This window comes from Streptomyces diversicolor (assembly GCF_057537855.1).
In genome coordinates this window covers 1-55,540 of the sequence record NZ_BAAJXA010000008.1, presented here as the reverse complement: position 1 = coordinate 55,540, position 55,540 = coordinate 1, and the positions used below count along the sequence as shown (strand labels likewise).

The following is a 55,540-nucleotide window of genomic DNA, read 5'->3' as shown; positions in this document are numbered from 1 at the left end:
GCTCGCTCGCCCTGGTCTCGGTGATCACGAACAGCGCGCCGAGCACGAGGGAGCCGCCGACCATCGCGTACGTCTGCCATGACAGCCAGTCGTACTTGTCACCGGCGAAGGTCACCCAGAGCAGCAGCAGCGAGACCGCGGCGGAGATGAAGAACGCGCCGCCCCAGTCGACCTTCACGTCCCGCTTCACCACGGGCAGGTGCAGGGTGCGCTGGAGCACGATCAGCGCGATGACCGCGAAGGGCACGCCGACGTAGAAGCACCAGCGCCAGCCCAGCCACGAGGTGTCGGTGATGACGCCGCCGAGCAGCGGGCCGCCGACGGTGGCGACGGCGAAGGTGGCACCGAGGTAACCGGAGTAACGGCCGCGCTCGCGCGGGGAGATCATCGCCGCCATGACGATCTGCGCCAGGGCGGACAGACCGCCGACGCCGATGCCCTGCACCACGCGGCAGGCGATCAGCATGCCGGGGTTCTGCGAGAGACCGGCGACGACCGAGCCCAGGACGTAGATGACCAGGGCTATCTGGACGAGTGCCTTCTTGCTGTACAGGTCTGCGAGCTTGCCCCACAGGGGAGTGGTCGCGGTCATCGACAGCAGGGCGGCCGTGACCACCCAGGTGTAGGCGGACTGGCCGCCGCCGAGGTCGCCGATGATGCGCGGCAGGGCGTTGGAGACGATCGTGGACGACAGGATCGCCACGAACATGCCGAGCAGCAGCCCGGAGAGCGCTTCCATGATCTGCCGGTGCGTCATGGGAGCCTGGTCGGAGCCTCCCCCGTGCTTGGCGTGAGCCCGCACACCGGCTGGTGTGGTCGTTGCCATGGGCTTCCTTTTCTCTACGTGCTTCTACGTGCTTATCCGGGTGTACGGGTGGTCGTCGCTTCGAGTACGGGCGCGGGCGCGGGCTCGGGCACGGCGGCGGGCTGCGACGGGTGGGGCCGGGCGTGTACGGTCCGGCAGTCGCCGAAGCTGTCCCTGAGCCGGGTCATGAGCCGGATCAGCTGGGCGACCTCGTCGTCGGACCAGTCGCTGAGCCGTTCGGCCAGCAGTTCGGTGCTGCGTCGCGCCAGTTCGTCCGTCATGGATCTGCCCGCGGGAGTGAGGCGCAGGATGCGCGAGCGCTTGTCGGCGGGGTCCGGGGACCGCTCGATCCAGCCCCGTTCGGCGACGTGCGCGACATGCCGGCTGGTGACGGACATGTCCACGGCCAGCAGCTCGGCGAGCTTGCTCATGCGCATGTCGCCGTGGCGCCCGAGCAGGGTCAGTACGGCGGCGGAGCCGCCCGGGCAGTCGTGCGGGAGTATCCGCGCCAGGTCCCGTTTCACGGCTCCGACGGCACTGAGCTGACGCGCCAGCTCCTCGAACTGCGCCTGCTCAGCCATCACACCTCCCGTTTTCGTTGCTTGAGGCAACCGTAGGGGTGCTTGGTTGCTGAAGGCAAACAAATCGGGGGGTGCGCGGCTCAAAAACTTGGCAAAGGCAAGTATTGCGACCGTAAATACGCAGGTGGGGTCGTTCGCGGAGGTGGAAGGGGGTGGCGAGGGGGCCGGGGCCGGGGACGCACACACGTTCCGTACGGGTTCATCAGTGCCCCCACTTGGGCGGCACCGCCCGTCTTCGCTAGGGTCTCGGGCCATGGCTAACACCCAGGGCCCCCAGGGCAACCCCGACCCCGCAGGCAGCACCCAGATGTTCCGCGCGTTCGTCGACGAGGCCCCCCAGGGGACTCGGCAGCAGGCGTCCGGCTCGACCGGCCCCCGCATCGGCGTGATCCTAGGCGTGGTCGCGGTGGTGGCAATCGTCGCAGCAGTGGCCTGGCTGGCCCTGAAGTAGCCCACCTTTCCAGACCGCGCCCGGGGCAGCCCACCTAGGGGCGCGGGGAACTGCGCGCCCAGCCACGACGCTCGTGCACAGGCACAACCACCCGCACCCCCACGGCCCGCCAGGGCAAGGCCCGCCTTTCCAAGTCGCGTCAGGGCAGCCGACCCGGGGGCGCGGGGAACTGCGCGCCCAGCCACGACACTCGTGCACAGGCACAACCACCCGCACCCCCACGGCCCGCCGGTGGCAGGGCCCGCCTTTCCAAGCCGCGTCACGGGCAGCCCACCTGGGGGCGCGGGGAACTGCGCGCCAAGCCACGACACTCGTGCACAGGCACAACCACCCGCACCCCCACGGCCCGCCAGGGCAAGGCCCGCCTTTCCAAGTCGCGTCAGGGCAGCCCCCCTGGGGGCGCGGGGAACTGCGCGCCCAGCCACGACGCTCGGGGCGCAGGCGGAGCCACCCGCACCCCAACGGCGCCCATGGCCGTCACCCCGAGGCTCTGGCATCATAAAAGCGGAACCTCGCTCCGATAGGCGGCGTGGGCGGAAGGGAACGGTACGGTGAGCGACGGCGGCGAGAACGAAAGGCGTGCGCCCCGGTCCAAGCGGGCGGACGCCCAACGCAACGAGAAGACCCTGCTCGACGCCGCCGCCGAGATCTTCGTGGCGGCCGGCGTGGACGCACCGGTCCGGGACATCGCGGCCCGCGCAGGCGTAGGCGTGGGCACGATCTACCGCCACTTCCCCACCCGCGCGGACCTCATCATCGCCGTCTACCGGCACCAGGTCGAAGCCTGCGCCGAGGCCGGTCCGGCCCTGCTGGAGACCGGCCCCACCCCGCACGCCGCGCTGGCCCGTTGGATCGACCTCTTCGTCGACTTCCTGGTCACCAAGCACGGGCTGGCCGGCGTGCTGCAGTCAGACAACGCGGGCTTCGAGACGCTGCACACCTACTTCCTCGACCGTCTCGTGCCCGTGTGCACCCACCTGCTCGACGCCGCGTCCGCCGCCGGCGAGATCCGCTCCGACCTGACGGCCTACGAACTGATGCGCGGCGTCGGGAACCTCTGCATCGGCGCGGAGAGCGACCCCCGCTACGACGCCCGCCGACTCGTCGGACTCCTCATCGAGGGCCTGCGCCACCCGCGCTGACCGCCACCGGCGTCGACCGCCACCCGCGCTGACCGCCACCCCGCACCGGCCGACGGCCGGCTGGTCGCGTCACTTCCAGGTGACCGACACGTCCCGCGTCTCGATGTGCATCCCGAGCGGCACCCGCCAGGCGTCGACGCACACCGTCCACGTGTGCTCCTCGTCGGCGCCCGGGCGCATCGGTACCGGGAGGTCCCGCGTGGACTCGACCGTCGCCCAGTCGATGCCGAGCGCGCCGATGATGTGCGTGCCGAAGGTCACCGTTCCCGAACGGACCGCCGTGCCACCGGTGTTGTGGAAGGTGACCGTCACCTTCTCGCACCACCGCTGCTCCGTCGCCTCCCGCGAGAGGTCGTCCCAGCCGAGGGCGGCGGGGGCGGGAACGGGGGACGCCGGTGTCGCACCGCCGGCGGGCGGTGCCGACGCAGCCGGTGACCCGGCCGCCGTACCGGTCGACCCGGAGCCTGTGCTGGCGGCGGGTGTGGCGGGCGCGTCCGGCGCCGGCCCGTCGGCGCCCGTGGACCGGTTCCCGCCGTCGTGGGCGCCCGGTGCCCGGGGTCCGGGCGCGGGCCGTGAAGTCGGCGTGCGGGCGGGCGCGTTGCCGTCCGCTGCGGATGCCCCGTCGAGCGGCACCAGCGTCACCGGATCGCTCGGCCTCAGCCCCGTACCCGGCCGCGTCTGCGGGGAGGCGTCCGGCGCCCCGACGGCGACGTAACCGCCGCCCGCGCCTCCGCCTCCGCCTCCGCACGACGCCACCACACCGCCCAGGACGACGACGGCCGCCGACGCGGCCGCGACGGCGCCCCGGCGGCCATGAGCCAGGCCCGTCCAGGGCCTTGTGCCGGTCCCGGTCCCGGTGGCTGTTCCGGTCCCGGTGCCGGTTCCGGTCTCCGTGCCCGTCCCAGTTCCCAGCATCGCGCCAGTGTGACTGACGGTCCGTCAGGAGGGAAGGGACGGGCGGAAAGAGAGCGGGCGGGAACAGACCCTGGACTCAGTCCGAGATCAGGCCCTCGCGCAGCTGCGCCAGGGTCCGGGTCAGCAGGCGGGAGACATGCATCTGGGAGATGCCGACCTCCTCGCCGATCTGCGACTGCGTCATGTTCGCGAAGAAGCGGAGCATGATGATCCGGCGCTCCCGGGGCGGGAGTTTGGCCAGCAGCGGCTTCAGGGACTCGCGGTACTCGACGCCCTCAAGGGCGCTGTCCTCGTAGCCGAGGCGGTCGGCCAGGGAGCCCTCGCCGCCGTCGTCCTCGGGGGCCGGGGAGTCCAGCGACGAGGCCGTGTAGGCGTTGCCCACGGCCAGGCCGTCGACCACGTCCTCCTCCGACACCCCGAGGACCGCGGCGAGTTCGGTGACGGTCGGGGAGCGGTCCAGCTTCTGGGACAGCTCGTCGCTGGCCTTCGTGAGCGCCAGGCGCAGCTCCTGGAGCCGCCGCGGGACCCGCACGGACCACGAGGTGTCGCGGAAGAAGCGTTTGATCTCGCCCACGACCGTCGGCATGGCGAACGTCGGGAACTCGACGCCGCGTTCGCAGTCGAAGCGGTCGATGGCCTTGATCAGGCCGATGGTGCCGACCTGGACGATGTCCTCCATCGGCTCGTTGCGGGAGCGGAAGCGGGCCGCCGCGTACCGCACGAGCGGGAGGTTGAGTTCGATGAGGGTGTCCCGGACGTAGGCGCGTTCGGGGCTGTCCTCGTCGAGTGCGGCGAGCCGCAGGAACAGGGAGCGGGACAGGGTGCGGGTGTCGATGGCCCCCGAGTCGGCCGGTACGGCCGGGGCCGGCGCGGGCCCAAGGGCCGTGACGTCGTCGAGCACGTCGAGAGCGTCGAGTTCCTTGGTCGCTGCCTCGCTCTTCGTGGGCGTGAGCACCTTCGAGCTGCCCTGGTCTGCGGACATGCCACCCCCTTTGGGTCGCGGGACGGTCGCGGTGGCGTTCTCCTGCGAGAACGCAACCTTCACCTGAATACCGGAGCCGGAGCCACGGCAAACGCGCTTCCCGCAGAATGTCACATGTCGGCAACACGCTGTAGTGACATGTCGACATGAGAGATGTGAATCAGCCCAGGAAGGAGGGGGTCTGACGGGGCGTCGGCGGGCGGATGTCGGAATCCGCCCTGGTGGGCGATTCGCTCGGGACGGTGATCGATCGATCCCGTATTCGGTTGTGCGCCGGAGCGGTTCGGGCGCGGTTACGCGTCGATCCGGTTCGCCGAGCGCAACCGCTGGAAGCTGCGCGCCAGCAGCCGCGAGACGTGCATCTGGGAGACGCCGAGTTCCGCGCTGATCTGCGACTGGGTGAGGTTGCTGTAGTAGCGCAGCAAAAGGATTCTCTGCTCCCGTTCCGGGAGTTGGACCAGCAGGTGCCGGACCAGGTCGCGGTGCTCGACGCCGTCCAGGGCCGGGTCCTCGTAGCCGATCCGGTCCAGCAGGCCGGGCAGCCCGTCGCCCTCCTGCGCGGCCTCCAGGGAGGTGGCGTGGTACGAGCGTCCCGCCTCGATGCAGGACAGCACCTCCTCCTCGCTGATGCGCAGCCGCTCGGCGATCTCGGCGGTCGTGGGGGAGCGCCCGAAGGCGGTGGTCAGATCCTCGGTCGCGCTGTTGACCTGGACCCACAGCTCGTGCAGCCGGCGCGGTACGTGCACGGTGCGGACGTTGTCCCGGAAGTACCGCTTGATCTCGCCGACGACCGTCGGCATCGCGAAGGTCGGGAACTGCACGCCCCGGTCCGGGTCGAACCGGTCGATGGCGTTGATCAGGCCGATGGTGCCGACCTGGACCACGTCCTCCATCGGCTCGTTGCGGGAGCGGAAGCGGGCGGCCGCGTACCGTACGAGCGGGAGGTTGGCCTCGATGAGCGCCCCGCGCACCCGGTTGTGCTCCGGCGTGCCGGGCTGGAGATCCTTGAGCTGGGCGAAGAGGACCTGGGTGAGGGCCCGGGTGTCGGCACCGCGGCGCTTCTCGGGCACCGGGTTCGGGGCCGGAGCCGGGGCCCCGTCCTGGGGCGGCGCAGTACGGGCCGACAAGGTCAACGCCACCTCTTCTATAGGTCAACTCATCCAGCAAAAGCGGTCATAGCATCACAAGACATGTGCACTGTGTTCAAGCACCGCATAACCACGTGTTGAGTGATGAATTGGGGCATGGGACGCAAAAAATCCCCGCACCATTCCGGTGCGGGGCCGAGGTTTCGACCGTACGGCTCAGACCTCGTAGTCGGCGATCACCCAGGTGGCGAACTCCCGCCACAGTGCCACGCCCGCCTGGTGTGCCGGGTGCTCCAGGTAGCGCCTGAGCGCGTCGGTGTCGTCGACCGCCGCGTTGATGGCGAAGTCGTAGGCGATGGGGCGGTCCGAGATGTTCCAGCCGCACTCCCAGGACCGCAGCTCCTCGATCCGGTCGCCCAAAGAACGGAACGCCTCGACGCCCGCCACGACCCGCGGGTCGTCGCGTTCGACGCCCTCGTCGAGCCGGAACAGCACCAGATGCCGGATCACGGGCTTCCCCTCAGCTCTCTTCGCGGCTCTTTCCTCAGCTGTTTCCGCCGTTGGCGGCCCAGGTCATGAAGTCGCCGATGGCCTTGGCCGCGTCCGATATGCCCTCGAAGCCTATCTGGACGTAGTCCGCGGCTCTCTCCGGGTCCGTGATGATCACGTACAGCACGAAGACCACGAGCACGTACACGGCGATCTTCTTGGCGTTCACGGCCACCGCGCCTCCCCTGTCACTGTGTGCCCGTCGGGCCCCCTGCTGCCGGCGGCGAGTGTAACCTTCACGCGCCCCCCGGGAACCAACGGCCCACGAGCCGAAGACTTTCCCCCACCCGCACACCCCTCTTGCCCCGCCCACCGCCGCAGGCCGACGCGGACCCCGGCACGGCCCCACGGCACCCTACGAACCTGCCTCCGGATGACGGCCCACGCGATGAGAAGGAACGGCGGCGGCGATGAGAAGGGGCGGCGGCCGGGCCCCGATCGTCGTTCTCGCGACGCTGCTCACCACCGACCGCGGCCGGTACGAGGCCGTCGGCCGGACGGCGAGGACCGGCGGCGCCGACCGCGGCACGTCACCACCCCGACTCGGGCCACGCCCGGCGCCGCCGGGTGGGCCGCGTCCTCGCCGAGATCGCCACGGCCGCACTGTCCCTGTCCGCCCGACCGGCTGCTGCCCGCGCCCCCGGTCGGCGACCCGGCGAGCCCGGACGACACGACCTCGCAGCAGCCCGAGCGCACCCTCGGCCCGCCGCCCACGGCGACCGTCCCGGCGCCGCCCGGCTCACCCGACCTGTGCGCGAGCCCTCCACATGCGCGCCCACGCCGCCCGCGTCCGCACCCACACGAAAGGCCCCGTCGCTGGACGGGGCCCTTCTCCTGCGGTAGCGGAGGGATTTGAACCCTCGGTGACTTGCGCCACACTCGCTTTCGAGGTCTGTTCGTGCTGGTCAGAGCGTGGTCCGGGGTCGTTCAGCCGTGTCCATCCCCGTACCCTCACCCTGCTCGTGTACGACCGTGGACGGCGTTGAACGGGGGTGAATGAGACGGAAACTGAGACGGAGCGGGCCCACTGACCTCATGCCTGATCTGCGGCTTCCGGCACGAGTCGGCTCGTGAACCCGTGCCCGCGAAGACGCTCGTACGCATCCTTGATGCGGTCGGGAATCTCCTGCTCGATCATGAACCCCTGCCGGGGATAGATCATGAGTCGCTGCTGTGCGCCTACGAGCATGTCTACTACAAGTCGGGCGTCCCCGATCGAGTGGACGTAGTCGCCCAGCGTCATGGATGTAGACGCGCACACCCATTCGACGCCGGGCCAGAGCTTGCGGGCCGTCGCGTACGCGCGTCGTTCCTCGTAGGGTTTGCTGACCAGAAGGACGGACGACACCGGTACCTGCCGTTCCTCCAGCAACGCACGGGAGAAGCGGATGTTCTCGCCCGTGTTCCGCGCGTTCGGCTCAACAAGGATGGCCTGCTTGGGAACGCCCAACTCCATCGCGCGCTCGCGGTAGTGCTCGGCTTCACCCCGTGGCATCCGCTCCCGCGTCGTGCGGCTGGTCGCTCCCGTGAAGACGATGAGCGGGGCCAGCTCCTGGTGATAGAGGTCCGCCGTCAGGTCGGCCACCCCCAGGTCGTGACTGCCGAGACCGATGGCCACGGAGCACGGCCGCAGCTCATGCCCCATCTGCTGGAAGTCCCAGAGCTGCTGAGCGTCAGTCCAAGCCTGAGCCGGGATCATTCGCTCTCACCCTCCGTCTTCGCCGAGTCCGGAACCTTGAAGTCGTACGACCATGCGAACCGCGTTGCCGCGTGTACCCCGACGGCGAACTCAACCACGGTCCCGTCGGCCGTGCGCGTGGTCCGGTGCAATTCCACCACCCACTCACCCGGAGAGAGCTGGAGTAGCTGAGCCTCTTCAGCCGTGGGCACGCGTGCGAACAGTTCCTCCGTCATGTTGTCGATCTCGTATCCGGCGTCATAGAGGACGCGGAAACCGCCGCCCCGACCGGCGGGCCCCGGAGTCGGGTCGACGATGCGGGTTCCTTCGACGTGTTCGGGCCGGTAGTAGCTGGTCAGGGTGTGGGTCGGCTGGTCGCCCTCTTTCACCAGACGAGCCCGCGCGTACACGTCGGCCCCCTCGGGCAGGCCGTGCGCTGCGGCCACAGAGGCGGGCGCCTTCACCCGGCCGACAGTCTGGGTCTGCTCGTTCCGCCGGTACGAGCGCCCGGACGCCACTCGGTCCGCGATGAACGCGACCTCATCGCCGTCCCGCCACTTGACCTTGTCGTACCGCGCGATGCCCAACCGCTTCAGCGGCGCCTTGGGGCGTACGACCGTGCCGTGCCCACGCGTCATGGTGACGAGCCCTTCGGCCTCCAACGCCTTGTAGGCCCGGTGCACCGTCTCCTTGGAGCCCTCGCCTGCCTCTACGAGGTCCCTGATCTGCGGAAGTTGCTTGCCAGGCTCGATGCGGCCAGCCCTGATCTGCTCGGCAAACCGGTCCGCCAGTTCCCGCCACTTTGGCGCTTTCGCTGCCACGCGGCACTCCTCTCGACAGCTCCCAGTGAAGCACACAGTCCTAGGACTGTTGACAGTCCTAGGACTGCGGTGCATTCTCATTCCAGGCCGCTCGCAGTCCTAGGACAGCGAAGTGAACGGGTCTTCTTTGGGCTTCCTTCGGCGGCTGGTCGGTTCGGGATAGCTCGTGCACGTGGGGCCCTGAGCTGGTCGTTCCTTGACAACTGCATAGGTGGGCCCCGCCTCCCCGAGTCGAAAAGGCGGACCGCGCGGCTACGTCGCGCATCGACTTCTCCGCAGCTCGTCTGCTGCGGCCGGTTGCCCCCGCTGCTCGTCTCGTACGAGCAGCGCTGAGGGGAGCCGGATCTACCGACTTCAACGGCGCGCGGCCCCGGTGCTGGAACACCGGGGCCGCTGTTCGGGCCGTTCCTATGCGAGAGGAACACGACCCTATGAACCCCATCGTCACTGTTCAGGACGCTGTTACCGCGTTCGCCGACTGGATCGAGCCGACGGATGCGGAGCTGGACGCGATCGAGCGGGAGATGCCCGTCATCCTGGCGGACGTCGACCTGATCGACGCGCAGATCATCGCTCTGGACCGCACCCCGAACGAGCTGGACACCCGCCGTATCCGCCGCGCTCTGGCGCGGGTGCTGGCCGAGCGGCGCACACTGGCGAACCGCACCGCCACGGCGAGCCTGCCGGGGGGTGCGGCGTGAACGACGACACCCGTGAGTTCCTGGCCGCTGTCCTGGAGGCCATCAACATTCCCGCACCGGCCACCTTCGGCGACAGTGAAGCGTTCGGGCGCCTGCTGGAAGACCGTGTGCTGGATGCGGTCGTTGCCCTGACCGGGGCGTTGGGCGAGCCGCCGACCGCCGACTGGGGACTGGGCTGGCACACCGATTACCTGCATCGGCAGCTCGCGAAGAAGCCGCCGACCACGTACCGCCACTACGACGCGGACGGGGGTTCGGCGTGAAGGCCAAGACCGTACTGCCCGCCGTCGCCATGACGGCCGTCTCGATGGTGCTCACCCTGGCCGTGGTCGTGATGTGGCTGGGCACGGCGATGCCGTGGCCGGTCGCGCTGGTCGTTGGTCTGGGGATCGACGGGGGATGGCTGGCCACCCTCGCCTATGAACGCCGCCTGGCAGCGCAGGGCGACCACTCCCGCACGGTGACCGGCGTCGGCTGGTCGTTCGGCCTGATCGCGACCGGCGTTCTGATCACCCACGCCCTCACCGCCGACCATGCTGTGGGCGCGTGGCTGGCCGTGGCGTGGCTGCCGGTCGCGGCCAAAGCCCTGTGGCTGGTCCACGGATTGTGGGAGCGCACGGCCCTCACGTCGACCGCGCTGGATGCGATCCGAGGCATTCAGCAGGAGGCCCGGGATGAGGCGGCTGTGGCCCGTGCCCGGCTGCGGGCGGAAGCGGCCACGGAAGAGACCCGGCTGACGGCCGTGACGGATGCCGGGGCACGTGTCGCACGCGTCCAGGCAGCAACCGCTAAGACGCTGTCTGAGGCGTGGTCGACGTTGGAGACGGCCCGCAAGGGTGAGGAGACCGGCAGGGCGCTGACCAGCGTGACGACCCCCGTCACGCCCGGCGTCACACCCCGCTGGGACCTCCCCGTGTGGGGCCCGAGCGAGCCGACCGGAACTCCCGCGCTGGAAGCCGCCCCCGCACTGACCGACGACGCACTTGACGTGCTGGTCGATGAGATCCGGACCAGCCGTATCCCCGCCCTGTCCTACCGCGAGATGGCCACCCGCTTCCGCGCGGCTGGCCACTCCGCATCCGAAGTCCGCCTCCGCGCCGCATGGAAGCGCGTCGCCTGATGGCCGCGCTGCCTGTCTACCGGTGGCGCCTGGCCCCGGACGGCTACGCCACCCGCCGCCAACTCCGCGCACGCGGGCTACGGCCCGGCGGGCAAGGCGTGGCTGCGCAGCTCGAACGGCCGCGCCGCCGCCGGGGGCCGCTGGTCGCCTACCTGTACCGCATCGACGCCGCCAAGCCCGTACGGCCGATGACACCGGCCAAGTGGGCGGCGCTGGCCAAGGCGAATGCCGCCCGCCGCCGCTGCCCGCAGTGCCGTCGCGATGCGGGCTACGTCATCCCCCCGTCGCTCGGCACCTGCACCCCCTGTGCCTTCCCCGATCCCTGCGACCCCCCGAGGAGCACCTGACCATGGGCAAGCCTGATACCCGCCGCCTTGACAAGGCGATCCGGGAGACCACGCGCAAGCTGGAAGCGGTCCGCAACCGGGAGATGTGGCCGCTGGACGGCCGTGAACGCCGCGCCGTCCTGGGGGCTCTCGCGGGCGGTTCGTACCGGATCGTCAAGGGACGCAGCACTGGCCGTGCGGAGCAGCGGATCGATGCGGCATGGAGTGCTGCCGAGACCCGGCTGACTGCCGAGATGGCCGCGTTGCAGGCCGAGCGGGCCCGGATCGTGACCGAGAACGCCAAGGCCAAGGCCGCGAAGAAGTCCTCCGGCTGGTGGTGAGCACCGCTCACCACGGCCGTCGTACTGCCCCTGACCCCGTCCGTGCCGATGCCGGGCGGGGCCTGTCTTCCCCCTTCTCAACTTCCCGCCCCGGTTGGGGCAGAAGGAGTCTTCCCGCTATGAGCGGCACTGTCGTTCACCTGCACAAGAACACCGATCCTCCGGCCGGTGCGGATGCGCCGACCGTGCTCACTGTCGTCCCCGACGCGCCAACGGTCCCGGTGGTGCCGTTGTGGGTGCGCTCCGGACGCGCCATCAGGACCGCGATCACTCACGAGAAGACCCGGACCGGGGCCCGGACCGCCGCCCGCCACACCATGTACGTGGTGGGCGGGGCGCGGATCGTGGCCAAGCGGACGTGGGACGGTCGTACCGCCGCCCGCTATGAGCGCATGCTGCGGGCCGCTGAAGCCGCCGGGAACCATGAGGCGGCTGCGGAGTGGGAGGAGCGGGGGCAGCGCTACCGCGAGGCACGCCACCGCCGCCGCATGGAACTGCTGCACTCCCCGCTCGACGCGGCGAAGGGCGCGGCCGTGAGCGCCGGTGCGGGTATCGGCGGGCTGGTCCTGCTCGGTATCGCCATGGCGATAGCCACCAAGGACGCCACCGAAGTCGTCACACCGCTGATGGCGGTCATCAAGTTCATCAACCTGATGATCACGATTGTCCAGGTGGTGTGGGGACCGGCCCTTGCTGTCGGCCCGTTCCTCGCCCTGCTCGCCCTCTGGTCGGTCGGCAGCAAGCAGCAGGCCGCACCCCAGTGGGCGCTGCCTGCGAACGCCCGGTCGGGCGAGGGTGAGCCCATCACCCCGTCGATCGTGGTCAAGGCTCTGCGCGACCTGGGGGTTCCCGCGCTGCGTAACGCCATCAAGGAGATGGGGGATGCGGGTGCGTCGATGCTGGGGCCGATCCGGATTGCCGGATGTGGTGTGGAAGTCGACGTCACGCTTCCGTCTGGCGTCTCCACCATTGAGGTGCAGCAGAGGCGGCGCAAGCTCGCTGAGAACCTGACCCGGCATGAGCATGAGGTGTTCATCACGATCCCTGAGGCGGCCCGCACGGTCCGTCTGTGGATCGCGGACTCGGGGGCGCTGGATGAGCCGATCGGCCCGTCTCCGCTGGTCACCGATCAGACGCTGACTGCCGACTACAAGAAGGGCCGTGCTCCCTGGGGGCAGGACCTGCGGGGCGATGCCGCGGGTCTGAGCGTGTATCAGCGTCACTTGCTGGTCACTGGGTTGTCGAACCAGGGCAAGACGGCTTCCCTGCGGGCGCTGGCGCTGTGGCTGGCGCTGGACCGGTCGGTGCAGTTCTGGATCGCCGACCTGAAGGGCATCGGTGACTGGAGTATGTTCGATGGCATCGCTCAGGTGCTGATCGAGGGCCCCTCCGATGACCACGTCATCCAGGCCACCGAGATGGTCGAGGACGCGGTAGAGGAGATGAACCGGCGGATCGAGACCCGCCGCATGGACCCGGCCGCCGTGTTCCCGCCGCTGATCGTGCTGGTGGATGAGGCGCAGTTGGCGTTCATGTGCCCGGTCGTCGGTGAGGACAAGCGCCCCTACGGCGGGTCCAAGGCCACCTCCCGGTACTTCATGGCCGTCCGGAAGATCCACAACCAGGGTCGTGCGGTCGACGTGCTGATGTGGCAGGGCACGCAGGACCCCACCGACCAGAACCTTCCCAAGCTGGTCCGGGAGGGCGCCCACACCCGTGCGTCCCTCGTGCTGGGCACCGAGTCGCAGGCCCGGATGGCGCTCGGGGACAAGGCCGTCAACGGCGGTGCCGCGCCGCACCTGCTGCGCCAGGGGCTCGACAAGGGCACCCTCGTGGTCGCCTCGGACGGCATCAAGATTCCCGCCGGTCAGGCGTCCATCACGGTCCGCACCCACTTCATCGATGACGAACCGGCCGCCGAGATCGCCGCTCGCGCCAAGGCCCTGCGGGATGGCGTGGCGACCCTGCGCGCCGTCGACCGGAGCGAGGAACGCGATCCGCTCGCCGACATCCTCGACGTCATGGGCGACGCGAAGCGCTCGTACACGCAGGACATCGTCAAGCGGCTGGCGATCCTCGATGAGGGGACGTACGGCGGCTGGACGTTCGGCGACCTGGCCCGGGTGCTGGAGGCGGCCGGGGTGGAGCCCTACAAGTCGCACGGCCGGATGGTCGTCCGCCGTGACGACGTCGCGCGCGCCCTCGCCGACCGCGACGACGACGATTCCGCTTCCGCTGTCTGACCGCGGGGAGGCACGCCCTCCCGGTCCGGGGAGGCGGGGAGAACTCCCCAACCGCCTCCCCGGACCTCCTCCCCCGCGTTGATCAGCGAAAACACCGTTTCGGGGAGGCGGGGAGGCACCCCAGCTCAACGCCCTGAAACCCCCTCCACAGCCCACCCGGCAGGGGGTGTCCCTGCCTCCCCAACCGCGTACCGGAAGGGATTCCGCATGTTCCCCGAGCACACCCGCCACGCCCCCGCCGCCGGGGCCGTGGAAGTCCACCAGCCCACCCCCATCACCCCCGCCGCCGTCCCGGCGCCGGTCGTCCCGGTCCAGCCGCACACGGTGCCGACCGTGGCGAGCGTGGTCCTGCCGGACGGACGGGTCGTCACCGGCTACGCCATCCCCGCGGCCCAGCCCGAACCGGTCGTCGCCAAACCGGCCGTCTCCCGCGCCGCGGTGAACGTCGCCCTCGGGGGCGTGGGGTTCCTCGCCGTGTGCGGCGGACTGCTCCTGCTCACCTCGTTCATCGCCGCCCTCACCGCGCTGATCACCCAGCTCATCATCCTCGCCGCCGTCATCTTCGGCGGCTGGATCGCCATCCAGGTCTTCACCGCACGCGGCCACCGCGACGCCGGGACCACGGTCAACATCCGCAAAGCGATCTTCAAGCGCAACCACTTCCACGGCTGACAGGAGACCAACCCCTATGCCCCGACTCCGCATCCGCGTCCACGGCTGGACGCGCCGTGCCCTGGTCCTCACCGACACCCCCGACCCCGACTGCGCCGACTGCCGGGGGGAGGGCGGCCACGCGTACGACTACGGCGATCACAACGGCGAATACGCCGGTACGGAATGGGAGTCCTGCGGCTGCTGGAACCAAAACCGCCGCTGGACCCTGCTCCGCCTCCCGCGCCGCCCCCGCTGGCTGCGCCGCCGCGATACCGGCCGTGACCCGTGGGGCCCCGGCGGCTACAGCAACGAACCGCCCTTCTAGCTACGCCAAGGGCGGCTCCCTCGTCTCGCCAAAGTCGCGGGGCCGCCCTTGCCAGCCAGCACCTTCAAGGAACTGGAGACATCCAGCATGACCCATGACGTCCGTTCCGCGCTGTTGTCCGCAGCGTTGGACGCCGCAGAACGCGGCTGGCACGTCTTCCCGATCCGCCCCCGTATGAAGCGCCCACCGGCCCTGCACGGTGCGGACTCCTGCACCCGAACCGGCCCGTGCACGAACGGGCACCTGACGTGGGAGCAGCGGGCCACCACCGACCCCGACCGCATCCGCGCCGCCTGGTCGCGGGCCCCATTCAACGTCGGCATCGCATGCGGCCCCTCCGGACTGGTCGTGGTCGACCTGGACACGCCAGAGCACAAGGGCAGTTCGGACGCGCCTGACGGCGCGGCAACCTTTCGAGCGCTCTGCGAGCGCGCCGGACACGCCGTCCCGGAGACCTACCGTGTGCGGACCGCGAGCGGTGGAACGCACCTGTACTTCACCGCCCCCGACGGGGCGCGGCTGTCCAACACCGCCGGGACCGTGGCGGATTCGGTCGACACCCGCGCATGGGGCGGCTACGTCGTCGCAACGGGCAGCATCACCCCCGCCGGACCCTACGAGGCTCTGTGCGGCCCTGAGACCGCCTCCCTGCCCGTCTGGCTCCAAACCATCCTGCAACCCGCCCCCAAGCCGTCTCAGGCACCCTCAACGGCCACCATGGGGCAATCTCGCCGATATGCGGATGTAGCACTCGCCAACGAGACACGGAACGTGGCCACGGCTCAAGTCGGGGAGCGGGAAGCGAAGTTGTTCCGGGCCGCCCGCGCTCTGGGACGGTTCGTCGCGTGGGGCGACATCCCCCGGCACAGGGTCGAGCAGGCTCTTCAGGAGGGGGGCGAGGCGGCCGGACTGTCCGCGTCCGAGTGCCGCTCCACCCTCCGCAGCGCTCTCAACTGGTCCATCGCACACAACCAGCGCAGGCGGGAGGCGGCATGAACCCCCGCTCCCGCCCCCCTCTGAAGAGCATCACCACCACCACGGCGGACCCGCGCGCCGCCGAACCGGCCGCATCGCGCCCGGCCGTGGGCGAGCCGACAGGCGCCGCCCGCAAGGGCGTCCGTACTGCTCTTGGTTCTGACCCGCAGACGGTCACCGTCACCGGCATCACCCCGGGGCTTCAGATCCGGTGCTCGGGTGTACCGGTCGCGGACTGGCTGTGTGCCTGCGGACATCACGAACGCGCCCGGGGCCGTGCCGCAGTCATGGAGCTGCAAGCTCGCGTACGGGTCGGCACCTGCCCGCACGCCACGATCACGGAAGGAAGGGCCGCCGCATGACCCCCACCATCGACGGGGCCGCACTGCTCAACGAGGTGGAAGCCTTCCACCGCCGGTTCAACGTCTTCCCCACCGAAGCCGCCTACGTCGCCGTGGCCCTGTGGGACGCGCACGCCCACCTGCTCGACTGCTTCGACTCCACGCCGCGTCTGGCGTTCCTGTCCCCGGAGCCGGGATCGGGGAAGTCGCGGGCGCTGGAGATCGTAGAGACGCTGGTCCCGCAGCCCATGACGGCCGTGAACGCGTCCGCCGCCGCCCTGTTCCGGTCGGTGTCCGGGGCGAACGGTCGGCCGACGATCCTGTTCGATGAGATCGACACGATCTTCGGCCCCAAGGCGGGGGACAACGAGGAACTGCGCGGCTTCCTGAACGCCGGGCACCGCCGTACCGGGGTCACCTACCGGTGCATCGGCGACGGAGGAAACCAGACCGTGCAAGCCTTCCCGTCGTACTGCGCGGTCGCGGTCGCCGGACTCGGCTCGCTGCCGGACACGATCATGACCCGATCAGTCGTCATCCGCATGCGCCGACGGGCCCGCAACGAGCGTGTGGAAGCCTTCCGGGCCCGCGTCCACGAAGCGGAAGGACACGCGCTGCGTGACCGGCTGGCCCAATGGGCCGAGCACGCACGGGGGTTCGTCATGGGGGCGTGGCCGGACATGCCCGAAGGAGTCACCGACCGGCCCGCCGACGTGTGGGAACCCCTGCTCGCCATCGCCGACGCGGTTGGGGGCGACTGGCCCCGGCGGGCGCGGGAAGCGTGCGTGACGCTCGTCAAAGCCGCCCAGTACACCGACAAGCACAGTCTCGGGATCAGGCTGCTCACCGACCTGCGCGACCACGTGCTCATCGGTATCGACCGCCTGCCCACCATTGCGATCCTGGATCGGCTGAACGCCCTGGATGACGCGCCGTGGGCCGATCTCGACGGCAAGCCGCTCGACAATCGGCGCCTGTCCCGGATGCTCGGGGACTACATGACGGCCGACAACGAGCCGATCCGATCCCGCAACATCCGCACCGCCGGGGGAGTCCTCAAGGGGTTCGTCGCCGCTGACCTTGACGACGCGTGGGCCCGCTACTGCCCGCCCCCACGCTGGACCCTCCCCCAGAACCCCGCTACAGCCGCTACACCGCTACAGCCCAGTTCAGAGCCCCCGAATCTGTAGCGGCACCGAAGCGTGTAGCGGCTACGCCGCTACCCCCGCACCGCGCGCGTAGCCGCTACACGCCGCCCCTCCGCTACAAAAAACCCGCCGCTGACCTGCGATGTAGCGGCGTAGCGGATGTAGCGGACTTCCCAGGAGGGGGCCAAGGCCCCGGACTCTCGCGTAGGAAGGTCGCCCCGATGAGTACCGCCCTGCCGTCCGCCGTCGATGACCCGACGCTGGTTCTCCTGACCGTCGAAGAGGCTGCCCGCCGTCTCCGCATTGGCCGCACCACTTGCTACCGGCTCATCCGTACCGGAGAGCTGGAGTCGATCCCGGTCGGCGGTCTGCGTCGCATACCTGCGGACGCCCCCGCCGCGTACGTCGCCCGCCGCCGCGCTGAGCAGCGCGCCGCTTGATCACCTCTCACCGGGACGCCATCTCTCTACGGGGTGGCGTCCCGGGCGTTTCCACCACCCTCAACCTGAAGGAGTCCGCCCGTGGCGGAAGAGAAGAAGCGCACCCGGCAGCCGAACGGCCGTTCGTCCATCTATCTGGGGAAGGACGGCAAGTGGCACGGTCGTGTCACTGTCGGCATCCGTGACGACGGTCGCCCCGACCGCCGTCACGTCGAACGCAAGACCCGAGCTGAGGTGACGGCGGCCGTGCGGGAGCTGGAGAAGCAGCGCGACGGCGGCGCGGTACGGAAGGCAGGGCGGGTCTGGACAGTCGAGACGTGGCTGACCCACTGGGTGGACACGATCGCTCCGCTCGCGGTCAACGAGAACACGATGGTCGGGTACGGCGTCGCCGTGCGGAAGCACCTGATTCCCGCACTTGGAGCGCACCGCCTGGACAAGCTGGGCCCGGAGCACATCGAGCGCTTTTACGGGAAGATGCAGGCAGACGGCAGGCGGGCGGGCACGATCCACCAGATTCACCGCACCTTCCGTACCGCCCTCAACGAGGCTGTTCGGCGCGGCCACCTCACCCGTAACCCGGTGCAGCTCGCCAAGGCACCTCGTGTGAGCGAAGAGGAGATCGAGCCGTACACCGTTGACGAGGTGAAACGGCTGTTGCGAGCCGCAGACGACCGCCGTAACTCCGCTCGCTGGGCTGTGGCCCTGGCACTCGGACTGCGGCAGGGTGAGGCGTTGGGCCTGAAGTGGGCCGACGTGGACATGGAACGCGGCGTGTTGATGGTGCGTCGGAGCCGTCGCCGTCCGCGCTACGCCCACGGGTGCGGCGACACCTGCGGCCGGAAAGCCGGGTACTGCCCCCAGCGGCAGCGCACCAACCCGGAGACGGCCGACACGAAGTCCCGCGCTGGCCGTCGGGCAGTCGGCATGCCCGCACAGCTTGTGGACCTGCTTCGGGCCCATCGGGTGAAGCAGGAAGCCGAACGGGTGGCGGCTGGCGACAAGTGGACGGATCAAGGCTGGCTCTTCGCCACCCCGGACGGACGCGGTACCCCGCCCCGTACCGACTACGACGACTGGAAGGAGCTACTGGAAGACGCCAAGGTGCGGGACGGCCGACTGCACGACGCACGCCACACCGCCGCCACGGTGCTGCTGATCCTCGGAGTCTCCGAGCGGGCCGTCATGGGGCTCATGGGGTGGTCCACTACGGCCATGGCCGCGCGGTATCAGCACATGGTCGACTCCGTGCGGAAGGACGTTGCGCGGCAGGTTGACGGGCTGATCTGGAAGCCGGACGCGGACGGGCCCGGAGACGATGACGATGGGGCCGCCGGGGTGCTCGTACCGGCCAACTGAGACGGAAACTGAGACGGAAGCCGAAGGGGCGCCCGGTGTGTTGGACCGGGCGCCCCTTCTACCTGCGGTAGCGGAGGGATTTGAACCCTCGGTGACTTGCGCCACACTCGCTTTCGAGGCGAGCTCCTTCGGCCGCTCGGACACGCTACCGAGGGAGACCCTACAACACCCGGGGCCATGGTCCGAAATCCGAATTCAGCGGTCCCGGAAGAACGCGGTGAGCAGCCCGGCGCACTCCTCGGCCAGGACGCCCTCGACGACCTCGGGCCGGTGGTTGAGCCGCCGGTCGCGCACGAGGTCCCACAGCGACCCGGCCGCGCCCGCCTTCTCGTCGCGGGCGCCGTAGACGACACGGTCGACGCGGGCCTGCACGAGCGCGCCCGCGCACATCGTGCAGGGCTCCAGCGTGACCACGAGCGTGCACCCGGCCAGCCGCCAGCCGCCCAGCGAGGCCGCGGCCCGCCGGAGCGCGAGGATCTCCGCGTGGGCCGTCGGGTCGCCGGTGGCCTCGCGTTCGTTGTGGCCGCTCGCGAGCACTGTCGTGCCGTCCGGGGACAGCACGACGGCGCCGACCGGGACGTCCCCGCCGCGGACGGCCCGCTCGGCCTCGGCCAGGGCACCGCGCATCGCGGTCCGCCAGCGATCGCGTACCGGATCCGGGGTCCGCCCGGTGGGTGAGGTGGTCAGCGGACGGTCTCCAGCACCTCCGAGGCGCCCAGGGCGTCGGCGATCGCGCCCAGCGCGTCCTCCGCGTCCAGGGCGCGCAGCTCCTTCTCGCTGACGCCGAGGTCGTCCAGGATCTCGCTGTCGCCCACCGGACCGTGGGTCACCGCTTCGGCGGACGGGCCGTCCTCGTCGTCATCGTCTTCCTCGGACTCGCCGTCCTCGGTGCCGTCGAGGTTCAGGGCGTCCAGGTCGGGGCCGTCCGAGCCGGGTTCGCGGCCGAGCAGTTCGTCGGTGAGCAGGAGTTCGCCGTAGGCGCTGCGGGCAGCGGCGGCGGCATCGGAGACGTAGATGCGAGGGTCGTCCTCGCCGTCCACGCGGACGACGCCGAACCACGCGTCCTCCTGCTCGATCAGAACGAGCACCGTGTCCTCTTCGGGAGAGGCTTCCCGGGCCAGGTCGGCCAGATCCGACAGGGTTTCCACATCGTCGAGCTCTGTGTCGCTCGCTTCCCACCCGTCTTCGGTGCGCGCGAGCAGTGCGGCGAAGTACACCGTGACTCTCCCACTGGTCTTAGGCGTGCCGGTTGGGGGTCCCCCCGGCGGAGGTTCTGGGCGGAGAGAGCTGGGCTCCGAGCCCCACCCACTCGGAATCGTGGCAGAAACAAAGCGCTCAGGGGACGTCTTCGGCTCCCTGTGTCTGGCAGTTTTGATCGCACGTGTGCAAAGTCGCATCCGGACGTCGGTCAAGGAATCACCAGCGCACTCGTTGCCGCCACCTGCGGATCGTACGCGGCTTTTGGGGACGCTCACGCACGCCCTACCCGCAACGCACTCGCGACGGCCGGTCTTCCCTACCAGCGGAAGGTGCGCATGCGCATCGCGTGCCGGAGTCTGGCCGCCTTGGCGCGTCGCGGCTGGACGCGGTCGCGCAACTCGCGCGCCTCGGCCAGCTCGCGCAGGAACCGTGCCCGGCGGCGCCGGCGCTCGGCGTCGCCGTCCGGCTCGGACGCGCCCGCGGCGGTCGTGTCGGCGGTTGTGCCGTCGGTCGTGTCGGAGCCGTCGGGCGCGCCGGGGCCGCCGGACGGGTCCGCTGTGTGCTCGGGCTGCTCAGGCATCGGTTCACCACCCCGGTCAGTCCCAGCCACTTTCCCCCGGACGGGCGGTTTGACGCCAGCGCGAGCTGCGCGGAAGCGCGGTTACTGTTATGGGCATGCGTCTCCACGTCGTCGACCACCCCCTGGTCGCCCACAAGCTCACCACGCTGCGCGACCGGCGCACCGACTCCGCGACCTTCCGGCGGCTCGCCGACGAACTGGTCACCCTGCTCGCCTACGAGGCCACGCGGGACGTGCGCACCGAACAGGTCGACATCACGACGCCGGTGGCCGCGACCACCGGCGTCAAACTGTCCCACCCGCGCCCGCTGGTGGTGCCGATCCTGCGCGCCGGGCTCGGCATGCTGGACGGCATGGTCCGGCTGCTGCCGACCGCCGAGGTGGGCTTCCTCGGCATGATCCGCGACGAGGAGACGCTGCTGGCCTCCACGTACGCCACCCGTATGCCGGAGGACCTGTCCGGCCGGCAGGTGTACGTCCTGGACCCGATGCTCGCCACCGGCGGCACCCTGGTCGCGGCGATACGGGAGCTGATCAAGCGCGGCGCCGACGATGTGACCGCCGTGGTGCTGCTCGCCGCGCCGGAGGGCGTCGAGGTCATGGAGCGCGAACTCGCGGGCACCCCGGTCACGGTCGTCACGGCTGCGGTCGACGACCACCTCAACGGGCAGGGCTATATCGTCCCCGGCCTGGGAGACGCGGGGGACCGGCTGTACGGGGCGGCCGAGTAGGCCGGTGCGACGGCCACCGGCGGCCCTCCGCGGCTCGACGGGCGTCGGCGTCGTGCCGCCGTCGGCCCTTCTCCGCCGCGCCCCCGCTCACGGCCGCCGGTGGCCTCACCAACGGCGACGGCCTGCCGGCCACCGGCCGCACCCCGTAGGCCGTACGGAACCGGCAGAACGCGATCACAGAACCGGCAGAACGCGACCGACGTCGGTGCCACGTCCCCGGGATCGACGGTCCCGGGGACGTGGCACAGCCCGGCGTACGGCCGTCGTAGCCTTTCTTCGCCCCGGCTGGCGTGGCGGCTTTCGGTGGTCCTTGGCCGACGCGGGCCGGCGCAGCGGCTGTCGGTCGTCCTTCTTGGGCGCGGGCCGGCGTGTGGCTGGGGGCGGTCCCTCTTCGGCGGGGATCGGCGTGCGGCTTTCGGCGGTTCCACTTCGCCCCGGCCCGGCGTACGGCCGTCGGCACCTGTCCGTCCGTGGAGCAGGCCGGCGTGCGGTGGCTCTGGCACGTCCTGGCGTGGGCCGGCGTACCGCTCAGCAGTCCTTCTTCGTCGTGGTGGACGCCTGCCTCGGTGCGGCGAGCGCGGCCAGCGCCTTGTCGGCGTCGGCCTGCTTGGCCAGGCCCTGGAAGCCGGTGCCGAGGATGAGGTCGAGGGCGGCGTCCTTGCGGCCGGCGTCGGTGCGGCGCTCGGCGCTGCCGAGCTGGGTGGCGAGGACGGGCAGCGTGGTGTTCAGCGCCGAGCCGGGGCCGATCAGCATCCCGGTGCCCTTGATCTTCTGGTCGAACCGGGCGGGAGCGTTGCCGACCTCGCCGATCTTGAAGCCGCGCTTCTCCAGTTCGTCCGCGGTGGCCTTGGCGAGGCCGGTGCGGGGCGTGGCGTTGTAGACGTTGACGGTGATCGTGCCGGGCCGGGGCGGTGCCGCGGCCGGGCTCGGGGAGGCGTCGGCCCCCGTGGGGCAGTCCGAAGCGGAGCCGGCCGCCGAGGCTTTCTTGCCGCCGGTGAAGACATCGATGAGTTGCAGGGTCCCCCAGCCGATCAGACCGAGCACGGCGACCGAGGCCACCAGCCCGAACACGAGCCTGCCGCGCCGCCGGGGAGGGCGCATCCTCGGGTACTTGTCCCCCGTGATCCGGTACTTGCCGCCCATGCCGGGGGGAGTCAGCATGCTCATGAGCGCAGCGTAGTGCGCCGGAGCGGCCGTGCCTACTAGATGATCATTCGATGCCGGGCAGGAGAACCCGAAAGGGTCAACGGGTGACCGGCATATGGCCGGTCGGTGTCCGCCGGATGTCCCGGATGTCCGCCGATCCCGCTGAATCCGGCACCGAATACGATGCGTTCGGCCGGTGGTGTGACCGACGGTCCGCGGCCGGGGCCCGGGCGTGGTCGCCGACGCGTTCCGCGGGCCCGGCGCCTTCCGCGGGACCCGACGTGTTCCGCGGGGCCGGTCGCCGTCCACGCGGGCGCCGCCGTGGCCGCCTGCGGGCGTCAGTCCAGTTCGAGCACGCGCGCGTGCAGCACCTGGCGCTGCTGCAGGGCCGCGCGTACCGCGCGGTGCAGGCCGTCCTCCAGGTAGAGGTCGCCCTGCCACTTCACGACGTGCGCGAAGAGATCGCCGTAGAAGGTCGAGTCCTCGGCGAGGAGGGTTTCCAGGTCGAGCTGGCCCTTGGTCGTCACGAGCTGATCGAGGCGGACCGGGCGCGGCGCGACGTCCGCCCACTGCCGGGTGCTCTCCCGGCCGTGGTCGGGGTACGGCCGGCCGTTTCCGATGCGCTTGAAGATCACACGGAAAGCCTACCGGTCAACATGTTCCGGGCGCAGCCGTGGAGGCGGAGTGCGACGCTGGAAAAGACGCCGCACATAGGGGCATATCGGGAACAGGGGGCTGAGATGAGTGACAGCGAGACGGTGCGGCCTGCCGCCGCCCCCGAGACCCCCGGGAGCGCTCCCGGCCTGCCGCCGGAGGCCCTGGAGATCGCCGCCGGATACGCCTTCGCCGGCCCGGCGCTGGACCTGGGCGCCCTGCTGTGGGACGGGCGGTGCCTGCCCGACGCGCAGATCCGCGTCCCGCTGCCGATGCTCACCCGGCACGGACTGGTCGCGGGCGCCACCGGCACCGGCAAGACCAAGACCCTGCAACTGATCGCCGAGCAGCTGTCGGCGCAGGGCGTGCCGGTGTTCCTGGCCGACGTCAAGGGCGATCTGTCCGGTGTCTCGGCGCCGGGCACCGGGGACGACCGGGTGCGCGGCCGGGCGGCTCAGGTGCGCCAGCCGTGGAGTCCGGCGGGCTCCCCCGTCGAGTTCTTCGCGCTCGGCGGTCTGGGGCACGGCATCCCCGTCCGGGCCACGATCACCAGCTTCGGCCCGGTGCTGCTGGCCAAGGTGCTCGGGCTCAACCAGACCCAGGAGCAGTCGCTCGGCCTGATCTTCCACTACGCCGACACCAAGGGCCTTGAGCTGTTCGACCTGAAGGACCTCAGGGCGGTCGTCGCGTTTCTGACCTCCGACGAGGGCAGGGCGGAGCTGAAGCGGATCGGCGGGCTGTCGACGGCCACGGCCGGGGTGATCCTGCGTTCGCTCACCGCCTTCGAGGCGCAGGGCATGGCCGGTTTCTTCGGGGAGCCGGAGTTCGCGACCGGTGACTTCCTGCGGACCGCGGCCGACGGCCGCGGCATCGTCTCCGTCCTCGAACTGCCCGCCGTGCAGGACCGGCCGCGGCTGTTCTCGACCTTCCTGATGTGGCTGCTCGCCGACCTCTTCCACGACCTTCCGGAGGTCGGTGACGTCGACAGACCGAAGCTGGTCTTCTTCTTCGACGAGGCGCATCTGCTGTTCGACGGCGCCTCCAAGGCGTTCCTCGACGCGATCACCCAGACCGTGCGTCTCATTCGCTCGAAAGGGGTCGGCGTCTTCTTCGTCACCCAGAGCCCGAAGGACGTGCCGTCCGACGTCCTCGGGCAGCTCGGCAACCGGGTGCAGCACGCGCTGCGGGCCTTCACCCCGGACGACCAGAAGGCCCTGAAGGCCACGGTGCGGACCTTCCCGAACTCGGCGTACGACCTCGAAGAACTGCTCACCACCCTCGGCACCGGCGAGGCCGTGGTCACCGTGCTCAGCGAGAAGGGCGCCCCGACCCCGGTCGCCGCGACCCGGCTGCGCGCGCCCCGGTCCCTGATGGGCCCGGTGGACGGCGCCGCCGTGGACCGGGCCGTTCAGGGGTCCTCGCTGTACGGCCGTTATGCACAGGCTGTGGACCGGGAGTCCGCGTACGAGAAGCTGACGGCGGCGCAGGAGCGGCCCCGGCCCCGGGAGACGGGGACCCCGGCGGAGCGGGGCGGGGCGGCCGAGCGGGAGCCGACCCTGGTCGAGCAGGTCGTCGGCAGCGGCATGTTCAAGTCCCTCGCGCGGTCGGTGGGCACACAGCTCGGGCGGGAGATCACCCGTTCGCTGTTCGGCACGGCCCGCAGGAGGCGCTGAGCCGGGCGCCGGCCCACGCGGCTGACCCGCGGGGCGACGCCCGGCCCGCGGGTCAGCCGCGTTCCCGTTTCACGGGTTGCTGCTGCGGCTTCGGCTTGTCCGTCTCCGTCTTCGGTGCGCCGCGCAGGGCCTCCGCGCGCAGCAGGGCGCGCAGGACCGCGTAGGTGTCTGAAGGCATGGCTATGTTCCTCGCGTTCCTTGTGTTCCGCGTGTTCCGCATGTTCTGCGTGTTCCGAAATCGGTTCTGGTGCCTGGTGAGTGGTGTGGGGTGCCGACGGGCCTGGGGAGGCGGGGTCGGTCAGCAGCGCAGCACCACGGAACACAGGGCGCGCAGCGCGTACGGCGACCGGGGCGCCGGCGCGGGCAGCGGGCGGCCGTGCGGGAGGACGTCCGCCGGGAGGGCGAGCGGCGCGGGGCGCACGGGCACGAGAAGCTGGGGGACCGCCCGGGACGGTGGCCGCAGGGCCGTGTCCAGGCCGTCGTGCTGCACGACGTCGCCGGCGAACACCGGCGTCGCGTGCGCCTCGGCGTTGACGCCGGGCACCAGCAGGGCGAGCAGCAGCACGAGCACCCGCAGCCAGGCCCGGCCGTGCGGGAGGGTGCGTGTGCCGCTCATCGACGGTGCTCTGCCCGCGGCGCGTACGGCATCCGTCGCGGCGGCCCCGAGATCCGCTCGTACGGCGTACGCGGGGGCATCACACGGCGCGGGGCACCTGGCGGGCATGGCCGTGGATCCGGACGGACGTGAAGATCTCGACGATGCCGACCGCGACCAGCCAGACGCCGCCGACCAGGGTGAGCACGGCGATCGACGCGAACGGCGAGACGATCAGCACGATCCCGGCGACGAAGGTGACGAGGCCGAGGAAGATCTGCCAGCCGCGCGCGGGCATGGCGCCGTCGGATGCGGCGGCCAGGGTCTGGGTGATGCCGCGGATCAGCCAGCCGATGCCGATCCACAGGGCGAGCAGCAGGATCGACTGCATGGGGCCGCGGAAGCAGAACAGGCCCAGCAGGATCGACAGGGCGCCGCTGATGAAGGCGAGGACCCGCAGCGAGGTCGCCCTGTGGGTGCCGAACGCGGCGATCAGCTGGAAGACGCCGCTGACCAGCAGGTAGATGCCGAAGAGCACGCCGGCGGCGAGCAGTGAGGCACCCGGCCAGACCAGCACGAGGACACCCAGGATCAGGGAGGCGACCCCGGTGAGCAGGACCACCTGCCAGGCGGCGCGGGACAGCGCGTGCAGCGGCCCCTCGAAGGGGGGCTCGGGCTCGTGGCGGCCGGCCGCCGGATGGGTGGCGTGGACCTTGCGGTCGTCGTACTCGGGGCCCCACGCGGAGCCGCTGCTCGGTGGCTCGGTCATGCTCCATGCTTGGACCGGCCCCGAGCCGCCCGCCACCCGGGCCGGGCCACCCGGCTGACGCCGGGCCCCGGAGGGGCGCGGGGAACTGCGCGAGCAACCACGACGCCGCCGCGGCCGACCGACGGCCCATGACGGCTCGCTCGGCGGAGGGCGTTGTAGCGGTGCACGGCTGGTTTCTGGGAGTGCGGCGCGGCGAGCGGGCTGCTTGCCCGGCAGCGCGCGGAAGATCTGTGCCTTCCGCCTGCCGAACCCGGGCCCCGCAGGGGCGCGGGGAACTGCGCGAGCAACCACGACGCCGCCGCAGACGAACGACGGCCCGTGACGGCTCACCCCGCGGAGCGGGACCGCGCCCTGCCATCCGCGCCCCTGTGCCATGGCTCCTCCGTGTCTCGCGTACGATTCCCCACGATGCCGGACGTACTTAGGTGAGGCTAACCTAAAGAAGAGTGGGGTTGCAGGGTGACCATCGAGATCTACCGCGACGCCTTCGGCATCCCGCACCTGCGGGCCGGCAGCGCCCGCGAACTCGCCCGCGCACAGGGGCGGGTCACCGCCCACGACCGCGCCTGGCAACTGGAGGTCGAACGGCACCGCTCCTGCGGGACCTCGGCGTCCTTCCTCGGCGCCGAGGCCCTGTCCTGGGACGTGTTCGCCCGCCGCGCCCGCCTGGACGACACCGCGAGACGCTGCTTCGCGGCCCTGGAGAGACGGGACGCGGAAACGGCGGACTGGGTGCGGGCCTACGTCGCCGGGGTCAACGAGGGGCTTGACCAAGGCGCCCGCCGCGCACCCGAGTTCGCGCAGACCGGGCTCGTGCCGGGCCGCTGGCGGCCGTGGACCCCGCTGGCCGTCTGGCTCGGCACGCACATCCTGTTCGCCGGCTTCCCCGCCAAACTCTGGCGGGAGACGGCCGCACGGCACCTGGGGCCCGCGGCCGTCGGGCTGTTCGCCACGGACGGACCGGGCACCGCGGGCAGCAACGGCTGGCTCGTCAGCGGCGCGCGCACCGCCACCGGGCGGGCGGTCCTCGCCGGCGACCCGCACCGGTTCATCGAGGACCCCGGCGTCTACCAGCAGATCCGGCTCGCCTGCCCCGAGTTCGACGTCGTCGGCCTCGCCGTGCCGGGCGTCCCCGGCATCCCCCACTTCGGCCACACCGGCACCGTCGCCTGGGCCATCACCAACGCCATGGCCGACTACCAGGACCTGTACCGCGAACGGCTGCGCCGCACCGGCGCGGGGGTGCAGGCCCTCGGGCCCGACGGCATCTGGCGGCGCGCCCACCGGCACACCGAGACCGTGCGGGTCGCCGGGCAGGACCCGGTCGAGATCGAGGTCATCGAGACGGCCCGCGGCCCGCTGATCGCCGGCGGCCCGGAGGGCCTGGACGGCGGCGTCCCGGCACCGGACGGACCGCCGGCCCTCGCCCTGCGCCATCCGCCCCGGGTCACCGAGGAGTTGGGGTTCGGCGCACTGCTTCCGCTGCTGCGGGCCCGGCGGGCCGACGACATCGACCGGGCCCTCGACGCCTGGGTGGAGCCGGTGAACGTGGTGCTGGCCGCCGACACCGAGGGCGGGGTGCTGCACCGGGTCGCGGGATGGGTGCCGCAGCGGTCCGAGGCCAACCTGCTCGGACCGGTGCCCGCGTGGCGGCCGGGGCACGACTGGCGCGGGCGGCACCCCATGCCCCGCGCCCAACTGGCCGACGGCGTCGCCGTGATGGCGAACCAGCGCGGGCTCGCCACCCCCCTCGGCGTCGAGTTCGCCCCGCCGCACCGCGCCGATCGCATCCGCGCCCTGCTCGACGAGCGCCGCACCTGGTCGGCCGGCGACATGCCCGCCCTCCACACCGACACCCACCTCGCCTCCGCCGGCCCCCTGATCGACCAGCTGGCCGCCCTCGACGGCCTCACCCCACGGGCCGCCCGGCTCCGGGACCGCCTCCTGGCCTGGAACCGCCGGATGGACGCGGACAGCGCCGACGCCGCGGTGTACGCGGCGGTGCGCGGCGCCGTCGTGCGCTCTCTCGCCGCGCACCCGGCGTTCGCCCCGCTCACCGAGCCGCCCGCCTACCCGGACGTGCTGCTGCCCTGGCTCGGCCTTCTCCCTCGGATCGGCTACGCCCTCGAACACCTGCTGACGGCTGGGGACTTGTACGGCATCGACCGCCCCGCCGCGGTTCGTGCCGCCGTGGAGGAGGTGGCCGCGGCGCCGCCCGCCGGCACCTGGGCCGACACCCACCGCCTCGCGCCCTGGCGGGCACGGGCGGGCACGCCGTACGAACCGGCCGCCGAACCCGGCCTCGCCGGCGACCACGACTGCGTGCTGTGCACCTCCGCCGTGCCCGGCGTCACCGACCTCGCCGCCCGCGCCCCGGCCGCCCGCTACGTCTGGGACCTGGCCCGCCGCGAGGACAGTGGCTGGGTGGTGCCGTTCGGCGCCGACGGCGTCCCGGGCGCGCCCCACCACCGCGACCAACTCCCCCTGTGGATACGGGGAGAACTCGTCCCGGTCGTCACCGACTGGGCCCGTCTGACGAAGGAGACCGCGATGCCCGCCCCGTACGCCGCCGCCCGCGAGGCCGTGCACGAGCAGCAGGTCGACGGCTTCGGCACCGTCCGCATCCTGCCGCTCGACCCGCACGCCGACGCCGCGGTGATCCACGCCTGGGTCAGCGACGAACGCGCCGTCTTCTGGGGCATGAACGGCCTCACCGAGGACGAAGTGGCCGACATCTACGCCCACTTGGCCGGCCTCGACACCCACCACGCCTTCCTCGTGGTCAAGGACGGCGAACCGGCCGCCCTGCTCCAGACCTACGAGCCGGAGGCCGACCGGGTCGGCGAGTGCTACGAGATACGCCCCGGCGACATCGGCGTCCATCTGCTGCTCGCCCCGGCCGGGCCGGACGGCGCCCGTTCCGGCTGGTCGTCGGCGCTGCTGTCGGCGGTCGTGGAGTACGTCCTGCGGGGCCTGGACCGGCGCCGGATCGTCGTCGACCCGGACGTGCGCAACGTCAAGGCCGTCGCCCGCTTCATGAAGCAGGGCTTCGAGCCGGGCCCGGCCGTCGTCCTGCCGGAAGTGGACCTGCCGGACGTCCAGTTGCCCGAGAAACACGCCCAACTGGCCTTCCTGCCCAGGGAAACGGCCTTTCCTGGCGACGCCTGACGGACCGCAGCCCGAACGCTCCGCAGGCCGGGCGCGGCCGCTTCGTGGCCGTCGCTCCCCAAGTCGGCGGCGTCACGCTCGAACAGGGGGGATGATCCGCTTTGCGGTGGAGCCGCACAGTGCTACAAGCACCGCGCCGTTTCGGGGCGTACGCCGGAACGCCGCTCGGTGTGCGCGAGCTTGGCAGGTCGTGGTGAGCACGGCGGGCTGTTCGTCCGTACGTATCCCAGAGCATGTGATCCCTGACACGGAGCGGTGACGTGGGCGAGCAGCGCGGCGAGGACCGGCCGGGAACCCGGCGACTGCACAGGCTGATGGTGCTGGGCGCCGTGCTGGGCCTGCTGCTGCTCGGCGGGGCGGCCCCCGCCTCGGCGCACGCCGTCCTGCGCGGCACCGACCCGGACGACGGCGGCGTCGTCGCGTCCGCCCCCCGGCACATCACCCTGACCTTCAGCGAGTCCGTCGGCCTGCTCGACGACTCCCTGCGCGTGTACGACCCGGGCAACCGGCGGGTCGCCACCGGCGAGGCCCGGCACGCGCCCGGCCGCTCCGACACGGCCCGGGTGAGGCTGCCGGACGGGCTGGGCACCGGCACCTTCACCGTGGCCTGGCGGGTCGTCTCGGCCGACAGCCACCCGATCGCCGGCGCGTTCACGTTCTCCGTCGGCGCACCCTCCCCGACCACGGTGGCCGTGCCCGAAGGACCCGACGGTGACCCCGTCACCGGCGGCCTGTACGGCACCGCCCGCTACGCCGCCTACCTCGGCTTCGCCCTGCTCGTCGGCGCCCTGACGTTCCTCGCCCGCTGCCGGCCGGCGCATCCCGGACGGCTGCGGCGCCTGGTCGCGGCGGGCTGGTGGACCCTGGTCGCCGCCACCGTGGTCCTGCTCGTGCTGCGCGCCCCGTACGAGGCGGGCACCGGCCCGGCCGCCGCCCTCGCCCCCTCGGCGCTGACCCGTACCGCCACGAGCCGTCCGGGGCTCGCCCTGCTGGCCCGGCTCGCGCTGCTCCTCATCGCGGGCGCGCTGCTCACGCGGCTGCGGCGGCGCTCACGCGCGGCGCTCGTGGCGGGCGCCGTGCTCGCCGTGGCGCTGGCGCTGACCTGGGCGGCGGCCGAACACGCCTCCGCCGGCATCCAGGTGCCCCTGGCGATGGCCTCGTCCGTGCTGCACCTGCTGGCCACGGGCGTCTGGCTGGGCGGCCTCGCGGCCCTGCTCAGCACGCTGTACCGGGCCCCGGACGACATACCGGCGGCCGTGGTCGTCCGGTTCTCGCGGCTGGCCTTCGCCGCCGTGACCGTCCTGGTCGGCACCGGCGTCTACCAGTCCTGGCGCGGCCTCGGCTCCTGGGATGCGCTCGGCGGCACCTCATACGGCCGGATCCTGGTCGCCAAGCTGGCGGCGGTGGCGCTGCTGCTGGCCGTGGCCGGCCGGTCCCGGCGGTGGACGGCGCGGCTGGTGTCGGCGGGGGCCGCGGCCCGGCCGGAGCGGGTGCGGGAGCCGGTGGCCGAGCCGGTGCCGGTGCCGGTCGGTGGTCCGGCGGACCGGCCGCGGGCGGCTCAGGCGGACGGTCCGCCCGGGCCGCCCGCCGGGGACGGGCCGGGCGGCCCCGAGCCGGACCGGCGTGCGCTGCGCCGGTCCGTGCTCGCCGAAGCGGCCGTCGCGGCCGTGGTGCTGGGGCTCACCACCGTGCTGACCGGCACCCTGCCCGGCCGGGCTGCGGCCGAGGCCGCAGCGGCGGCACCGGCGACCGACATACCGGCCGCGTCCGTCACGACGGTGCCCTTCACCATCGGCAGCGCGCGCGGCCGGGTGCAGGTCACGCTGGATCCCGGCCGGGTGGGGCGGACCTCCGTGCAGGCCGTCGTGTTCGGACCCGACGGCGGGCTGTCCACCGTCCCCGAACTGCGGCTCTCCTTCACCCTGCCCGCACAGCGGATCGGGCCGATCGACGCCAAGGTCTCCGACATGGGCGGCTATTGGGGCACCGGCTCGCTGAATCTGCCCATTCCCGGGACCTGGACGATGAAGGTGACGGTTCGGGTGTCGGATCTGGACCAGGTGACGGTGACGCGCCCGATCCGGATCACTCCGTGACGGTTTGTTGTGACCGGGTGGGGATGGGGTGGGGATGGGGTGCGTTGTCGGTCGTGTGCGGGCGTGTTGTGGCTGGTCGCGCCCACGCGGCGGAGCCGCACATAGACACAGCCCCGCGCCCCCTTTGGGGCGCTGCCCTGGGGGCCTGTTCTGGCTTTGCCTGTTCTTTACAACCCGGGGGTGGGGGGTGTCGTCTCTTGGGCTGATCCGTGACCGCCCGTCGACCACCGGGCGGAGAGACGAAAGAGAGCGATCCGATGCGCCGAATTGTCCTGAGTGTCATGGCACTCGCGGCCACCGCCGTGCTGGCGGGCACCGCGCCCGCGTTCGCCGACGGGACGGCACCCTCCCCGGTCCCGAGCAGGGCCGCCACCCCCGCGCCCACCGCCGAGCCGGCCGAGCCGAGCCCGGTGGCCACCCGCGCGCCGGGCGCCGAACCCACCCGGGCGCCGGGCCGTGGACAGGTCTCCGTGGTGCCCGAGGGCGCGCCCGACACCGGGGTGACCGAGCCGTCCGCCGGGTCCGGCACCCAGGGCGGACTGGTCGGCGGGGGCGCAGCCGCGGCCCTCGTCGCGGCCGGCGGTGCCGTCTTCGTCGTACGCCGTCGGCGGGCGGCCGGGGCCACCGGGGCATGACCCCGCCCTCCCGGCGTGCGGTCGCCGCCGCGGCGCTGGCGACGCTGCTCGCCGGCTGCGGCGGCCGGACACAGGGCCCGGCCGTGCCCGCGGCCCGGGGGAGCGAGCGGGGCGGAGCGCCGGCCTCGACGGGTGCGGGAGCCGCGCCGCGCCCGCTCGCCCGTTCGGTCCCGGTCCGGTTGCTGATCCCGGCCATCGGCGTGGACACCCCGCTGCTGCGCCTCGGGCTCGCCGCGGACCGCAGCGTGCAGGTGCCGCCGGTCACCGCGCACGACCGGGCGGGCTGGTACCAGCACTCGCCGACACCGGGCCAGACAGGGCCGTCCGTCATTCTCGGTCATGTCACGGTCGGCGCCTACGGCGACGGAGTCTTCCGGCACCTGGCCCGGCTGCGCCCCGGCGAGACGATCACGGCACGCCTGGCGAACGGCGCGCGGCCGGAGTTCGCCGTCACCCGGGTACGGACCGTCGCCAAGGCGGACTTCCCGGCCGACGAGGTCTACGGCGACGTGGACCGGCCCGAGATGCGCCTGATCACCTGCGGTGGCCCGCACACCGGCGACGGCTACCAGGACAACGTGATCGTCTTCGCCGCGCTGACCGGCACCGCCCCCTGACCCGGCGGGACGCGGGACGCGAGGCCGGGTCCGCGGAACGCGCACCGCGGGCCCGGCATCTTCCCCACGGGTGCCGCCGCGCCCGGCCCCCCATGCCCCCCACCCGCCCCGTCCCTGCATACCCCCACCCGCGCCCCGAGGCGTGACGAACCTGGAGAGCGTTGAAACGGTCCCGCGACAAGGCAGCGTCCGAACTGTTCGCCGCGCTGTACCCGCGTCTCGCCGGCTGGTGCCGCCGTCTCGTCGACGACGACGAGACGGCCCACGAGATCGCCTCCGAGGCGTTCACCCGGCTCTGGGCCCGCTGGACGTCCGTGGACGAGCCCCGCGGCTTCCTCTACGTCACCGCGGCCAACCTCGTCCGCGACCACTGGCGCCGACTGGAACGCGAACGCAGGGCCGTACGCCGGGTGACCACGGAGGCCGCGGTCCGCCCGCACGCCGAGGCGCCGGACCCGTCGGTGCGGCTCCTGGTGCAGTCCCTGCCGGAACGGTTGCGCGTCCCGATCCTCCTCCACTACTACGCTGACATGCCGATCCGGGAGGTGTCCGTGCTGACCGGGCGCAAGGAAGGAACCGTCAAGGCCGACCTGCACGCGGCCCGGGAACTGCTCCGCGTCCACCTGAGGAGAAGCCTTGACCACACGCTTTGACGGCGACCCGGAGTTCGCGGCCGACGACCCCCTCCTGGTGGTCCTGCGTCCCCCGGCCGACCACCTCGGCCCGCCCCCCGGCCGCTACGAGGCGATCCGCCGGGCCGCGGGCCGGCGCAAGCTGCTGCGCGCCGCGGCCGGCGCCGCACTGACCTGTGCGGTGGCCGCCCTCGTCGCGCTGCCCCTGCACCTGTCGGCACCGGCCGCCCCCGCCCGGCCGGCGGTCCCGCTCGCGCCGCCGCCCCCGACCGCGCCGCCCGCGTCCCCGTCCGCGCCGCACTCGTCGCCGATGCCGACGCCCTCGTCGGTCCGGGAGTCCACGACTCCGGGCCTCGGCCGCGTCACCCGGGGCGCCGTCGTCGCGCCGGGCAGCGCGCCGACCACCACCGCAGCCCCGTCGTCGCGGACGGACGTCTCGCGCATCGCGCCCTCGTCGCGCGCGAGCGGAGGCGCCCCCGCCCCCACGGACGCCACACCGTCCGCCCTGCGTCGCGACTTTGGCTGATCTGCGCCGGTGGACGGGCGCCGGGAAAGCGGAGCCCGTTCTCTTATCGGCCAGCCGGAACGTGACCGATTGTCGTCGGACAACTCCTTAAGCCCACCGGGCAATTGCCTGGTGGGCTGGCCTGTGTCCGGATCAGGTAACCCCTGTTCACGCTCGGTTGGTGTCTCTCCGTAGTGTGGGGGGCCGGGAGCGGGTGGTCTCCCGTATCGCACCCATGAGACGGAGCGCAAGATGCCGTATTTCGGTCAACATCCCTGGTTGATCTTGGCTGAGATGGATCGATAAGTAGACAATTCCTTGGGCGGTCAGCCTGGGGCGAGGAACCACTGCCTACGAACGACCTCCGGATCCAGCCGGACACGGAGGCAGCGTGTTGGAGGGGTTGTGGAACGCTATTTCACCAGCGGATGGCATGAGGATCTACGGCGTCGCGTGCGGGAGTTCGCCGAGCGGGAGGTACGCCCGCGGATTCCCGAGATGGAGGCTTCCAGGACGGTCTCGCACGAGCTGTCCAGGCTCATAGCCCGGCAGGGCTGGATCGGCGTGACCATCGGCAGGGAGTACGGCGGGATGGGGGCCGGGCACCTGGCCAAGACCATCATCATCGAGGAACTTGCCCGTGTCTGCGGGGCCATGGGAGCCATGGCGCAGGCATCCCAGCTCGGCGTCGCCAAGATCATCCACTTCGGCAACGCGCTCCAGCGGCGGACCTGGCTGCCGCGCATCGCGGCCGGCGAGTGCCTGCCGACGATCGCGGTCACCGAACCGGAATCGGGCGGCCACGTCCTCGGCATGGGCAGCACCGCCGTCCGCGACGGCGACGACTACATCCTCAACGGCCGCAAGGTCTTCGTCGGCAACAGCCACGTCGGCGATGTGCACGGAGTGGTCGTCCGCACCGGTGAGGGCTCGAAGGGGCTGTCCGCCTTCCTCGTCGAGTCCGACCGCCCGGGCTTCTCGCTCGCCCCGCACCGGCCCGCCATGGGGCTGCACGGATTCAGCTTCGGTGAACTCGTCTTCGACAACTGCCGGGTGCCGGCGGCCAATCTGCTCGGCGGGGAGGGCCAGGGCCTGGCCGTCGCCTACTCGTCGAGCGTGCTGTACGGGCGGCCCAACCTCACGGCGGTCTCGCTCGGCATCCACCAGGCGGCCTTCGAGGAGACCACCGCGCTGTGCAGCAAGCGCGAGCGGTACGGCGCACCGCTCGCCCAGCTGAACAGCATCAAGCTCAGGCTGGGCAGGATGAAGTCACGGCTGATGACGGCGAGGCTGGCCGCCTACCACGCCGTGCACCTGCTCGACCAGGGGCTGCCGTGCGATGCCGAACTGATGAACGCCAAGTTCCTCAATCATGAGTCGGCCGTCGAATCGGCCCGCGACGCCATGGAGATCCACGCGGCGAGCGGCCTGTTCACCGACCGCCCGGTCGAGCGCTATCTGCGGGACGCGCACCACATCTACGCCCCCGCGGGCACCTCGGACATCCAACTGCTGCGGCTCGGCGAGGTCGCCCTGGGCACGGCCAAGGGCCAGTGGTCGGAACGGCTGTCCGGTCTCGTCCGCACCGTCGAGCCGCGCCGCCGGCTGGGACAGCTGGAGACGGCGGGCCTGGGCTGAACGACCGGGAGCCACGGACACAGCGTCGTGCCCGCGGCTCCCGCGCATCGGCCCAGGGCCCCACCGCACGCGGGGCGTTCGCCCCGCGGCGGCTCAGATCCCGCCCCGGCTCTCCAACTCGTGGATCCGGTCGACCAGTTGCTGGGCCATCGACTTGATGGTGGTCAGCCCGTCCCGCCCCCACGGGTGGGTGTCCGTGTCCACGACGCAGATCGTGCCCAGGGCCATCCCGGTCTTCCAGTCGATGAGCGGCGCGCCCATGTACGAGCGGATGCCGATCTCGTCCACCACGCGGTTCCCGGCGAACCGCGGATAGTCGCAGACGTCCTCCAGCACCAGCGCCTTCTTGCGCACCACGACATGCGGGCAGTAGCCCTGGTCGCGGGTCATCGTCCGGCCGACCTGGGGCTGCTGCTGCGGCGCCGCCTCCAGTTGCACGCCCGGCCGGCCGGCGGCGTACAGACCGGCGAAGTACTGCCGGTTCTCGTCGATGAAGTTGACCATCGAGAACGGCGCGCCGGTGACATGCGCCAGATTGCGCGCGAACTCGTCGAACTCCGGCACGGGGGTGTCCCCGATGCCGAGTTCGCGCAGCCGGGCCACCCGGGCTGGCGCGTCCCGGTCCTCCGGGGTCAGCAGCAGATGGCCGGTCGGGTCGAACGGGGTGTTGTAGGGAACCGGGGCTGACATGCAGGCTCCATTCGGTCGCGGTGAGCTGGCCTCAGCGCGACGGGTTAAGCTCCGCGGGCAAGGTGCCGGGAGTCGAGGCGAGCAGGTGCTGGACGAGGGCGATCAACACGCGGGTTCCGGAGTTGCACTGCCGCGCGTCGCACGTCACGACGGGGACGTCGGGCTTGAGATCGAGGGCCGCGCGCACCTCTTCGGCGTCGTAGCGGTAGGCGCCGTCGAACTCGTTGACGGCCACGATGAACCCGATGCCGCGCCGCTCGAAGAAGTCGACGGCGGCGAAACAGTGGTCGAGTCGCCGGGTGTCCGCGAGCACCACGGCGCCCAGCGCCCCGTTGGACAGCTCGTCCCACATGAACCAGAAGCGTTCCTGCCCGGGCGTGCCGAACAGATACAGGACGTTGTCCGGGTTCAGGGTGATGCGGCCGAAGTCCATCGCCACGGTCGTGGTCGACTTGTCCTCGATGCCCACCAGGCTGTCCGTGCGGGCGCTGACACTCGTCAGCAACTCCTCGGTGCTCAGCGGCTCGATCTCGCTGACCGCTCCGACGAAGGTGGTCTTGCCGACCCCGAAGCCCCCGGCGATGAGGATCTTCAGGGCGGTCGGAAAGGGGTCAGAGCCGCTTGCGAAGGCCATGCAGCACCGCCTCCAGGAGGTTTCGATCGGTCGGGGAGGCCGCCTCTACGACGCGGGGCGCACGCGTGGTGAGCGCCCTGTGCGTCACGAGGTCGGAAAGCAGAACTTTGGTGATGACGGCCGGCAGCCGCAGATGGGCGGCCACCTCGGCCACCGACATGGGGGCGTCGCACAGCGCGAGGACCTGGTCGTAGTCCGGGCCGAGATACGTCTGCGGCCGGGTGCCGGTGGCCATCACCATGGTCAGCAGGTCGAAGTGGGCCGAGGGACGGGTGCGCCCGTTGCTGACGGTGTACGGCCGTACTAACCGCCCGGCCTCGTCATCGAGCCACGACCCGTCCTCCGCGTCCGTCATGCTCAGCGCCCCGGATCCATCGACGCGCCGGCCGCCTGCTGGCGGGCGGGCGTGGACAGGTACGGGCGGACGCTCTTGACCAGCATGGCCATCTCGTAGCCGAGCACCGCCGCGTCGGCCTCCCGGTCGGCGAGGACGGCCAGGCAGGCGCCGGAGCCCGCAGCGCACACGAACAGCAGCACGGTGTCCAGCTCCACCACCACCTGCCGTACGTCGGCCCCCTGCGCGAACTGCATGCCCGCGCTGCGGGCCAGCGAGTGCAGGCCGGACGCCAGGGCGGCCAGGTGTTCTGCTTCGGCAACGGTGTCGAGCCCGTCGAAGGCCTTCGCCAGCCCGTCGGAAGACAGCAAAAGGGCACTGCGGGTGTAGGGGACCCGCTGGACGAGGCCGGCCAGGAGCCAGTCCAGGTTCTTCGACTGGCCGGCATGCATGTCGCTCACGGTGGCGTTCTTCTCCTCGTTACAAGTACGGAGCCTGCGGTCAGCGAGAGCTGTCGGCGGGAGGCTCGTCGGGTTCATGATCAGCGAGGCTGACTCCGCGCTGGAAGCTGGCCATCAGTCCAGGATCGTGCTCCACCTCCTGCTCGTCGTTCCGGCGGGGGGCGGGACCGTTGCGCAGTTCCGGTACCAGGTGCTCCTGTGCGCGGCGCTGCGGCAGCCGCGGCCGGTCGTTCTGGGCGTTCCCGCCGTGCGGGGAAGCGTGGTCGTGGTGTGCCGCCGGGGCGCCGGCGCCCCGCGAGTACGGCTGTGCGGGTGCGGGTGCGGGTGCGGACGACGCTGCCCGGGCCTGCGGCATCGGCTGCCGCAGGGCGGGCTGCCGGCCGGGTGCCGTCTGCACGGCCTGGTACTGCGCGGGCGGCACCTGGGCCGGGTGACCCTGGGCCGGGTGACCCTGGGCCGGGTGACCCTGGGGCGCGGCCATGTGCGCGGGGGGCATCTGCGCCGCGGGGACCCGGGCCTGGGGCAGTTGGGCCTGCGGGGCCTGGTGCGGGACCTGAGCCTGCGGGACCTGGGCCTGCGGCAGCTGGGCCTGCGGGACGTGCGCCTGCGCGGGCACCTCGGCGGGGGCCTGCGCGGGGGCCTCGACCTCCTCGTCGCCGAGCAGCCCGCGCGGGATCACCAGGATGGCCTGGACGCCGCCGTAGATGTTGCTCTGCAGCCGGACCGCGATGCCGTGCCGGCGGGCCAGCGCGGACACCACGTACAGGCCGATACGGCCGTCGGCGAGCAGCTTGCTGAGGTCGATCCGGTCGGGCTCGGCGAGCAGCGTGTTGATCCGCGTCTGCTCCTGCAGGGGCATGCCCAGACCGCGGTCCTCGACCTCGACGGCCAGCCCCGCGGTCACCCGCTGGGCGCGCAGCAGGACTTGGGCGTGCGGCTCGGAGAACATCGTGGCGTTCTCGACGAGTTCGGCCAGCAGGTGGATGACGTCGGCGACGGCGTGGCCGCGCAGCGTGCCCTCGATCGGCGGCACCAGCTTGACCCGCGAGTAGTGCTCGACCTCGGCGATGGACGACCGCAGCACCTCGGTCAGGGTCACCGGGCGGGTCCACTGCCGGCGGGACACCGAGCCGCCGAGCACGGCGACGTTCTCCGCGTGCCGGCGGATGCGGGTGGCCAGGTGGTCGACGTGGAAGAGGCCCTTGAGCAGTTCCGGGTCCTCGACCTCGTTCTCCAGCTGGTCGAGCATGTTGATCGCGCGGTGCACGAGCGACTGCAGGCGCCGGGCGAGGTTGACGAAGACCTCGACCTTCTCCTCGCTGTCCGGCGAGGAACCGCGGGAGAACTGCGCCGTGCGCGCGACCGCCGTCCTGGCCTGCCACATGCTGACGTTGATCTCGTAGGCGAGCCGGCCCAGCCCGTCGCTGCGCGCCGGGGCCTGGTGGGTGAACGGCTGCTGCTCCACCTGCTCGCCCTGCTCCAGCCGGCGCAGCACGTCCTGAAGATCGGCCTGGCCCGCGGCGACCGCGCGGCGCAGCGACTCGTACTGCCGCGACACCGACCGGCTCTCGGCGCGGCCCGCGTACCCGGCGCCGGCCAGGACACCGCAGCCGAGAACGGCGGCGCCGGCGAGCACGCCCCAGGTGGCCGCGTCGGCGGTGCCCTCCTGGCTGCGCAGCACGAAGAGCACGACGACGGCGGCCAGCAGCGCCATCAGCGCCGCCGGCACCACCGCGAGCCGGACCACGGGCGAGCGGTGGGAACGAATGGCCGAATCTGTCGGCGCGTCCTGCGTCGGCGGCCGGGCATGTCTGTTCCGCGCCGAGGGCGGCGCCGTCACCCGGCCGGGCTCCGAACTCACTGCGTAGGGCGGGGTTTCGGGCATCGGAGTCCTCTCGGTCATGCAGTTGGGGACACGCGGCGCACAGCGCGGACCAACTGTCAACTCCGGTATGGAATCAGACAGTTAATAGGACAGCTACCTTACGCCAATCTCGTTCTTGTGACGTAATTCCCGCATCACGGATACGGCACTGTGACCGGCCAAAACAAGGCACGGCTCCTCCTTAGCACAGCGGAAACGCGCGTCCGTGAAAGGTTCGTGAATCTCCGCTTCCGGGGCCCTGTTCCGGACCGTCCGTAATCCCGCGGGGCCGCTGTGCCGGGCCGCCGTGCCGTGCTCTTGGAGCGGCGCCGGAGCACGGCGGAGGCTCCGGCCTGTTCCGGCCGGAGCCTCCGCTTCCCTTCTCGCTGCTGTGTCGGTGCCTGAGGCACCCTCGCCGTCAGCGGGTCACCGTACGACGATCACCACGGGAGAGTTGCCGTAGCCGTACCCGTACCCGTACGGGCTGAAGCCGTACGGACTGAACCCGTAGCCGCCGAACCCGCCGAATCCGCAGAATCGGTTGAAGCCGCGGTTGAAGCCACCGAAGCCGCATCCGCCGCCGGTCACCAGGCTGGTGTGCGACAGCGACGCGACGCCGTGTGTAGGGACCGCTGCCGAGGCCGGACTGGCGGCCACTCCCGTTCCGACGATCGCACCGCCTGCGAGGAGAGCGGCGGCCAAGGTTCGCATGACCGGTTTCCTGCGCATATTTCGGCCTCCTTTGCCCCGGTGAGTCCTCACTCATACCGGTGTATCCCCTCGCTCCAGGTAACACCGGATCGGCTGAACGGACCACCCGAGCACCCCGCACCCCGGAGATACCGGGCCCGTGTACCAGCCGCTCCCAAGCGGCCGTTCACCGCCCGGAAAGCGGCGAGCAGCCCAATCCCGCCCGGAAGGGGCGACCCCGCCCCCTTCACCCGTTGAGGTGAAGCCCGACACAGAACGTGACGCCACGAAGCGATGACCCCCCGCGCCGCCGCGGCGAACGGCGCGCCCAGCCCCAACGCACCCGCACATGCCCGACGACATCACGCCCCGGAAGGGGCGCGGGGAACGGCGCGCCCAGCCCCAATGCACCCGCGCATGTCCGACGACACCACGCCCCGGAAGGGGCGCGGGGAACGGCGCGCCCAGCCCCAACGCACCCGCGCATGCCCGAGGACACCACGCCCCCGGAAGGGGCGCGGGGAACGGCGCGAACAACCCCAACGCACCCGCACATGCCCGACGACACCACGCCCCGGAAGGGGGGCGCGGGGAACGGCGCGAACAACCACCACGCACCCGCAGCCAACCGACAACGTTTGCTCCCCGCTGTCGTCGGTCCCGGTGCGGAGCAGGACGCTGGACCGATCGCAGGGGCGTGGCGGAGTCTGGTTCCGTGTTCGAGGAGCCCGCTCGCCCGTCGCCGTCCTGGTTCGTGCGGCCCGCGGCCCGTGCCTGGCGCTGCGCGCCCGCGCCCACCGCGGCCAGGGCCTTCCACGCCGCCCTGGCCGACTACGCGCCCACGCCCCTGACCCCGCTCCCCGGCCTGGCGGCGGAGCTGGGCGTGGGCCAGGTCTTCGCCAAGGACGAGTCCTGCCGTCTGGGCCTGCCCGCGTTCAAGGCGCTCGGCGCGTCCTGGGCGATCCACCGCGCCCTCGCCGAACGGGCCGCGAGCGGCGCGGAGCCCGGCCCGGTCACCCTGGTCACCGCCACCGACGGCAACCACGGCCGGGCGGTGGCCCGCATGGCCCGCCGGCTCGGACACCGCGCCCACGTCTTCGTACCGCAGGACGTGCACCCGCGGGCCGTGGCGGCCATCGCCGCCGAGCAGGCGGAGGTCACCGGGGTTCCCGGACCGTACGACGAGGCGGTCCGGCTGGCGGCGGAGGCGGCAGCGGCGCCGCGCGCCCTGCTGATCCAGGACACCGCCTGGCCGGGCTACGAACGGATCCCGGGCTGGATCGTCGAGGGCTACGCCACCCTCTGCGCCGAGACGGACGAGCAACTGAGGGCCGCCGGGGTCACCGATGGCCCCGACCTCGTGTCCGTACCGGTGGGAGTGGGCTCCCTGGCCCAGGCCGTCGTCACCCACTACCGCAGCCGCCCCTCGGGTCGGGCGCCCGCACTGCTGTCGGTGGAGCCACGGTCCGCCGCCTGTGTCCTGGCGAGCCTGACCCGCGGCGCACCCGTCACCGTCACCACCGGCGAGACCACCATGGCGGGCCTGAACTGCGGCACCCCGTCCAGCCTCGCCTGGCCCCACCTGCGCCACGGGCTGGACGCCGCGGTCGCCGTCTGCGACGCGGACACCGCCCGCGCGGCCGTCCGCCTGGCCGCCCTCGGCTTCTCGGCGGGCCCCTGCGGGGCGGCCGCGCTGGCCGGCGTCCGTACGATGCTCACCGGCGCGGGCGCCGCCGAACGCCGTACCGCGCTGGCGCTCGACGCGGCCTCCGTGCTCGTGCTGCTGAGCACCGAGGGCCCGGCCGCGAACCCGCACGCGGTGGCGGCCCCCGGCGCCGTACCTCCGGCATCCTGACCCGCCGCCCGACGGCCCCCGCGACCGGACGACCCGCAAGAACCGTCAGCTGCCGCTCGACGCCCTTATGCGTCTCTTTGTGCCCCCTTACGCCTCTTTATGCCTCTTTACGCATCGGAAGGCGTCCCCGAGCGCTCGATCAGACCGTGGATCGCTCGGTCGCCGTGCGCGTCCATGGGCGTGGCGTAGTCCCCGACGGCCCAGACGCCGCCGGTGCCGCCGGCCGGTGCCAGGTCGTAGAAGGTGTAGGAGGGCCACTTGGTGTCGCCGTCGGGCGCGAGCGCTCCGGCCTCCTTCGTCCACGCGGTGCCGTCGAAGTGCCAGAACACCGGCTCCGCGCGCGCCGGCTCGGTCTGGTCGTTGCCGGTGACCCACAGCCCGCCGCGGCCGTCGGAGACGATCGCGTGCAGGTAGAGATCGGCGAGCGCCCCGGTGATGTCCTTCCACGCGGTGCCGTCCCAGTGGGCGACGCTCGGCACCGGCGGATCGGCATCGGGCCCGTCGGCCCACCCGGCGACGTACACGCTGTCCCGTGCCACGGCAGCGATCTTGGCGGTGTCCGTACCGGTCCGTACGGGGGGCTCCGCCATCAGCGTCCAGGTGGTGCCGTCCCAGTGGTACGTCACCGGGTGGCCCCCGTCCACCGGGTACTGCATGCCGGTGGCGTAGGCGTCGTCCGCCGAGAGGGCGTCGATGTCCCGGATGTCGACCAGGTCCGGCAGCGCGAAGGTCTGCCATGTGCCGTCGGAGTAGGTGTAGAGCGCGTCGCCGCCCTTGAAGAGGCGTCCGGGTACGGCCTCGATCGGCACCTCGGGCCAGGAGTCGTCGGCGGGCCCCACCGTGGGCACGCGGGTCCAGCGCCGCCCGTCGTAGTGCACGAGCGCCTGGTCCCGCTGCACCGTGCCGTAGGCCCAGACGTCGTCCGCGGCCACGGCGCTGACCGACGACCACTGCCAGACCGCGGGGAGCCCCGGAGCGGTGTCCTTGCTCCATTTCGTGCCGTCCCAGCGCATGATGACGCCCTGGCCGCCCGTTCTGCCGACCGCCCACGCGAGGTCGTCGCTGACGGAGGAGACGGACATCAAGGACTCGGCGGGGCTGGTACCGGACAGGGAGACCTCCCAGCCGGACTGCGTCGCCGCGCCGGCTCCGCCGGCCGTGAACAGGACGGAGGCGAGAGCCAAGGAGGCGACCGCGGTGCGCGTGAGGTGCCGTGCGAGCATCAGTGAGCGTTCCTTTGCGGTGGAGGGAAGGCTGCCGTCAGCCGACTGCGGCGTGTGGCCGCTCGGCTACGGGACCAGACCACCGGTGCACCCGGATGGTTGTAGCCCCCGGCCCACCGGAGGAGCCCCCGACGCAGGCCAACCCGCGATCGCCACCACCGCGTCGACGGTTCCTTACGCGGCTCCGAGGCCGGCGGCGCGCAGCCGGAGGTGTCGCTCAGCCGTTCCGTGCGGCGGCCAGTCCGTGGCCGTCGCATGCGGAGTTCTCGGGAGCGGCGCTCCTGGATCCGGGCCGGCCCGGCGGCACCGATCGCGGACGTCGAGGAATGCCGAGAAGCCGAGTCGCCATCGCGGCTCGGCTTCTCGTTCTCGTGAGGCACCGGAGACGGCCGAGGCCGGCTGCCGAAGCCACCGCACTCGTGGACCTAGGCTGCCTGGGCTCGCGCGGCACGCGGCCCCGGGGCGGGCTCCTGCACCTCCTGGAGCACGAAGGTCTCGTCTTCCCCGAAGTCCGGGGCTTGGAAAGGGTTCGTCGTCGGGCGCGGCGATGCCGGCGCGGTACGGCGGGGCTGCCCTTCCAGGGCGGAGAACAGCGACGTCAGTTCGATGAGAGGTCTCGCTTTCGTTGCAGGTCCCCGAAGGGGCCTGGCGTGCCGGACCGGGCACAGCGGTCCTACAGCTTGGTCATCTTGGCGTACGGGCTCAAGATCCGCATCTGCGCCGAGCCGAAATCCACGAGCGCCGCGATTCCGTCCTCGATGCCGATGACCCGGCCGAGGCCGTACATGTCGTGTGTGACCTGGTCGCCCACGGCGAAGTGCTTGGGAGCCGGCGCGACCGGGGGTTTGAAGGGGCTGGTGGGCAAATGACGCTTCGGTGCAGCAGGCTTTGTCATCGCCCCCCAGTATGCGCCTACGCGCCGCGCCGGTGGCCGACTCCGAGGGGTTGCGGTGGCTGATCGCACTCCGCTCCGGCGCGAGCCGGGCCCCGCCGACCGGTCGGCGGACGGTCGCCGAACAGTCGGCGGACGGGCGGCGGCCGGGCGGGGTCGGGCGGTTCGGCCTCATAGAAGGCCGGACCACCCGTACTCTTCGTGGTATCTACGGCGTCACATAGCGGGTGCCGAACACTGGAGGCAATACCTCGTGCTGATCGCTCAGCGTCCCTCACTGACCGAAGAGGTCGTCGACGAGTTCCGCTCCCGGTTCGTGATCGAGCCGCTGGAGCCGGGCTTCGGCTACACCCTCGGCAACTCTCTCCGTCGCACTCTCCTGTCGTCGATCCCCGGCGCTGCTGTCACCAGCATCCGCATCGACGGTGTCCTGCACGAGTTCACCACCGTGCCGGGCGTGAAGGAGGACGTCACCGACCTGATCCTCAACATCAAGCAGCTGGTCGTCTCCTCGGAGCACGACGAGCCGGTCGTGATGTACCTGCGCAAGCAGGGTCCGGGTCTGGTCACCGCCGCCGACATCGCGCCCCCGGCCGGTGTCGAGGTGCACAACCCCGACCTGGTGCTGGCCACGCTCAACGGCAAGGGCAAGCTGGAGATGGAGCTGACCGTCGAGCGCGGTCGCGGCTATGTCTCCGCCGTGCAGAACAAGCAGGTGGGCCAGGAGATCGGCCGTGTCCCGGTCGACTCGATCTACTCGCCGGTGCTCAAGGTCACGTACAAGGTCGAGGCCACGCGTGTCGAGCAGCGCACCGACTTCGACAAGCTGGTCGTCGATGTCGAGACCAAGCAGGCCATGCGTCCCCGTGACGCGATGGCGTCGGCGGGCAAGACGCTGGTGGAGCTGTTCGGTCTGGCCCGTGAGCTGAACATCGACGCCGAGGGCATCGACATGGGTCCGTCCCCGACGGACGCCGCGCTGGCCGCGGACCTCGCGCTGCCGATCGAGGAGCTGGAGCTGACCGTCCGCTCCTACAACTGCCTCAAGCGGGAAGGCGTCCACTCGGTGGGCGAACTCCTGGCACGCTCCGAGGCCGACCTGCTGGACATCCGCAACTTCGGTGCGAAGTCCATCGACGAGGTCAAGGCGAAGCTGGCCGGCCTGGGCCTGGCCCTGAAGGACAGCCCGCCCGGATTCGACCCGACCGCCGCCGCCTTCGACGCGGACGACAGCCCGACCCCCGGTTACGCGGAAACCGAACAGTACTGAACGCCGCACCCCGAGACCCACAGCCCCCACGGAGACCCCTCCTAGGGGGCTGTGCGAGGGGCCGCAGGGATCGGTCCTCCGGATCAGCACGGACCGGGGCCGTGCCCGGCACCGCCGCGCCCGCCATCGCCCCGGCGAGCCGCCCCTCGTCCTCGCCACAGCCGCAGGCGGCAGTCGGCCACGGTCGTCGGCGCGTTCTACGGGCCGGCATCGGCCGCCGAAGCCGGCGACATCCGTGATGAGGTCGTCCGAGCCGCCAATGCCGCTGGCTGAGCGGGCTGACGCCGACAGCAGGGCCTCACGCCACCCCGGAAGGACGGCTCCGCCCCGCCGGAGCCCGGCCGGCGGGGCGGAGCAGCAGGATGGTCAGCAGCGCTTCGACGTGACCGCCTGGCCCGCCACCGGGTCGCCGGGGGCGCGAAGGCTGCCGATGGCCGCGGTGCACTCGTTCACCGTGTCCGCCGGCAGGGACCAGAACTCCTGGGCGTTCGTGGCCTTCCACGCGGCCTGGCCGACGACCTGGTCGCGCGCGTAGCTGTAGACGCCGGTGCTGACGTCGTAGTCCTTGATCTTGTCGCGGAAGCTCTGCCACACCCACAGGTAGCCGTAGTTGCGGTTGCAGTTCGGCGAGTAGAACTGCTTCACGGAGGCGACGTGCGCGCCCCCTCGGTCGATGTATGCGGTGGTGCCGACCTGGTAGGCGTCCGCGCAGACGCCGGCGGCCTGGGCCTTGACGCTCATCGGGTTGCCGGCCTCGGACGGGACGGCCGAACGTGCGGTCGTGTGCTGCTTGTTCGGTGACGGGGCGGGTCCGGTGCCGGCCACGGCGGAGGCCGCCGGAAGGAGGGCACAGGCGGACACGGCCGCCACGACCAGGATTCTGCGAGCACGCATGAGGAAGCTCCCCCTAGCTCTGGATGACTGACTCGACGGGTGTCGTTCACTGCCGCCGGACAGCAGACAGGGCACGGCACATCACCGCGAATCACCACGAACCCCTGTGAAGATCACTGTCCGCGCGTTTCGGTCATCAAGTCAGACAGCCGGACCCACCGGATGGTTGTGCCCCAGACCACACGATTTTCCGCACCTTCGGGGGCCCTCCCGGAAGAGCTTGCGGGTTGCGCGAACCCCCCGCTCCTACAGCCTCGGCGCGTCCCGTCGCGGAAGCGGGCCGTACCGACTCTGTACGCAGGTGAACGCAACCAGAACCGTGACCACGGAAGGGGAGCAGCGTGAGTGTGTCCAGCTTCTGCTCGTGGCTCCGGGTCAGCGGGGAATCGCCTCCTCACCCCCGTTCTGCGACCAGGCCGCGGTGAGCGCGGTGACCGGGTCACTGTCGGCTGGTGCCACGGGCCACCATTCGCCGTCGTCGTCCTGGAGGTAGGGATACCAGCGGGCGTCGGGGCCCAGGCGCAGCTGGATGCCGTGGTCGGTGAGGGTGAGGCGGTTGCGCCAGGCTCTGAGATGTGTGGGGGAGTCAGTCATCTCGGAGAGGGCCGCGTCCAGGGCGGTGCGGGTGGCCTTCATCACCGTTGGATCAGGGGTGTGGGGCTGTTCGGCGACGATGATGCCCGTGGGGCCGCCGTGACGCCATGCGCGGGTGAGCCGTGCGAAGGCGGTGGGTCTGGTGCCGGTGTTCCGGATCAGGTGGTGGAACCACTCGGGTCCGGGGTCGCCCGCGGCGATGCGGACGGCGTCCTGGTGCTGGGTCAGGTGCAGGTCGGCGGTGTCGCCCGCGAGGAGCCGGGCGGCGCGCGCGGCGGCGTCGGCCATGAGGCGTTCCAGGTCCGCGGCGGCCAGGCCGGTGCCGGGCGGCGGGGCGACGGGCAGCGCCGCGGTGTGGGCGGCGGGTTCCGGCAGTCCGGGCAGTTCGGGGGGCTCTTCGGCCCAGTGGGCGTACGCGGCGGCGGCCGGGATGCCGACCGGTGCAGATGGGGCGGCGGCGGTGTCCGGTGCCGCCGTACGGAGTGCGCGCAGCTGGGCGATGATCTCCTTACGACCACGGCCGCGCAGCGCGAAGAGCACGAATGGGTCGGTGTCGATGGTTGCGGCGATGGCATAGCAGAGCGCAGCGGCGTGCTTGCAGGGGTGTCCCCAGTCGGGGCAGGAGCACTCCGGATCGAGTTCGGTGGGCAGTGGGAGCAGCGGGACGCCTGCGTGCCGGGCGTCGTCCACGAGTTCGGCGGGCATCTCGTCGTCGAGCAGTGCCGCGAGATGTCCGGCGCGGGCCGCGATCGTGTCGAGCAGGGTGTCCCACTGAGGGTCGGTGAGGACGGGCAGGTGGACTGAGGAGCGGTACGGGCGCGGGCGGCTGCCCTGGACAGCGGCATCGACTGTGCCCGGAGCGACGGTGACCGGGCCGACCATGCCGTTGCGGGCGTAGGTGCGTCCGCGCGCGAGCCGTCCGGCGTCCAGGGTGGAGTCCTCCAGGGCGGCCACCCATGCCTGGCCCCACCAGGTCGAGGCGAAGGCTCGCTTGCCGCGGGCGGGCGCACGGCGCGGGCCGGGGACAGCGGGGCTCATGACGGCCGTCCCAGGGCGACGAGTTCGGCGAGGTCGGCGTCGGACAGCTCGGTCAGGGCTGCCTCGCCGGAGCCGACGACGGCGTCGGCGAGGGCCCGCTTGGCTTCGAGCAGCTTGGCTACCTTGTCCTCCACGGTTCCCTCCGCGAGGAGCTTGTGCACCTGGACGGGTTTGTCCTGGCCGATGCGGTAGGCGCGGTCGGTGGCCTGCTCCTCGACGGCCGGGTTCCACCAGCGGTCGTAGTGCACGACGTGGCTGGCGCGGGTGAGGTTGAGTCCGGTGCCCGCCGCCTTCAACGACAGCAGGAACACCGGCACTTCACCGCGCTGGAAGCGGTCCACCATCTCCTCGCGCCGCGCGACGGGGGTGGCACCGTGCAGGAAGAGAGCGGCGACGCCGCGCTCGGCGAGATGCTTCTCCAGCAGCGCCGCCATCTGTTTGTACTGCGTGAAGACCAGCACGGATTCGCCTTCGGCGGTGATGGTGTCGAGAAGTTCGTCGAGCAGGTCGAGCTTGCCGGAGCGGCCCCGCAGGGGAGTGGACTGGCGCAGGTACTGGGCGGGATGGTTGCAGATCTGCTTCAGAGCGGTGAGCAGCTTGAGTACCAGACCGCGTCGGGCGATGCCTTCCGACTCGGCGATCTTCGCCATGGTCTCGCGGACCTGTGCCTCGTACAGGCCGGTCTGCTCGGCCGTCAGCGGGACGACGTGGTCGGTCTCGGTCTTGGGCGGCAGTTCGGGCGCGATGCCGGGGTCGGACTTCTTGCGGCGCAGCAGGAACGGACGTACGAGACGGGACAGGCGCTCGGCTGCCCTGGGGTCCTCGCCCGCCTCGATGGCGCGGGCATGCCGGTCACGGAAGGCGGCGAGTGTGCCGAGCAGCCCGGGGGTGGTCCAGTCGAGCAGTGCCCACAGCTCCGAGAGGTTGTTCTCGACCGGGGTGCCGGTGAGAGCGACGCGGGCGCGGGCGGGCAGGGCGCGCAGTTCGCGGGCGGTGACGGCGTAGGGGTTCTTGATGTGCTGGGCCTCGTCGGCGGCCACCAGCGACCAGGCCGTCTCGGCGAGCACGTCGCGGTCGCGGCGCAGCACCCCGTAGGTGACCAGGACGATCTCGTCACCGGCCAGGTCCTTGAGGTGGCGGTCGCCGCCGTGGTAACGGCGTACGGGGGTGAGCGGCGCGAACCTGGCGGCCTCACGCTGCCAGTTGCCGAGCAGGGAGGCCGGGCAGACCACAAGGGTGGGGCCCGCGGTGGCGGGGTCGCTCTGGCGGTGCAGGTGCAGAGCGAGCAACGTGATGGTCTTGCCCAGGCCCATGTCGTCGGCGAGACAGCCGCCGAGGCCGAGTGCGCACATCTCGGCCAGCCAGGCCAGGCCCCGCTTCTGGTACTCACGCAACGTGGCCTTGAGGGCGGCGGGCTGGGGCACGGGGGTGCGGGACTCGGGATCACGGATACGAGCGACCAGGTCGCCGAGCGCACCGACCGCCACACAGGGGACCCGGTCACCGTCCCTCCCCCAGCCTCCGGCCGGGGGGACCCCCATCTCGCTTCGCTCGGCCTCGCCGGTCAGCGCGGCGCTCAACGCCTCCATGGGGGTGAGCGGTTCCATCCGGCGGCGCCTGGCGCGGGCCACCAGCTTCGGGTCGGCGAGCACCCACTGGTCGCGAAGCCGGACGAGGGGACGGCGTGACTCCGCGAGGGCATCCATCTCGGCCTCGGTGAGCGGCTCGCCGCCGAGGGAGACCTGCCAGCGGAAGTCGAGAAGGGCCTCGGTGTCCAGCAGCCCGCCCGCGGCGGAACCGGGGGCGGTGCGCTGCCCGATCTCCGCGGTCGCGGTGAGCGCCTTGACCAGTTCGCGCGGCCAGTGCACGTCGACACCGGCCGCGCGCAGCGCGTCTGTGGCGTCCCCGAGGAGATCGAAGGCTTCGTCGTCGGTCAACCGGAGCTGATCGGGAGCGGCATCGTCGAGCAGCCTCCGCAGCGGGGGCCAGGAGCGGGCGCCGCGGCGCAGGGCGAGCAGCGTCTCGGTCTCGGCGCGCGGGCCGAGCAGCCGCTCCACCTCGGTCGGCTCGCTCCACAGCCGTGCGGCCTCGATGACGAGCGCCGGGTCCGCCGCGGTGTGCAGTTGCAGGACGGCCCGGAACTGTCGTCGGCGTCCTTCGGGTACGTCGACGCGCAGGGAGACACCGACCTCGGCGGTGAGTGCCGCCTGGGTTTCCTCGGCCCATTCACGCAAGGCGGGCACGGAGCGGGCCTCGCGCCAGACGTACGGCAGCGCTCCCATGGCGAGCGGCGCGGCCGGCGTACGGACCAGATCATCGGCGACCGCGTCGCAGAACTGGCGTACCAGCGCGGCCGGTTCGGCGATCCTCCCCCGAGTTCTCGGCTGCGCTCGAACAGGGGGGACCCCCATCGGCGCGGGGCCTGGCTCGGGCAGGCAGTGGGCGTGTGGTGGAAAGGCGGCGGCCAGGGCGTCCAGCGTCTGGCGCTGGGCGGCGGTGCAGGGACCCACCTGCCAGGTGTCGTAACCGGCGGGGGTGATGGCCGGGTGGAGGCGGCCGTCGGCGAGCAGCCGCAGCGCGAAGCGAGTGGCGGCCTGCCAGGCGGCGCCGGAGGGATGCGCCGGCTCCGCATGGACCAGGGCGGAGACAGCGACGGCGACAGGCAGCGCGTAACCCTCGACCCTGCGCCGCCTGACCGAGCGGCCGTGCGGCAGGACCAGCTCCACCGCCTCGGTCTCAAGGCCGGTGGGCGGCGTACTGACTCCGGCTGCTGCCCCGGCCGGCTGCCACAGCAGCAGCCGCCCAAGGCGGGCGGGCTCACCGGGCAGGAACACCGCCGCCCAGCCGGCGCCGAGCAACTCCCTCACGAAGGCGGATACTTCCTGCCTGGCCAGCGGCGGTGTGCTCCTCGCGCCCGTACTCGGCTCCCGTACGACGACTCGTGCCACTCTCTTCCGCCCTGCCGCTTGCCGGACTCTCCCCAGACCCGCTCACCACCGCACCCCACCAGGCAACGTCATACGCCGGCAACCGCGGGCCCTGGCTTGACTGCCGGCGACGGCGCCACGGCGGACATGCCGCTGCCGAACACGCCGGCCCTCAACCATATGGTGCAGCGCTACGGTGAGGCCATGAGCACCTGGGAACCAGCCGCGCCGGAGGCGTTGATCGAAGAGGCCATCGTCGACGCCTACGGCCAGGATGAGCAGCTCACCGGCTTCCTGACGAAGATCGAGGAGAACCTTGCCGTGCCGTTCACCACGACTGTTCTCGGCGTCGAGGTGCGCGTGGTCGGGGTCGACCTGAGCGACGACGGACGCGTGGTCGCACGCTGCGTCCGTGGGTCGGTCCGACAGAACATCGGAATCCTGGACCTGCCGCTGCCGGAACCCGCCCCCGAGGGTTCGCAATGGATCGACGCATACCGCTACTGGGCCCGCTGAACCGGCGCGCAGGGCAAGTGCCCAGCCGAGCCCCTGCTCGAACGGACAGTCGCCTCGACTGCCGCTGACCGGACCGACTGCGGCAATCAGAGAGCACGTAGCGCGCCTACCGCGGCATGCTTGCCGCTATGGCCGACACCACACGCATCACGGTGACGCTCCCCACCGAGCAGGTGGCGGAGCTGAAGAAGATCACGGACAACATCTCCGGCTACGTGGCCGAAGCGGTCGCAAGACAGGTCCGGCACCAGCTTCTGGGGGCCGACCTGCGCAGCCACACAGAAGAGCACGGGGCCTTCAGCGAGGAGGAGCTGGCCGAGGCGCGGGCGCGGATCTTCGGTACGACGCAGGCCGCCGGTGGCACGAGCGCCGCGTGAGCGGCCACATCGAGACCGTCGTCCTGGACAGCGAGGGGCTGTCGGCCTGGGTGTCGCAGGACCGGAAGGTTCTGGCGATGTTCCAGGTGTTCCACGACATGGGAGCGGACCTTGTTGTCAGCGCCAACACCACCGTGGAAGTGAGCCACGCCGGGGTGCGTCTGCCCCGACTGCAATGGGCGCTCTCCCGGGTCAAGTGGAGCCGGTCACGGAGGCGGCGGCCAAGGCGGCGGCACAACTGCTCAAGGGCGCCGGTCTGCACGGACACACGTACGCGATCGACGCCACCGTCGCGGAAGCGGCCTTGCGGCAGCCTGGCCCGGTCGTCATCCTCACATCGGATGTCGATGACATGACCCGGCTGTGCGGCAGCAGGGTCCGGATGATCAGGCTGTGACCGGGACACCGTCCCGGGACCATGGGCGGATCCGCGTGGATCCGCTGAGAACCAGAGTCACCGCAAGCTCATCATGCGGGTCCTGGCCGCCGGTAACCGTCGCGACGTACCCGTCAGATGGTGTGGCTCCGCACCGTCTGCGCCGGTCGCCCTGCAAGGACGGGAGTGTGCGCCTTTCCTGCTTGGCGATATGCCCTGAACATCGCCTATGAAGGCAACCGAAACTGCAACCAGGGCATAGCGAAGAGTCGGACCGCAACGAGCGGTCCGACTCTCCGTTTCGCCTGTTCAGGCGGCTGCGGAGGATACGAGATTCGAACTCGTGAGGGGTTGCCCCCAACACGCTTTCCAACTGTACGGGGGCGTTCGTAGGGGTTCGCGGGGCAGGTCAGAGGGGGTGCGCGTACGGCGGTGAACGGTGGCGGCCGCCGGCGCACTGGACAAAGACCAGGACAAGGGACCGTGCTGGGTTGACGTTAGCTACCGAGGTCAGGCACAGGTTTCGCGCCCAGGGCCGCCCGCGCAACCGAGGGCAGGACGCTGCGCGGGGCAGGGAGACCGCCCACGTGCAGCCCCTTGCTCCCCTCAATGACCTTGATCGCAAATTGTGACTTAAGGCACACCCTGCGTAGTAGAATGCGCGTACCCCATGGCGATCAGTTGGCCAAAGGAGCCGCAGAAGTGCAGAACCCGGTACCAAACAGGCCAATTTACCACATCACGCATATTAGAAATCTACGCGGCATTCTTCAACGAGGCGGCCTGTTTAGCGACAACTTCGCCGTACAGAACGGGATCATCGACACTGATATCGGAATGGCGGGAATCAAGCAGCGTCGCCGTACCACGGCCGTCGATTGCGGACCCGGCGGCACGCCAGCGGACTATGTACCCTTCTACTTTGGCTATCGTTCCCCCATGCTTCGATCGATTCACGTCGGGAATGTGCCGACTTATCGCGAGGGGCAAGAGCCGGTCATCTACTTGACGTCCAGCTTGGCTGCCGTTAGGAATGCGGGACTCCCAGCCGTATTCAGCGAGGGAAACGCTGGTGCCACCTTTGTGGACTTCCATGCAGACGACGCCGAACTTTGCGAAAAGCTGATCGACTGGCCTCTGATGACTCAGAAGTGGTGGAACGACATACCTGAAGACCCGAACCGGGCAAGCCGGCGTCAAGCTGAATATTTGGTGCACAGATTCTTCCCGGTGGGTCTCGTAGCGTCGATCGTTACACAAAATGAGCGTCGCGCGTCTGAAGTTCAAAATAGCCTCGCCGAAAATGGTGCATCTATTTCAACGATGGTGTATCCTCAGTGGTACTACTAGGGAGCGAAGGGGTGAAGACGGTGATCCAGGAATCGCAGGGCAATTTGCTTGAGGCAGACGTGGAAGCCATCGTCAACACCGTTAATACTGTTGGTGTAATGGGGAAAGGGATTGCCCTCCAGGTCAAGCAGGCCTTCCCTGAGAACTTTAAGCAGTACAAGCGAGCCTGCGATCTAGGTGAAGTGAAGATCGGTGAGATCTTCGTCTACGACGCGCACCACCTTGGCCCCCGCCGCTACGTACTTAATTTCCCTACGAAGCGCCACTGGCGAGGGAAGTCGCGCATTGAAGACATTCAGGCGGGCCTCAATGCCTTGGTTGACGTAGTGAAAAAGCACAACATCGAATCTATCGCTGTACCCGCCTTGGGGTGCGGAAACGGTGGACTCGACTGGAGTGAAGTGCGCCCGCTTATTTACGCAGCTTTTGAGTCTCTACCTTCCGTTAAGGTGGCGCTGTTCCCTCCGACGGGCGCTCCAGCACCGGCTTCGATGCCAGTGCGTACCAGTGCGCCAAATATGACGCGAGGCAGGGCGGCAGTGATTTCGCTGCTAAATGGCTATGTTGAGCAGGCGAAGTCTGAACGTATTGAAGCTTCAGATGGGGCTTCGCTACTCGAACTGCAAAAACTGATGTACCTACTTCAGGCTGCCGTTGGAGTTCCGATGCGCCTCAACTACGAGAAGGCGCGATACGGGCCGTATGCCGAGAACCTGAATCATCAACTTCAGCGGATGGAGGGCCACCTGGTTCGGGGATACGGCGACCGAACTCAGCGTGTACTCGACTTCCACCCGATCAAACTTACGGCTGAGGCGCAGGGTTCCGCAGAATCTTGGTTGCAAGAGAATCACGACACTGACCTCAAAGAGGCTGTCAATAAGGTCCTAGAACTAATCGACGGATTCGCCTCTCCGTATGGCCTTGAACTGCTTTCTACGACACACTGGGTCATGCAGGAACTCGGCGTAGATGCACCACAGAGTGAGGTCGTTTCCTCTCTGCAGCAGTGGAGCCGCCGCAAAGCAGAGATCTTCACGGATCGGCACATCGCCGTGGCATGGCAGCGGTTGCAGTCAAAGCGCAGGGACGTCGTACCTATGTGATCGGCGCAACGAACGGTGCTGAACGACCGGTTATGAGCGGAAACCGAGACGGGCGCGGCCTCACTGGGAGGCCGCGCCCGTTGTTTGTTTGCGCCGCTCAGGGCGGGGGGAATCCCGGCTTCTCCCATCCCAGCTCTTGGAGATTGTTCAGATAGTCCTGTGCGGCCGGTTCCTTGCCGTAGCGCTGCCGCATGACGGCCGCGAGTTCCCGGCTGGTCATGATGAGGGAAGGGACGGACTGCCGGTCACCCTGTAGCGCTCGCTCGCCATGGATGAGGGCCTGTTCGAGGTCGCCCTCACGTGCTGCGGTGACTCCGAGCGTTACCCGCGCTTCGGCGTTCCGCATGGGTGAGCGTTCGGTGCCGTCGAAGTCCGTTCCGGCGCGTAGAACCTCGTCCGCGAGCGTCCGAGCAAGCCGGTCCTCTCCTACCAGCCGGTAGCAGTCCATCGAGTAGAAATCGAACTTGGCGGGGTCCACCACGAAGTGGTTGTCCAGGTTCTCGGGATGCGGCATCCCTTCAAGCAGTCGGCGTCCCTTGTCCAGTGCCACCTCAACCTGTCGGCGGTCTCCGAGTCGCGCCCATGCCTTGGCTTCCTGGCCCGCGAGCTGCACTGCAACGCCATGGTTCGGCGCCGCCTCCGATCCGGCCTGTGCTGCTGCGATGACACCGTGATAGTCGCCGGTCGTGAGGGCGAACCACGCCCGCATCTCGTGGGCCCACCCCGCCACCTCAGGGTGGTCTGCCTCCGTCGCGAGCGACAGAGCGGCGCGGCGCGTCGACTCGGCCGCGTGGCGGTCTCCCGTGTCGTACTCGACGCAGCCGA

59 protein-coding genes, 1 tRNA gene and 1 pseudogene (1 of these 61 cut by a window edge) are annotated in these 55,540 nt (G+C 71.1%); 31 read left to right on the top strand and 30 right to left on the bottom strand.

Annotated elements, in window-relative coordinates; genetic code table 11:
* On the bottom strand, positions 1–757 hold the beginning of the coding sequence (locus AC27LF_RS11380) for an MFS transporter (protein ID WP_479657004.1). 1,721 nt of this gene lie to the left of the window's left edge; only the first 757 of its 2,478 coding nucleotides appear in the window; the start codon lies at positions 755–757; its stop codon lies off the left edge, out of view.
* A gap of 101 nt (positions 758–858) precedes the next feature.
* Positions 859–1,386, bottom strand: coding sequence for a MarR family winged helix-turn-helix transcriptional regulator (locus AC27LF_RS11375; RefSeq protein ID WP_479656828.1), 528 nt, complete (start codon positions 1,384–1,386; stop codon positions 859–861).
* 253 nt (positions 1,387–1,639) lie between these two features.
* Between AC27LF_RS11375 and AC27LF_RS11370 the strand changes: the two genes are divergently transcribed.
* Complete coding sequence (locus tag AC27LF_RS11370) at positions 1,640–1,837, top strand: hypothetical protein (RefSeq protein WP_404023854.1); 198 nt, start codon at positions 1,640–1,642, stop codon at positions 1,835–1,837.
* A 551-nt stretch (positions 1,838–2,388) separates the two neighbouring features.
* A complete protein-coding gene (locus AC27LF_RS11365; protein WP_479656827.1) occupies positions 2,389–2,979 on the top strand; it encodes a TetR/AcrR family transcriptional regulator in 591 nt (196 codons plus the stop codon).
* A gap of 69 nt (positions 2,980–3,048) precedes the next feature.
* On the opposite strand, the gene AC27LF_RS11360 is transcribed toward AC27LF_RS11365, so the two are convergent.
* The 7 genes from AC27LF_RS11360 to AC27LF_RS11330 form a co-directional block, all read right to left on the bottom strand.
* Positions 3,049–3,894: a hypothetical protein gene (locus AC27LF_RS11360; RefSeq protein WP_479656826.1), complete on the bottom strand. Its 846-nt coding sequence runs from the start codon at positions 3,892–3,894 to the stop codon at positions 3,049–3,051.
* A 76-nt stretch (positions 3,895–3,970) separates the two neighbouring features.
* Positions 3,971–4,876, bottom strand: coding sequence for an RNA polymerase sigma factor SigF (locus AC27LF_RS11355; RefSeq protein ID WP_479656825.1), 906 nt, complete (start codon positions 4,874–4,876; stop codon positions 3,971–3,973).
* A gap of 293 nt (positions 4,877–5,169) precedes the next feature.
* Positions 5,170–6,009, bottom strand: coding sequence for an RNA polymerase sigma factor SigF (locus AC27LF_RS11350; RefSeq protein ID WP_404023920.1), 840 nt, complete (start codon positions 6,007–6,009; stop codon positions 5,170–5,172).
* Positions 6,010–6,180: 171 nt separating this feature from the next.
* Entirely contained in the window at positions 6,181–6,474 is a 294-nt protein-coding gene (locus AC27LF_RS11345; RefSeq protein ID WP_479656824.1) for a Dabb family protein, read from the bottom strand.
* Between the two features lie 34 nt (positions 6,475–6,508).
* On the bottom strand, positions 6,509–6,688 hold the full coding sequence (locus AC27LF_RS11340; RefSeq protein WP_404023860.1) for a hypothetical protein: 180 nt from the start codon (positions 6,686–6,688) through the stop codon (positions 6,509–6,511).
* Positions 6,689–7,546: 858 nt separating this feature from the next.
* Positions 7,547–8,212 (bottom strand): YdcF family protein, encoded by a 666-nt coding sequence (locus tag AC27LF_RS11335; RefSeq protein WP_479656823.1) that lies wholly within the window; start codon positions 8,210–8,212, stop codon positions 7,547–7,549.
* On the bottom strand, positions 8,209–9,012 hold the full coding sequence (locus tag AC27LF_RS11330; RefSeq protein WP_479656822.1) for a GntR family transcriptional regulator: 804 nt from the start codon (positions 9,010–9,012) through the stop codon (positions 8,209–8,211). The genes AC27LF_RS11335 and AC27LF_RS11330 overlap by 4 nt, the downstream gene beginning before the upstream one ends.
* Positions 9,013–9,443: 431 nt before the next feature.
* On the opposite strand from AC27LF_RS11330, the gene AC27LF_RS11325 reads away from it, so the two are divergent.
* From AC27LF_RS11325 to AC27LF_RS11265, 13 genes are all read left to right on the top strand, one after another.
* Positions 9,444–9,713, top strand: a complete 270-nt coding sequence (locus AC27LF_RS11325) for a DUF6284 family protein (RefSeq protein WP_479656821.1) — start codon at positions 9,444–9,446, stop codon at positions 9,711–9,713.
* Positions 9,710–9,976, top strand: coding sequence for a hypothetical protein (locus AC27LF_RS11320; RefSeq protein ID WP_479656820.1), 267 nt, complete (start codon positions 9,710–9,712; stop codon positions 9,974–9,976). The genes AC27LF_RS11325 and AC27LF_RS11320 overlap by 4 nt, the downstream gene beginning before the upstream one ends.
* The gene (locus AC27LF_RS11315; RefSeq protein WP_479656819.1) at positions 9,973–10,833 is read left to right on the top strand and encodes a protein spdB; all 861 of its coding nucleotides are present in this window, start codon (positions 9,973–9,975) and stop codon (positions 10,831–10,833) included. Before AC27LF_RS11320 ends, AC27LF_RS11315 begins: the two co-directional genes overlap by 4 nt.
* Positions 10,833–11,180: an RRQRL motif-containing zinc-binding protein gene (locus AC27LF_RS11310; protein ID WP_479656818.1), complete on the top strand. Its 348-nt coding sequence runs from the start codon at positions 10,833–10,835 to the stop codon at positions 11,178–11,180. The genes AC27LF_RS11315 and AC27LF_RS11310 overlap by 1 nt, the downstream gene beginning before the upstream one ends.
* A 2-nt stretch (positions 11,181–11,182) precedes the next feature.
* Complete coding sequence (locus AC27LF_RS11305) at positions 11,183–11,500, top strand: hypothetical protein (protein ID WP_479656817.1); 318 nt, start codon at positions 11,183–11,185, stop codon at positions 11,498–11,500.
* A 119-nt stretch (positions 11,501–11,619) separates the two neighbouring features.
* Positions 11,620–13,743 carry an FtsK/SpoIIIE domain-containing protein gene (locus tag AC27LF_RS11300; RefSeq protein WP_479656816.1) on the top strand — a complete coding sequence of 708 codons (2,124 nt, stop codon included), beginning with the start codon at positions 11,620–11,622 and terminating at the stop codon, positions 13,741–13,743.
* 207 nt (positions 13,744–13,950) lie between these two features.
* The gene (locus AC27LF_RS11295) at positions 13,951–14,415 is read left to right on the top strand and encodes a hypothetical protein (protein ID WP_479656815.1); all 465 of its coding nucleotides are present in this window, start codon (positions 13,951–13,953) and stop codon (positions 14,413–14,415) included.
* Positions 14,416–14,431: 16 nt separating this feature from the next.
* The gene (locus tag AC27LF_RS11290; RefSeq protein ID WP_479656814.1) at positions 14,432–14,722 is read left to right on the top strand and encodes a hypothetical protein; all 291 of its coding nucleotides are present in this window, start codon (positions 14,432–14,434) and stop codon (positions 14,720–14,722) included.
* Positions 14,723–14,809: 87 nt separating this feature from the next.
* The gene (locus AC27LF_RS11285; RefSeq protein ID WP_479657003.1) at positions 14,810–15,718 is read left to right on the top strand and encodes a bifunctional DNA primase/polymerase; all 909 of its coding nucleotides are present in this window, start codon (positions 14,810–14,812) and stop codon (positions 15,716–15,718) included.
* Positions 15,715–16,059, top strand: a complete 345-nt coding sequence (locus tag AC27LF_RS11280; protein WP_479656813.1) for a hypothetical protein — start codon at positions 15,715–15,717, stop codon at positions 16,057–16,059. Before AC27LF_RS11285 ends, AC27LF_RS11280 begins: the two co-directional genes overlap by 4 nt.
* Positions 16,056–17,228: a DUF3631 domain-containing protein gene (locus AC27LF_RS11275; RefSeq protein ID WP_479663855.1), complete on the top strand. Its 1,173-nt coding sequence runs from the start codon at positions 16,056–16,058 to the stop codon at positions 17,226–17,228. Before AC27LF_RS11280 ends, AC27LF_RS11275 begins: the two co-directional genes overlap by 4 nt.
* A 179-nt stretch (positions 17,229–17,407) precedes the next feature.
* On the top strand, positions 17,408–17,626 hold the full coding sequence (locus tag AC27LF_RS11270) for a helix-turn-helix domain-containing protein (RefSeq protein ID WP_479662069.1): 219 nt from the start codon (positions 17,408–17,410) through the stop codon (positions 17,624–17,626).
* Positions 17,627–17,707: 81 nt separating this feature from the next.
* Entirely contained in the window at positions 17,708–18,985 is a 1,278-nt protein-coding gene (locus tag AC27LF_RS11265) for a tyrosine-type recombinase/integrase (protein WP_479662068.1), read from the top strand.
* 65 nt (positions 18,986–19,050) lie between these two features.
* Here AC27LF_RS11265 and AC27LF_RS11260 read toward each other — a convergent pair.
* The 4 genes from AC27LF_RS11260 to AC27LF_RS11245 form a co-directional block, all read right to left on the bottom strand.
* A tRNA-Ser gene (locus tag AC27LF_RS11260) sits at positions 19,051–19,135 on the bottom strand.
* A gap of 45 nt (positions 19,136–19,180) precedes the next feature.
* The gene (tadA, locus tag AC27LF_RS11255) at positions 19,181–19,612 is read right to left on the bottom strand and encodes a tRNA adenosine(34) deaminase TadA (protein ID WP_351738555.1); all 432 of its coding nucleotides are present in this window, start codon (positions 19,610–19,612) and stop codon (positions 19,181–19,183) included.
* A gap of 56 nt (positions 19,613–19,668) precedes the next feature.
* Positions 19,669–20,202, bottom strand: coding sequence for a tRNA adenosine deaminase-associated protein (locus AC27LF_RS11250; protein ID WP_479662067.1), 534 nt, complete (start codon positions 20,200–20,202; stop codon positions 19,669–19,671).
* 299 nt (positions 20,203–20,501) lie between these two features.
* Positions 20,502–20,765, bottom strand: coding sequence for a hypothetical protein (locus AC27LF_RS11245; protein WP_479662066.1), 264 nt, complete (start codon positions 20,763–20,765; stop codon positions 20,502–20,504).
* Positions 20,766–20,860: 95 nt separating this feature from the next.
* Here AC27LF_RS11245 and upp point away from each other — a divergent pair, with 95 nt between their 5' ends.
* Positions 20,861–21,496, top strand: coding sequence for a uracil phosphoribosyltransferase (gene upp, locus AC27LF_RS11240; RefSeq protein WP_479662065.1), 636 nt, complete (start codon positions 20,861–20,863; stop codon positions 21,494–21,496).
* Between the two features lie 528 nt (positions 21,497–22,024).
* Here the strand turns inward: upp and AC27LF_RS11235 are convergent.
* Together AC27LF_RS11235 and AC27LF_RS11230 are read right to left on the bottom strand one after the other, a co-directional pair.
* Positions 22,025–22,663: a LytR C-terminal domain-containing protein gene (locus tag AC27LF_RS11235; RefSeq protein ID WP_479662064.1), complete on the bottom strand. Its 639-nt coding sequence runs from the start codon at positions 22,661–22,663 to the stop codon at positions 22,025–22,027.
* Between the two features lie 317 nt (positions 22,664–22,980).
* A complete protein-coding gene (locus tag AC27LF_RS11230) occupies positions 22,981–23,277 on the bottom strand; it encodes a type II toxin-antitoxin system VapB family antitoxin (protein WP_003999914.1) in 297 nt (98 codons plus the stop codon).
* 105 nt (positions 23,278–23,382) lie between these two features.
* On the opposite strand from AC27LF_RS11230, the gene AC27LF_RS11225 reads away from it, so the two are divergent.
* Positions 23,383–24,969, top strand: coding sequence for a helicase HerA-like domain-containing protein (locus AC27LF_RS11225; protein WP_479662063.1), 1,587 nt, complete (start codon positions 23,383–23,385; stop codon positions 24,967–24,969).
* Positions 24,970–25,021: 52 nt separating this feature from the next.
* Here the strand turns inward: AC27LF_RS11225 and AC27LF_RS11220 are convergent, their stop codons facing one another.
* The 3 genes from AC27LF_RS11220 to AC27LF_RS11210 form a co-directional block, all read right to left on the bottom strand.
* Positions 25,022–25,147: a hypothetical protein gene (locus AC27LF_RS11220; protein ID WP_479662062.1), complete on the bottom strand. Its 126-nt coding sequence runs from the start codon at positions 25,145–25,147 to the stop codon at positions 25,022–25,024.
* 120 nt (positions 25,148–25,267) lie between these two features.
* Entirely contained in the window at positions 25,268–25,585 is a 318-nt protein-coding gene (locus AC27LF_RS11215; RefSeq protein ID WP_479662061.1) for a hypothetical protein, read from the bottom strand.
* A 79-nt stretch (positions 25,586–25,664) separates the two neighbouring features.
* Positions 25,665–26,333, bottom strand: coding sequence for an HdeD family acid-resistance protein (locus AC27LF_RS11210; protein WP_479662060.1), 669 nt, complete (start codon positions 26,331–26,333; stop codon positions 25,665–25,667).
* Positions 26,334–26,792: 459 nt separating this feature from the next.
* On the opposite strand from AC27LF_RS11210, the gene AC27LF_RS11205 reads away from it, so the two are divergent.
* The 7 genes from AC27LF_RS11205 (at position 26,793) to AC27LF_RS11175 (ending at position 35,624) form a co-directional block, all read left to right on the top strand.
* Entirely contained in the window at positions 26,793–29,501 is a 2,709-nt protein-coding gene (locus AC27LF_RS11205; RefSeq protein ID WP_479662059.1) for a GNAT family N-acetyltransferase, read from the top strand.
* Between the two features lie 314 nt (positions 29,502–29,815).
* Positions 29,816–31,597 carry a copper resistance CopC/CopD family protein gene (locus AC27LF_RS11200; protein ID WP_479662071.1) on the top strand — a complete coding sequence of 594 codons (1,782 nt, stop codon included), beginning with the start codon at positions 29,816–29,818 and terminating at the stop codon, positions 31,595–31,597.
* Between the two features lie 257 nt (positions 31,598–31,854).
* Positions 31,855–32,232 carry a sortase-dependent protein gene (locus AC27LF_RS11195; RefSeq protein WP_479662058.1) on the top strand — a complete coding sequence of 126 codons (378 nt, stop codon included), beginning with the start codon at positions 31,855–31,857 and terminating at the stop codon, positions 32,230–32,232.
* Positions 32,229–32,849, top strand: a complete 621-nt coding sequence (locus AC27LF_RS11190) for a class F sortase (protein ID WP_479662057.1) — start codon at positions 32,229–32,231, stop codon at positions 32,847–32,849. Before AC27LF_RS11195 ends, AC27LF_RS11190 begins: the two co-directional genes overlap by 4 nt.
* A gap of 161 nt (positions 32,850–33,010) precedes the next feature.
* Entirely contained in the window at positions 33,011–33,502 is a 492-nt protein-coding gene (locus AC27LF_RS11185; protein WP_404023878.1) for an RNA polymerase sigma factor, read from the top strand.
* Positions 33,486–34,007, top strand: coding sequence for a hypothetical protein (locus tag AC27LF_RS11180; RefSeq protein ID WP_479662056.1), 522 nt, complete (start codon positions 33,486–33,488; stop codon positions 34,005–34,007). The genes AC27LF_RS11185 and AC27LF_RS11180 overlap by 17 nt, the downstream gene beginning before the upstream one ends.
* Positions 34,008–34,391: 384 nt before the next feature.
* Positions 34,392–35,624 carry an acyl-CoA dehydrogenase family protein gene (locus tag AC27LF_RS11175; RefSeq protein ID WP_479662055.1) on the top strand — a complete coding sequence of 411 codons (1,233 nt, stop codon included), beginning with the start codon at positions 34,392–34,394 and terminating at the stop codon, positions 35,622–35,624.
* Between the two features lie 93 nt (positions 35,625–35,717).
* Here AC27LF_RS11175 and AC27LF_RS11170 read toward each other — a convergent pair whose 3' ends face one another.
* From AC27LF_RS11170 to AC27LF_RS11145, 6 genes are all read right to left on the bottom strand, one after another.
* Positions 35,718–36,314: a GAF domain-containing protein gene (locus tag AC27LF_RS11170; protein ID WP_479662054.1), complete on the bottom strand. Its 597-nt coding sequence runs from the start codon at positions 36,312–36,314 to the stop codon at positions 35,718–35,720.
* 31 nt (positions 36,315–36,345) lie between these two features.
* Positions 36,346–36,948, bottom strand: coding sequence for a GTP-binding protein (locus AC27LF_RS11165; protein ID WP_479662053.1), 603 nt, complete (start codon positions 36,946–36,948; stop codon positions 36,346–36,348).
* A complete protein-coding gene (locus AC27LF_RS11160; protein ID WP_404023888.1) occupies positions 36,926–37,303 on the bottom strand; it encodes a DUF742 domain-containing protein in 378 nt (125 codons plus the stop codon). Before AC27LF_RS11160 ends, AC27LF_RS11165 begins: the two co-directional genes overlap by 23 nt.
* Before the next feature lie 2 nt (positions 37,304–37,305).
* A complete protein-coding gene (locus AC27LF_RS11155) occupies positions 37,306–37,734 on the bottom strand; it encodes a roadblock/LC7 domain-containing protein (RefSeq protein ID WP_404023924.1) in 429 nt (142 codons plus the stop codon).
* Positions 37,735–37,783: 49 nt separating this feature from the next.
* On the bottom strand, positions 37,784–39,490 hold the full coding sequence (locus tag AC27LF_RS11150) for a sensor histidine kinase (protein WP_479662052.1): 1,707 nt from the start codon (positions 39,488–39,490) through the stop codon (positions 37,784–37,786).
* Positions 39,491–40,033: 543 nt separating this feature from the next.
* On the bottom strand, positions 40,034–40,318 hold the full coding sequence (locus AC27LF_RS11145) for a hypothetical protein (RefSeq protein WP_479662051.1): 285 nt from the start codon (positions 40,316–40,318) through the stop codon (positions 40,034–40,036).
* A 694-nt stretch (positions 40,319–41,012) separates the two neighbouring features.
* Here AC27LF_RS11145 and AC27LF_RS11140 point away from each other — a divergent pair.
* On the top strand, positions 41,013–42,152 hold the full coding sequence (locus tag AC27LF_RS11140; RefSeq protein ID WP_479662050.1) for a diaminopropionate ammonia-lyase: 1,140 nt from the start codon (positions 41,013–41,015) through the stop codon (positions 42,150–42,152).
* Positions 42,153–42,259: 107 nt separating this feature from the next.
* Here the strand turns inward: AC27LF_RS11140 and AC27LF_RS11135 are convergent, their stop codons facing one another.
* Entirely contained in the window at positions 42,260–43,375 is a 1,116-nt protein-coding gene (locus AC27LF_RS11135) for a hypothetical protein (protein ID WP_479662049.1), read from the bottom strand.
* 673 nt (positions 43,376–44,048) lie between these two features.
* Complete coding sequence (locus AC27LF_RS11130) at positions 44,049–44,270, bottom strand: hypothetical protein (protein ID WP_404023897.1); 222 nt, start codon at positions 44,268–44,270, stop codon at positions 44,049–44,051.
* A 250-nt stretch (positions 44,271–44,520) separates the two neighbouring features.
* On the opposite strand from AC27LF_RS11130, the gene AC27LF_RS11125 reads away from it, so the two are divergent.
* On the top strand, positions 44,521–45,537 hold the full coding sequence (locus AC27LF_RS11125; RefSeq protein WP_487227788.1) for a DNA-directed RNA polymerase subunit alpha: 1,017 nt from the start codon (positions 44,521–44,523) through the stop codon (positions 45,535–45,537).
* Positions 45,538–45,903: 366 nt separating this feature from the next.
* Here the strand turns inward: AC27LF_RS11125 and AC27LF_RS11120 are convergent, their stop codons facing one another.
* From AC27LF_RS11120 to AC27LF_RS11110, 3 genes are all read right to left on the bottom strand, one after another.
* Entirely contained in the window at positions 45,904–46,431 is a 528-nt protein-coding gene (locus tag AC27LF_RS11120) for a hypothetical protein (RefSeq protein WP_479662359.1), read from the bottom strand.
* A gap of 375 nt (positions 46,432–46,806) precedes the next feature.
* The gene (locus AC27LF_RS11115; RefSeq protein ID WP_479662360.1) at positions 46,807–48,063 is read right to left on the bottom strand and encodes an SWIM zinc finger family protein; all 1,257 of its coding nucleotides are present in this window, start codon (positions 48,061–48,063) and stop codon (positions 46,807–46,809) included.
* On the bottom strand, positions 48,060–50,930 hold the full coding sequence (locus AC27LF_RS11110) for a DEAD/DEAH box helicase (RefSeq protein WP_479662361.1): 2,871 nt from the start codon (positions 50,928–50,930) through the stop codon (positions 48,060–48,062). The genes AC27LF_RS11115 and AC27LF_RS11110 overlap by 4 nt, the downstream gene beginning before the upstream one ends.
* Positions 50,931–51,194: 264 nt before the next feature.
* Here AC27LF_RS11110 and AC27LF_RS11105 point away from each other — a divergent pair, with 264 nt between their 5' ends.
* From AC27LF_RS11105 to darG, 5 genes and pseudogenes are all read left to right on the top strand, one after another.
* Positions 51,195–51,506 (top strand): calcium-binding protein, encoded by a 312-nt coding sequence (locus tag AC27LF_RS11105; protein WP_487231270.1) that lies wholly within the window; start codon positions 51,195–51,197, stop codon positions 51,504–51,506.
* Positions 51,507–51,634: 128 nt separating this feature from the next.
* Complete coding sequence (locus tag AC27LF_RS11100) at positions 51,635–51,883, top strand: type II toxin-antitoxin system CcdA family antitoxin (RefSeq protein ID WP_479662363.1); 249 nt, start codon at positions 51,635–51,637, stop codon at positions 51,881–51,883.
* A pseudogene (locus tag AC27LF_RS11095) lies at positions 51,880–52,280 on the top strand (DNA-binding protein). Before AC27LF_RS11100 ends, AC27LF_RS11095 begins: the two are co-directional and overlap by 4 nt.
* 681 nt (positions 52,281–52,961) lie before the next feature.
* Entirely contained in the window at positions 52,962–53,609 is a 648-nt protein-coding gene (gene darT, locus AC27LF_RS11090; RefSeq protein WP_479662364.1) for a type II toxin-antitoxin system toxin DNA ADP-ribosyl transferase DarT, read from the top strand.
* A gap of 11 nt (positions 53,610–53,620) precedes the next feature.
* On the top strand, positions 53,621–54,715 hold the full coding sequence (darG, locus tag AC27LF_RS11085; RefSeq protein WP_479662365.1) for a type II toxin-antitoxin system antitoxin DNA ADP-ribosyl glycohydrolase DarG: 1,095 nt from the start codon (positions 53,621–53,623) through the stop codon (positions 54,713–54,715).
* A gap of 97 nt (positions 54,716–54,812) precedes the next feature.
* Here the strand turns inward: darG and AC27LF_RS11080 are convergent.
* Positions 54,813–55,540, bottom strand: a 728-nt coding sequence (locus AC27LF_RS11080; RefSeq protein ID WP_479662366.1) for an NsdA family TPR-like regulatory protein, incomplete at its 5' end; no start/stop codon positions are given.

Excerpts from the sequence above, each read along its gene's own strand:
- AC27LF_RS11215 (WP_479662061.1), bottom strand. The coding sequence starts at position 25,585 with ATGAGCGGCACACGCACCCTCCCGCACGGCCGGGCCTGGCTGCGGGTG.
- AC27LF_RS11130 (WP_404023897.1), bottom strand. The coding sequence starts at position 44,270 with ATGACAAAGCCTGCTGCACCGAAGCGTCATTTGCCCACCAGCCCCTTC.
- AC27LF_RS11100 (WP_479662363.1), top strand. The coding sequence starts at position 51,635 with ATGGCCGACACCACACGCATCACGGTGACGCTCCCCACCGAGCAGGTG.
- AC27LF_RS11145 (WP_479662051.1), bottom strand. The coding sequence starts at position 40,318 with ATGCGAACCTTGGCCGCCGCTCTCCTCGCAGGCGGTGCGATCGTCGGA.
- AC27LF_RS11170 (WP_479662054.1), bottom strand. The coding sequence starts at position 36,314 with ATGTCAGCCCCGGTTCCCTACAACACCCCGTTCGACCCGACCGGCCAT.
- AC27LF_RS11335 (WP_479656823.1), bottom strand. The coding sequence starts at position 8,212 with ATGATCCCGGCTCAGGCTTGGACTGACGCTCAGCAGCTCTGGGACTTC.
- AC27LF_RS11135 (WP_479662049.1), bottom strand. The coding sequence starts at position 43,375 with ATGCTCGCACGGCACCTCACGCGCACCGCGGTCGCCTCCTTGGCTCTC.
- AC27LF_RS11115 (WP_479662360.1), bottom strand. The coding sequence starts at position 48,063 with ATGAGCCCCGCTGTCCCCGGCCCGCGCCGTGCGCCCGCCCGCGGCAAG.
- upp (WP_479662065.1), top strand. The coding sequence starts at position 20,861 with ATGCGTCTCCACGTCGTCGACCACCCCCTGGTCGCCCACAAGCTCACC.
- AC27LF_RS11360 (WP_479656826.1), bottom strand. The coding sequence starts at position 3,894 with ATGCTGGGAACTGGGACGGGCACGGAGACCGGAACCGGCACCGGGACC.
- AC27LF_RS11190 (WP_479662057.1), top strand. The coding sequence starts at position 32,229 with ATGACCCCGCCCTCCCGGCGTGCGGTCGCCGCCGCGGCGCTGGCGACG.
- AC27LF_RS11375 (WP_479656828.1), bottom strand. The coding sequence starts at position 1,386 with ATGGCTGAGCAGGCGCAGTTCGAGGAGCTGGCGCGTCAGCTCAGTGCC.
- AC27LF_RS11165 (WP_479662053.1), bottom strand. The coding sequence starts at position 36,948 with ATGGCCTTCGCAAGCGGCTCTGACCCCTTTCCGACCGCCCTGAAGATC.
- AC27LF_RS11160 (WP_404023888.1), bottom strand. The coding sequence starts at position 37,303 with ATGACGGACGCGGAGGACGGGTCGTGGCTCGATGACGAGGCCGGGCGG.
- AC27LF_RS11225 (WP_479662063.1), top strand. The coding sequence starts at position 23,383 with ATGAGTGACAGCGAGACGGTGCGGCCTGCCGCCGCCCCCGAGACCCCC.
- AC27LF_RS11285 (WP_479657003.1), top strand. The coding sequence starts at position 14,810 with ATGACCCATGACGTCCGTTCCGCGCTGTTGTCCGCAGCGTTGGACGCC.
- AC27LF_RS11370 (WP_404023854.1), top strand. The coding sequence starts at position 1,640 with ATGGCTAACACCCAGGGCCCCCAGGGCAACCCCGACCCCGCAGGCAGC.
- AC27LF_RS11295 (WP_479656815.1), top strand. The coding sequence starts at position 13,951 with ATGTTCCCCGAGCACACCCGCCACGCCCCCGCCGCCGGGGCCGTGGAA.
- AC27LF_RS11210 (WP_479662060.1), bottom strand. The coding sequence starts at position 26,333 with ATGACCGAGCCACCGAGCAGCGGCTCCGCGTGGGGCCCCGAGTACGAC.
- AC27LF_RS11120 (WP_479662359.1), bottom strand. The coding sequence starts at position 46,431 with ATGCGTGCTCGCAGAATCCTGGTCGTGGCGGCCGTGTCCGCCTGTGCC.
- AC27LF_RS11270 (WP_479662069.1), top strand. The coding sequence starts at position 17,408 with ATGAGTACCGCCCTGCCGTCCGCCGTCGATGACCCGACGCTGGTTCTC.
- AC27LF_RS11305 (WP_479656817.1), top strand. The coding sequence starts at position 11,183 with ATGGGCAAGCCTGATACCCGCCGCCTTGACAAGGCGATCCGGGAGACC.
- AC27LF_RS11275 (WP_479663855.1), top strand. The coding sequence starts at position 16,056 with ATGACCCCCACCATCGACGGGGCCGCACTGCTCAACGAGGTGGAAGCC.
- tadA (WP_351738555.1), bottom strand. The coding sequence starts at position 19,612 with ATGCGCGGTGCCCTGGCCGAGGCCGAGCGGGCCGTCCGCGGCGGGGAC.
- AC27LF_RS11195 (WP_479662058.1), top strand. The coding sequence starts at position 31,855 with ATGCGCCGAATTGTCCTGAGTGTCATGGCACTCGCGGCCACCGCCGTG.
- AC27LF_RS11310 (WP_479656818.1), top strand. The coding sequence starts at position 10,833 with ATGGCCGCGCTGCCTGTCTACCGGTGGCGCCTGGCCCCGGACGGCTAC.
- AC27LF_RS11325 (WP_479656821.1), top strand. The coding sequence starts at position 9,444 with ATGAACCCCATCGTCACTGTTCAGGACGCTGTTACCGCGTTCGCCGAC.
- AC27LF_RS11355 (WP_479656825.1), bottom strand. The coding sequence starts at position 4,876 with ATGTCCGCAGACCAGGGCAGCTCGAAGGTGCTCACGCCCACGAAGAGC.
- AC27LF_RS11200 (WP_479662071.1), top strand. The coding sequence starts at position 29,816 with ATGGTGCTGGGCGCCGTGCTGGGCCTGCTGCTGCTCGGCGGGGCGGCC.
- AC27LF_RS11105 (WP_487231270.1), top strand. The coding sequence starts at position 51,195 with ATGAGCACCTGGGAACCAGCCGCGCCGGAGGCGTTGATCGAAGAGGCC.
- AC27LF_RS11290 (WP_479656814.1), top strand. The coding sequence starts at position 14,432 with ATGCCCCGACTCCGCATCCGCGTCCACGGCTGGACGCGCCGTGCCCTG.
- AC27LF_RS11280 (WP_479656813.1), top strand. The coding sequence starts at position 15,715 with ATGAACCCCCGCTCCCGCCCCCCTCTGAAGAGCATCACCACCACCACG.
- AC27LF_RS11300 (WP_479656816.1), top strand. The coding sequence starts at position 11,620 with ATGAGCGGCACTGTCGTTCACCTGCACAAGAACACCGATCCTCCGGCC.
- AC27LF_RS11220 (WP_479662062.1), bottom strand. The coding sequence starts at position 25,147 with ATGCCTTCAGACACCTACGCGGTCCTGCGCGCCCTGCTGCGCGCGGAG.
- AC27LF_RS11155 (WP_404023924.1), bottom strand. The coding sequence starts at position 37,734 with ATGCATGCCGGCCAGTCGAAGAACCTGGACTGGCTCCTGGCCGGCCTC.
- AC27LF_RS11245 (WP_479662066.1), bottom strand. The coding sequence starts at position 20,765 with ATGCCTGAGCAGCCCGAGCACACAGCGGACCCGTCCGGCGGCCCCGGC.
- AC27LF_RS11235 (WP_479662064.1), bottom strand. The coding sequence starts at position 22,663 with ATGAGCATGCTGACTCCCCCCGGCATGGGCGGCAAGTACCGGATCACG.